Annotated in this window: 58 protein-coding genes (2 of these 58 only partly in view); 26 read left to right on the top strand and 32 right to left on the bottom strand. The window is 66.6% G+C overall.

What is annotated here, in order from left to right; genetic code table 11:
• The 5 genes from Hhyl6_RS00495 to Hhyl6_RS00515 form a co-directional block, all read right to left on the bottom strand.
• Positions 1 to 1,107, bottom strand: the beginning of a protein-coding gene (locus Hhyl6_RS00495; protein WP_483737258.1) for an LUD domain-containing protein. 1,107 nt of this gene lie to the left of the window's left edge; only the first 1,107 of its 2,214 coding nucleotides appear in the window; it begins with the start codon at positions 1,105 to 1,107; its stop codon lies beyond the left edge, outside the window.
• On the bottom strand, positions 1,108 to 1,632 hold the full coding sequence (locus Hhyl6_RS00500; RefSeq protein ID WP_483737259.1) for an LUD domain-containing protein: 525 nt from the start codon (positions 1,630 to 1,632) through the stop codon (positions 1,108 to 1,110). It lies immediately after the preceding gene.
• A gap of 84 nt (positions 1,633 to 1,716) precedes the next feature.
• Positions 1,717 to 2,562, bottom strand: a complete 846-nt coding sequence (locus Hhyl6_RS00505) for a fumarylacetoacetate hydrolase family protein (protein WP_483737260.1) — start codon at positions 2,560 to 2,562, stop codon at positions 1,717 to 1,719.
• A gap of 62 nt (positions 2,563 to 2,624) precedes the next feature.
• Complete coding sequence (locus tag Hhyl6_RS00510) at positions 2,625 to 2,972, bottom strand: DUF8109 family protein (RefSeq protein WP_483737261.1); 348 nt, start codon at positions 2,970 to 2,972, stop codon at positions 2,625 to 2,627.
• A gap of 251 nt (positions 2,973 to 3,223) precedes the next feature.
• The gene (locus tag Hhyl6_RS00515) at positions 3,224 to 3,346 is read right to left on the bottom strand and encodes a hypothetical protein (RefSeq protein WP_483737262.1); all 123 of its coding nucleotides are present in this window, start codon (positions 3,344 to 3,346) and stop codon (positions 3,224 to 3,226) included.
• A 1,062-nt stretch (positions 3,347 to 4,408) separates the two neighbouring features.
• Here Hhyl6_RS00515 and Hhyl6_RS00520 point away from each other — a divergent pair.
• The 7 genes from Hhyl6_RS00520 (at position 4,409) to Hhyl6_RS00550 (ending at position 13,285) form a co-directional block, all read left to right on the top strand.
• A complete protein-coding gene (locus Hhyl6_RS00520; RefSeq protein ID WP_483737263.1) occupies positions 4,409 to 4,831 on the top strand; it encodes a DUF5805 domain-containing protein in 423 nt (140 codons plus the stop codon).
• Complete coding sequence (locus Hhyl6_RS00525) at positions 4,828 to 5,868, top strand: tyrosine-type recombinase/integrase (RefSeq protein WP_483737264.1); 1,041 nt, start codon at positions 4,828 to 4,830, stop codon at positions 5,866 to 5,868. Before Hhyl6_RS00520 ends, Hhyl6_RS00525 begins: the two co-directional genes overlap by 4 nt.
• Before the next feature lie 1,050 nt (positions 5,869 to 6,918).
• Positions 6,919 to 8,016, top strand: a complete 1,098-nt coding sequence (locus Hhyl6_RS00530) for a Gfo/Idh/MocA family protein (RefSeq protein WP_483737265.1) — start codon at positions 6,919 to 6,921, stop codon at positions 8,014 to 8,016.
• Positions 8,017 to 8,116: 100 nt separating this feature from the next.
• A complete protein-coding gene (locus Hhyl6_RS00535) occupies positions 8,117 to 9,400 on the top strand; it encodes a sugar ABC transporter substrate-binding protein (protein ID WP_483737266.1) in 1,284 nt (427 codons plus the stop codon).
• A gap of 28 nt (positions 9,401 to 9,428) precedes the next feature.
• Entirely contained in the window at positions 9,429 to 10,490 is a 1,062-nt protein-coding gene (locus Hhyl6_RS00540; protein WP_483737267.1) for an ABC transporter permease, read from the top strand.
• A gap of 125 nt (positions 10,491 to 10,615) precedes the next feature.
• Positions 10,616 to 12,421 carry a thiamine pyrophosphate-binding protein gene (locus tag Hhyl6_RS00545; protein ID WP_483737268.1) on the top strand — a complete coding sequence of 602 codons (1,806 nt, stop codon included), beginning with the start codon at positions 10,616 to 10,618 and terminating at the stop codon, positions 12,419 to 12,421.
• A gap of 63 nt (positions 12,422 to 12,484) precedes the next feature.
• Positions 12,485 to 13,285 carry an ATP-binding cassette domain-containing protein gene (locus Hhyl6_RS00550; protein ID WP_483737269.1) on the top strand — a complete coding sequence of 267 codons (801 nt, stop codon included), beginning with the start codon at positions 12,485 to 12,487 and terminating at the stop codon, positions 13,283 to 13,285.
• Between the two features lie 33 nt (positions 13,286 to 13,318).
• On the opposite strand, the gene Hhyl6_RS00555 is transcribed toward Hhyl6_RS00550, so the two are convergent.
• Together Hhyl6_RS00555 and Hhyl6_RS00560 are read right to left on the bottom strand one after the other, a co-directional pair.
• Positions 13,319 to 13,756, bottom strand: coding sequence for a universal stress protein (locus Hhyl6_RS00555; RefSeq protein ID WP_483737270.1), 438 nt, complete (start codon positions 13,754 to 13,756; stop codon positions 13,319 to 13,321).
• A gap of 45 nt (positions 13,757 to 13,801) precedes the next feature.
• A complete protein-coding gene (locus tag Hhyl6_RS00560; protein ID WP_483737271.1) occupies positions 13,802 to 14,872 on the bottom strand; it encodes a 2,3-butanediol dehydrogenase in 1,071 nt (356 codons plus the stop codon).
• A 220-nt stretch (positions 14,873 to 15,092) separates the two neighbouring features.
• On the opposite strand from Hhyl6_RS00560, the gene Hhyl6_RS00565 reads away from it, so the two are divergent.
• The 4 genes from Hhyl6_RS00565 to Hhyl6_RS00580 all read left to right on the top strand — a co-directional run bounded on the left by Hhyl6_RS00565 (position 15,093) and on the right by Hhyl6_RS00580 (position 19,391).
• Positions 15,093 to 15,848, top strand: a complete 756-nt coding sequence (locus Hhyl6_RS00565; RefSeq protein ID WP_483737272.1) for a hydroxypyruvate isomerase family protein — start codon at positions 15,093 to 15,095, stop codon at positions 15,846 to 15,848.
• 288 nt (positions 15,849 to 16,136) lie between these two features.
• Positions 16,137 to 18,098 carry an archaea-specific SMC-related protein gene (locus tag Hhyl6_RS00570; RefSeq protein ID WP_483737273.1) on the top strand — a complete coding sequence of 654 codons (1,962 nt, stop codon included), beginning with the start codon at positions 16,137 to 16,139 and terminating at the stop codon, positions 18,096 to 18,098.
• A 45-nt stretch (positions 18,099 to 18,143) separates the two neighbouring features.
• Complete coding sequence (rdfA, locus tag Hhyl6_RS00575; RefSeq protein WP_483737274.1) at positions 18,144 to 18,767, top strand: rod-determining factor RdfA; 624 nt, start codon at positions 18,144 to 18,146, stop codon at positions 18,765 to 18,767.
• Positions 18,768 to 18,917: 150 nt separating this feature from the next.
• On the top strand, positions 18,918 to 19,391 hold the full coding sequence (locus tag Hhyl6_RS00580) for a DUF6789 family protein (protein ID WP_483737275.1): 474 nt from the start codon (positions 18,918 to 18,920) through the stop codon (positions 19,389 to 19,391).
• Positions 19,392 to 19,411: 20 nt separating this feature from the next.
• Here Hhyl6_RS00580 and Hhyl6_RS00585 read toward each other — a convergent pair whose 3' ends face one another.
• Complete coding sequence (locus Hhyl6_RS00585) at positions 19,412 to 20,020, bottom strand: plastocyanin/azurin family copper-binding protein (RefSeq protein WP_483737276.1); 609 nt, start codon at positions 20,018 to 20,020, stop codon at positions 19,412 to 19,414.
• Positions 20,021 to 20,261: 241 nt separating this feature from the next.
• Here Hhyl6_RS00585 and Hhyl6_RS00590 point away from each other — a divergent pair, with 241 nt between their 5' ends.
• Together Hhyl6_RS00590 and Hhyl6_RS00595 are read left to right on the top strand one after the other, a co-directional pair.
• Positions 20,262 to 20,516 carry a hypothetical protein gene (locus Hhyl6_RS00590; protein WP_483737277.1) on the top strand — a complete coding sequence of 85 codons (255 nt, stop codon included), beginning with the start codon at positions 20,262 to 20,264 and terminating at the stop codon, positions 20,514 to 20,516.
• Between the two features lie 79 nt (positions 20,517 to 20,595).
• A complete protein-coding gene (locus tag Hhyl6_RS00595) occupies positions 20,596 to 21,018 on the top strand; it encodes a CBS domain-containing protein (protein ID WP_483737278.1) in 423 nt (140 codons plus the stop codon).
• Between the two features lie 14 nt (positions 21,019 to 21,032).
• On the opposite strand, the gene Hhyl6_RS00600 is transcribed toward Hhyl6_RS00595, so the two are convergent.
• On the bottom strand, positions 21,033 to 21,560 hold the full coding sequence (locus Hhyl6_RS00600; protein ID WP_483737279.1) for a phosphopantetheine adenylyltransferase: 528 nt from the start codon (positions 21,558 to 21,560) through the stop codon (positions 21,033 to 21,035).
• Positions 21,561 to 21,683: 123 nt separating this feature from the next.
• On the opposite strand from Hhyl6_RS00600, the gene Hhyl6_RS00605 reads away from it, so the two are divergent.
• From Hhyl6_RS00605 to Hhyl6_RS00625, 5 genes are all read left to right on the top strand, one after another.
• Complete coding sequence (locus tag Hhyl6_RS00605; protein WP_483737280.1) at positions 21,684 to 22,109, top strand: universal stress protein; 426 nt, start codon at positions 21,684 to 21,686, stop codon at positions 22,107 to 22,109.
• A gap of 63 nt (positions 22,110 to 22,172) precedes the next feature.
• Positions 22,173 to 23,267, top strand: coding sequence for a sodium:phosphate symporter (locus Hhyl6_RS00610; protein WP_483739652.1), 1,095 nt, complete (start codon positions 22,173 to 22,175; stop codon positions 23,265 to 23,267).
• A gap of 111 nt (positions 23,268 to 23,378) precedes the next feature.
• Positions 23,379 to 23,831, top strand: a complete 453-nt coding sequence (locus Hhyl6_RS00615) for a DUF2267 domain-containing protein (protein ID WP_483737281.1) — start codon at positions 23,379 to 23,381, stop codon at positions 23,829 to 23,831.
• 28 nt (positions 23,832 to 23,859) lie between these two features.
• A complete protein-coding gene (locus tag Hhyl6_RS00620; RefSeq protein ID WP_483737282.1) occupies positions 23,860 to 24,849 on the top strand; it encodes a CapA family protein in 990 nt (329 codons plus the stop codon).
• A 38-nt stretch (positions 24,850 to 24,887) separates the two neighbouring features.
• Positions 24,888 to 25,280: a secondary thiamine-phosphate synthase enzyme YjbQ gene (locus Hhyl6_RS00625; RefSeq protein ID WP_483737283.1), complete on the top strand. Its 393-nt coding sequence runs from the start codon at positions 24,888 to 24,890 to the stop codon at positions 25,278 to 25,280.
• Here Hhyl6_RS00625 and Hhyl6_RS00630 read toward each other — a convergent pair whose 3' ends face one another.
• A complete protein-coding gene (locus Hhyl6_RS00630; RefSeq protein WP_483737284.1) occupies positions 25,281 to 25,721 on the bottom strand; it encodes a universal stress protein in 441 nt (146 codons plus the stop codon).
• A 123-nt stretch (positions 25,722 to 25,844) separates the two neighbouring features.
• On the opposite strand from Hhyl6_RS00630, the gene Hhyl6_RS00635 reads away from it, so the two are divergent.
• Positions 25,845 to 28,445: a PEP/pyruvate-binding domain-containing protein gene (locus Hhyl6_RS00635; protein WP_483737285.1), complete on the top strand. Its 2,601-nt coding sequence runs from the start codon at positions 25,845 to 25,847 to the stop codon at positions 28,443 to 28,445.
• Between the two features lie 32 nt (positions 28,446 to 28,477).
• Positions 28,478 to 28,669: a cold-shock protein gene (locus Hhyl6_RS00640; protein WP_483737286.1), complete on the top strand. Its 192-nt coding sequence runs from the start codon at positions 28,478 to 28,480 to the stop codon at positions 28,667 to 28,669.
• Here the strand turns inward: Hhyl6_RS00640 and Hhyl6_RS00645 are convergent, their stop codons facing one another.
• From Hhyl6_RS00645 to Hhyl6_RS00655, 3 genes are all read right to left on the bottom strand, one after another.
• On the bottom strand, positions 28,670 to 29,047 hold the full coding sequence (locus Hhyl6_RS00645) for an Hsp20/alpha crystallin family protein (RefSeq protein ID WP_483737287.1): 378 nt from the start codon (positions 29,045 to 29,047) through the stop codon (positions 28,670 to 28,672).
• A gap of 65 nt (positions 29,048 to 29,112) precedes the next feature.
• The gene (gene budC / locus Hhyl6_RS00650; RefSeq protein ID WP_483737288.1) at positions 29,113 to 29,850 is read right to left on the bottom strand and encodes a meso-2,3-butanediol dehydrogenase; all 738 of its coding nucleotides are present in this window, start codon (positions 29,848 to 29,850) and stop codon (positions 29,113 to 29,115) included.
• 509 nt (positions 29,851 to 30,359) lie between these two features.
• On the bottom strand, positions 30,360 to 30,524 hold the full coding sequence (locus Hhyl6_RS00655) for a hypothetical protein (protein WP_483737289.1): 165 nt from the start codon (positions 30,522 to 30,524) through the stop codon (positions 30,360 to 30,362).
• A 228-nt stretch (positions 30,525 to 30,752) separates the two neighbouring features.
• Here Hhyl6_RS00655 and Hhyl6_RS00660 point away from each other — a divergent pair, with 228 nt between their 5' ends.
• Positions 30,753 to 30,881, top strand: a complete 129-nt coding sequence (locus Hhyl6_RS00660; protein ID WP_483737290.1) for a hypothetical protein — start codon at positions 30,753 to 30,755, stop codon at positions 30,879 to 30,881.
• Positions 30,882 to 30,903: 22 nt separating this feature from the next.
• On the opposite strand, the gene Hhyl6_RS00665 is transcribed toward Hhyl6_RS00660, so the two are convergent.
• The 3 genes from Hhyl6_RS00665 to Hhyl6_RS00675 are packed head-to-tail and all read right to left on the bottom strand — an operon-like array spanning position 30,904 to position 33,570.
• Positions 30,904 to 32,349 (bottom strand): dihydrolipoyl dehydrogenase, encoded by a 1,446-nt coding sequence (locus Hhyl6_RS00665; RefSeq protein WP_483737291.1) that lies wholly within the window; start codon positions 32,347 to 32,349, stop codon positions 30,904 to 30,906.
• Positions 32,350 to 32,395: 46 nt separating this feature from the next.
• Positions 32,396 to 32,788, bottom strand: a complete 393-nt coding sequence (locus Hhyl6_RS00670) for a hypothetical protein (RefSeq protein ID WP_483737292.1) — start codon at positions 32,786 to 32,788, stop codon at positions 32,396 to 32,398.
• Positions 32,692 to 33,570, bottom strand: coding sequence for an MFS transporter (locus Hhyl6_RS00675; RefSeq protein ID WP_483737293.1), 879 nt, complete (start codon positions 33,568 to 33,570; stop codon positions 32,692 to 32,694). Before Hhyl6_RS00675 ends, Hhyl6_RS00670 begins: the two co-directional genes overlap by 97 nt.
• Positions 33,571 to 33,774: 204 nt before the next feature.
• On the opposite strand from Hhyl6_RS00675, the gene Hhyl6_RS00680 reads away from it, so the two are divergent.
• Complete coding sequence (locus tag Hhyl6_RS00680) at positions 33,775 to 35,187, top strand: FAD-binding oxidoreductase (RefSeq protein WP_483737294.1); 1,413 nt, start codon at positions 33,775 to 33,777, stop codon at positions 35,185 to 35,187.
• 618 nt (positions 35,188 to 35,805) lie between these two features.
• Here Hhyl6_RS00680 and Hhyl6_RS00685 read toward each other — a convergent pair.
• The 4 genes from Hhyl6_RS00685 to Hhyl6_RS00700 form a co-directional block, all read right to left on the bottom strand.
• The gene (locus Hhyl6_RS00685) at positions 35,806 to 36,435 is read right to left on the bottom strand and encodes a DUF7344 domain-containing protein (protein ID WP_483737295.1); all 630 of its coding nucleotides are present in this window, start codon (positions 36,433 to 36,435) and stop codon (positions 35,806 to 35,808) included.
• 263 nt (positions 36,436 to 36,698) lie between these two features.
• Positions 36,699 to 38,069, bottom strand: coding sequence for a nucleotide sugar dehydrogenase (locus Hhyl6_RS00690; protein WP_483737296.1), 1,371 nt, complete (start codon positions 38,067 to 38,069; stop codon positions 36,699 to 36,701).
• On the bottom strand, positions 38,050 to 39,051 hold the full coding sequence (locus Hhyl6_RS00695; RefSeq protein WP_483737297.1) for a Gfo/Idh/MocA family oxidoreductase: 1,002 nt from the start codon (positions 39,049 to 39,051) through the stop codon (positions 38,050 to 38,052). The genes Hhyl6_RS00690 and Hhyl6_RS00695 overlap by 20 nt, the downstream gene beginning before the upstream one ends.
• 25 nt (positions 39,052 to 39,076) lie before the next feature.
• The gene (locus tag Hhyl6_RS00700; RefSeq protein ID WP_483737298.1) at positions 39,077 to 40,180 is read right to left on the bottom strand and encodes a DegT/DnrJ/EryC1/StrS family aminotransferase; all 1,104 of its coding nucleotides are present in this window, start codon (positions 40,178 to 40,180) and stop codon (positions 39,077 to 39,079) included.
• Positions 40,181 to 40,513: 333 nt separating this feature from the next.
• Between Hhyl6_RS00700 and Hhyl6_RS00705 the strand changes: the two genes are divergently transcribed.
• Positions 40,514 to 41,053, top strand: coding sequence for a DUF7344 domain-containing protein (locus tag Hhyl6_RS00705; RefSeq protein WP_483737299.1), 540 nt, complete (start codon positions 40,514 to 40,516; stop codon positions 41,051 to 41,053).
• 120 nt (positions 41,054 to 41,173) lie between these two features.
• On the top strand, positions 41,174 to 41,455 hold the full coding sequence (locus Hhyl6_RS00710) for an ArsR/SmtB family transcription factor (protein ID WP_483737300.1): 282 nt from the start codon (positions 41,174 to 41,176) through the stop codon (positions 41,453 to 41,455).
• Between the two features lie 4 nt (positions 41,456 to 41,459).
• Here the strand turns inward: Hhyl6_RS00710 and Hhyl6_RS00715 are convergent, their stop codons facing one another.
• The 4 genes from Hhyl6_RS00715 to Hhyl6_RS00730 form a co-directional block, all read right to left on the bottom strand.
• Positions 41,460 to 41,603: a hypothetical protein gene (locus Hhyl6_RS00715; RefSeq protein WP_483737301.1), complete on the bottom strand. Its 144-nt coding sequence runs from the start codon at positions 41,601 to 41,603 to the stop codon at positions 41,460 to 41,462.
• 88 nt (positions 41,604 to 41,691) lie between these two features.
• Complete coding sequence (locus tag Hhyl6_RS00720; protein WP_483737302.1) at positions 41,692 to 41,946, bottom strand: HalOD1 output domain-containing protein; 255 nt, start codon at positions 41,944 to 41,946, stop codon at positions 41,692 to 41,694.
• 83 nt (positions 41,947 to 42,029) lie between these two features.
• On the bottom strand, positions 42,030 to 43,223 hold the full coding sequence (locus tag Hhyl6_RS00725; RefSeq protein ID WP_483737303.1) for a carboxylate--amine ligase: 1,194 nt from the start codon (positions 43,221 to 43,223) through the stop codon (positions 42,030 to 42,032).
• Positions 43,224 to 43,303: 80 nt separating this feature from the next.
• Complete coding sequence (locus Hhyl6_RS00730; RefSeq protein ID WP_483737304.1) at positions 43,304 to 44,230, bottom strand: NAD-dependent epimerase/dehydratase family protein; 927 nt, start codon at positions 44,228 to 44,230, stop codon at positions 43,304 to 43,306.
• Positions 44,231 to 44,401: 171 nt separating this feature from the next.
• Between Hhyl6_RS00730 and Hhyl6_RS00735 the strand changes: the two genes are divergently transcribed.
• Both Hhyl6_RS00735 and Hhyl6_RS00740 read left to right on the top strand, forming a co-directional pair.
• The gene (locus Hhyl6_RS00735) at positions 44,402 to 45,502 is read left to right on the top strand and encodes a DegT/DnrJ/EryC1/StrS family aminotransferase (RefSeq protein ID WP_483737305.1); all 1,101 of its coding nucleotides are present in this window, start codon (positions 44,402 to 44,404) and stop codon (positions 45,500 to 45,502) included.
• Positions 45,499 to 46,503, top strand: coding sequence for a Gfo/Idh/MocA family protein (locus Hhyl6_RS00740; RefSeq protein ID WP_483737306.1), 1,005 nt, complete (start codon positions 45,499 to 45,501; stop codon positions 46,501 to 46,503). Before Hhyl6_RS00735 ends, Hhyl6_RS00740 begins: the two co-directional genes overlap by 4 nt.
• A 139-nt stretch (positions 46,504 to 46,642) precedes the next feature.
• Here the strand turns inward: Hhyl6_RS00740 and Hhyl6_RS00745 are convergent, their stop codons facing one another.
• The 8 genes from Hhyl6_RS00745 to Hhyl6_RS00780 form a co-directional block, all read right to left on the bottom strand.
• On the bottom strand, positions 46,643 to 47,026 hold the full coding sequence (locus Hhyl6_RS00745) for a DoxX family membrane protein (RefSeq protein ID WP_483737307.1): 384 nt from the start codon (positions 47,024 to 47,026) through the stop codon (positions 46,643 to 46,645).
• A gap of 173 nt (positions 47,027 to 47,199) precedes the next feature.
• Positions 47,200 to 47,853, bottom strand: a complete 654-nt coding sequence (locus Hhyl6_RS00750; protein ID WP_483737308.1) for a hypothetical protein — start codon at positions 47,851 to 47,853, stop codon at positions 47,200 to 47,202.
• Positions 47,854 to 47,991: 138 nt separating this feature from the next.
• Positions 47,992 to 48,849, bottom strand: a complete 858-nt coding sequence (locus Hhyl6_RS00755) for a methionyl-tRNA formyltransferase (RefSeq protein WP_483737309.1) — start codon at positions 48,847 to 48,849, stop codon at positions 47,992 to 47,994.
• A gap of 43 nt (positions 48,850 to 48,892) precedes the next feature.
• Entirely contained in the window at positions 48,893 to 50,362 is a 1,470-nt protein-coding gene (locus Hhyl6_RS00760) for a flippase (protein WP_483737310.1), read from the bottom strand.
• Positions 50,359 to 52,188, bottom strand: a complete 1,830-nt coding sequence (locus tag Hhyl6_RS00765; RefSeq protein WP_483737311.1) for a hypothetical protein — start codon at positions 52,186 to 52,188, stop codon at positions 50,359 to 50,361. The genes Hhyl6_RS00760 and Hhyl6_RS00765 overlap by 4 nt, the downstream gene beginning before the upstream one ends.
• A gap of 78 nt (positions 52,189 to 52,266) precedes the next feature.
• A complete protein-coding gene (locus tag Hhyl6_RS00770) occupies positions 52,267 to 53,211 on the bottom strand; it encodes a glycosyltransferase family 4 protein (RefSeq protein ID WP_483739653.1) in 945 nt (314 codons plus the stop codon).
• A 5-nt stretch (positions 53,212 to 53,216) separates the two neighbouring features.
• The gene (locus Hhyl6_RS00775; protein ID WP_483737312.1) at positions 53,217 to 54,221 is read right to left on the bottom strand and encodes a lipid II:glycine glycyltransferase FemX; all 1,005 of its coding nucleotides are present in this window, start codon (positions 54,219 to 54,221) and stop codon (positions 53,217 to 53,219) included.
• 36 nt (positions 54,222 to 54,257) lie between these two features.
• Positions 54,258 to 54,696: the final stretch of a polysaccharide deacetylase family protein gene (locus Hhyl6_RS00780; RefSeq protein ID WP_483737313.1), read on the bottom strand. Its footprint extends 455 nt past the window's final position; the window shows 439 of its 894 coding nt (coding positions 456-894); its start codon lies off the right edge, out of view; the stop codon is at positions 54,258 to 54,260.

A 54,696-nucleotide genomic window follows, 5' to 3' on the forward strand; every position in this document is an offset into this window, starting at 1 on the left:
GGTACAGAGGTCGTTGAACTCGGCGGCGGTGTCCAGTCCCTCGATGCCGGCCTCCCACCCAGTAGCGATGCCGCCCGAGTACGTCTCGCCGCCGAAGGCGTGGCCGCCGACGCTCTGGAAGTTCGCACACGAGTTCGCACACGCCGAGCAGCGGATGCAGTACAGCGTCTCGCGCAACTGGTCGTCCTCCCGCATCGCTAGCCGTCCGTTGTCGACGAGTACGAGGTGGAAGTCCCGGTCGTTCCCGAACTCGGAGAGGGGTGTCTCGTCGTCCGCGAAGTCCACGACCGGCGTCTCCACTGGAGGGGTCAGAAGTGAGACGTACGAGGTGATGTCCTGTCCGGTCCCCGACCGTCCGATGAGTTCGACGAAGGGCTGGAAGTCGGCCACGCTGGGCACGATTTTCTCGACGCCGGCGACGGCGACGTGGGTGTCCGTCGCCGCCACCGTCTTCCGGGCGTTGCCCTCGCTCGTCACCAGCGCCATCGTCCCCGAGTCCGCGGCGAGGAAGTTCGCGCCCGTGATGCCCACCTCGCTGTCTTCGATGCGCTCGCCCAGTTCCGCGCGGGCGAACCGGGTGAGTTCTTCGGCCGTCTCCAGCGGTTCCTCGGGGTCGAACAGTTCGTTGAACAACTCCGCTATCGACTCACGGGACTTGTGGATGGCCGGCGCGACGATGTGCGAGGGCGCTTCCTCGGCCAACTGGAGGACCCACTCGCCGAGGTCCGTCTCCAGTACGTCCACGCCGTCGGCTTCCAGCACCTCGTTGACCTCCAGTTCCTCGGTGGTCATCGACTTGCTCTTGACCACGCGGTCGGCGTCTCGCTCGTTCACGACCGAGCGAATGTACTCGTTGGCGTCGGCGGCGTCCTCGGCGACGTACACCGTCCCCCCGTTCTCCGCGACGGACGCCTCCAACCGGTCGAGGAGTTCGGGCAACCGCTCGATGGCGTCCTCCTTGATGGCTCGCGCCTCATCTTTGAGCACCTCGTAGTCCTCCAAGTCCGCGACCGATGCGTACCGTCCCTCGTTGAAGCCCTGCGTGTTCTCCGCGATGGCGGCGCCCTCCGTCCGCATGAGTTCGCGGATGTCGTCCGCTCGCGACATTCACTCTCCCTCCGTGAGAAGGACGACGTGGACCTCCTTCGGTCCGTGTGCGCCGCGGACGAGCGCACCCATGTCGGCCGTCGCACTCGGGCCGGTCGCCAGTATCGCGCTCCCCCGCGTCGCCGCGAACTCGTCGCCGAGCGTCTCGATGGCCGTCTCCATCTTTGCGACCACGTCGCTCTCGCGGAGGACGACCACGTGCCTGTCGACGAAGAGACTCACCAGTTCGCTCCCTCGGTCCGTCTGTTCGAGCGCGACGGTGCCGTAGTCGGCCACACCGAGTCGCGCGCCCGTCACGCCGGTCGTCGCCGCCCGGAGGGCCGCCGGCGTCGGGTCGACGGTGACCGACGTGTCGGCCAACGAGACGACGCCGTCCCCGTCCGTCTCGGACAGCGACGAGCCGACCGCCGGCGGTTCGATAGCGTCCTCGATTGCCTCGGCGAACCCCGCCGGCGCCACACGCTCGACCGGGACGTCGTACTCGGCCAGCGACGACTCGAACGTCGCGAGTGTGTCCGTGTCCATCAGTGTGCCAAGAGATGGCGCACACGAGTATAAAGGTTCGAGACGTGACGGAGGGCCGTCACCGAATCGGCCGGCCGTTCCCGCTCACTCCGCGACGACGGGGTTTTCGAGGACGCCGATGCCCTCGATTTCCACCTCGACGGTGTCGCCCGGTTCCATCAGCTCCGGCGGGTCGCGGAAGATGCCCACGCCGCCGGGCGTCCCCGTGGAGACGACGTCGCCGGGCCTGAGCGTCATCGCCTCGCTGATGTACGCGAGGAGTTCGTCCACGTCGAAGATGAACTGCTCCGTGTTCGAGGCCTGTTTCGTCTCACCGTTCAACCGGCAGGCCACGTCGACGGCGTTCGGGTCGAATCCGTCGCCGGCGACGAGCGCCGGCCCCATCGGCGAGAACGTGTCGTAGCTCTTCCCGCGGAAGAACTGGCCGTCGTCGAACTGCGCGTCTCGGCCGCTGACGTCGTTGATGACCGTGTACCCCGCGACGTGGTCACGGACCTCTTCGGGGTCGAGATTGGTAGCGGTCTGCCCGACCACGACGCCGAGTTCCACCTCGTAGTCGACTTCTTCCAGTCCGGCCGGGTGTACGATTGGGTCACCTGGGTTCGTGACGGAGGTGGCCGCCTTCGAGAACAGCAGCGGTTTCTCGGGTATCTCCTCGTCCTGTTCCTCGGCGTGGTCGCGGTAGTTCAGTCCCGCACAGACGATTTTGCCCGGTCGCTCCACGGGCGCCAGTAGCGAGACGTCGCCGTCGACGGCCGTCAGCGACCCGGTATCGAGAGCCTCGCGTACGCGCCGGCGGTAACCCGCAGAGCCGATTTGGGCCAGCGACGGCTCCCCGTCCGGCCAGTCCGCCAGCGAGTACACCGCGTCGTCTGCTCGCACGCCCCACGCTGGGCCTGTACCTCCGACTGTGAATCGAACGAACTGCATTCCAGATAGATACTCGACGGGCCGGTATTTAATAGTTCTACGTCCGCGGCGACTCCCGGTGGTCACCCGTCCAGAATCTCGGCCAAGCGAGCCTCACCGAGCGTGTCGACCAGTTGTGCGAGTTCGATGACCCGGTCCTCGCCCAGCGCCTCGACGAGTTCGCGAATCTCGTCGGGTTCGAACGTTCGCGCGACGTACCCGAGGTTCTCTACCATGGTCGTCGTCCGCTCCAACACGTCCTCGTCCGGGACGAGACTCAGCGGGCGGTTCGTGAACTTCCCGTCCTCGTTGAAGTAGCAAAACCGGAGTTCGGCGGTGTCCGAGTCGTCGGGCTTGACCACCTGCAGGACGCCGTACCCGGTGTCCCACTCGTCGAGTTCGACTTCGAGAAGCGTTTCGTAGCGCGTCATTGTCCACCGCTCGCGCGGCCACCTAGTTATAACCACGACTCTCGGAGTCGCGCCACAGTTCCGGCCCTTACGCCCCTCGAACGGGTCTCGCAGGGACGTGAGGCCGCGTTCGACCACGCCGATTTTGGACTGTTTTCGATATAGCGCTATGCAGTTTACTCGACTGTGGCGGACCACGCTGCCGACGGGTGAAAGACAGAAACCCGACACGAATGACAGCACATTCAGCCGTGCCGCACTGCGTCGAGGGGCTACGATTCGAAGGTGTACTCAACGAGGTACTTCACCAGAAATATCGACGCGAGGATGCTCAAGAGCATCACGACGACGACGATGACGAGCATGAACAGGCGGACGAGGGCAGGGTCTGCCACGTTACGTCACCCCCCGACGTGCACGGACGAGACGACCGTGTGACACGAGCATGACGTGAGAAACTCGCCCGACCGTCAAGCCCCTTTGGTTTCTCCTTCCGAGTCGGCGATGCTGCGGCGGAGGTCGGTCCGGTGAGTGCCCAGTCGCGCCCCCGCTGTGTGTCGTCGACGGCCTCGGTCGGCTATCCGAACGGCCACGAGAACGGCGTCGTCGACGAGGGACGACTGCCGGCCCTCCCCTCGGCTCAGACGGATGCGCGACCCCATGCCACAGTACTCCAAAGGGGCATCGTCGACAAGTGGCGCGACGCCGACGGCGGATTCGCTCGGGACACGCTCGTCGTGACTTCGACTCCGTTGCACACACGGAACCAGAGATTTCGCTCACGTGGACACCGCCGCGTGCCCACCCGACACGCCCATAGTCTGTCCGACGACACGATGGCCGGACCGACGTCGTCGATGCTGAACCGGGCAGAAGACCACAACTGTCTGCACGCGGCGAGTGCGGTACGGCGTGGAGGGCCTGTTGGTCACGTGGGGGCTACGCGCGACCCTCCGTCGGGTGGCACAGCTGGGCTCCCCAGACCGAACACCGTCGTCCAAAGGACAACCGAGTAGGCCTACCACCTGCGATACTGGCGGCGGCAGCAACCCGCTCCGCAAGACCAGAGATTGGTACCCCCAGCCGCCACCAGTTTGGGGCCAGTCGGATACCTCATCTGCGCTGACTCTCCACGACGTCCCCTACTCGAATCGGTCCACTCACGACGGGCTCCGGGGACCCGACCGTCTGGTGGCTGGACTCCCGCCGTCGGAACCTACGGTAGCGTCGACTCGACCAGCACTTCGGGATGGGGCAACTCGCCGAATCCCGGATACGCAGCAATATTATATTTGTGTAGTTGTACTTACGCTGTCGTGACGACCACGCCGATTGATGAGTTTATCCGCATCTTTGTGCTTAACTATGCGCCAATTCCACACCTACATCCACAAATAAGTATGTTTATCTGGTAGGATAGGACTACTTTGAAGTACGAGGGGAGAGACGATACAGATATGCCAGCAGACCGGGACGGGCGGGAACGCACCTCCGTTCGGACCTACGTGCCAGCGTACCAGAAAGAAGAGTGGCGCGAACACGCGTCGGAACTCGACATGAGTCAGAGCGAGTTCGTCCGTACGATGGTGCAAGCGGGCCGTAGCGGGTTCGAGCCGCCCGATTCCGGTTCGGGCGGCGGAAGCGATGGCGACCGGAAGTCCGCGGAACCCGATTCTCCGGACGTGACCCCAGGGGTCGACGGCCTGAAGACGCGTGTCGAAGAGGTCCTTGCGGACGGCGAGCACTACGACTGGGACGAACTGCTCACGGAACTGACGGACGACATCGAACAGCGTCTGGACGACGTGCTCCAGGAACTGCAGGCCACCGGCCGGGTTCGATACAGTGGTCGCCACGGGGGGTACGTACTGGACGAATGAGTTCCGACGCCACCGCTCCGGCGGCCGACGAGGACCCCGTCGGCTACTTCCTTGACGACATCACCTACCACGGCAAGAGCGACAGGACACGCGCGTTCTACGAGCGAGTCCTTCGGGACTTCGAGACCTTCCTCTCTGAGGGTGGGCAACCAGTACCGGTCTCGAAGGCGTCCCACAGAGACTGTATGGCGTACGTGCACGGCCTCCGTGGGGCGAAAAGCGAGAGCACGGTCGCGACGTACGCGTCCTACCTCCACCGGTTCTACGCCTACATGACGCAGGTGGGGACGTTCGAGTCGAACCCGATGACGCTGGTCATGGAGGAGATGGACGAGTCTATCAACACCGACCCGACCCGCCGAGAGATAGGCGTCCCAGCGATGCGTGCGTTCGTCGCCGACGTCAGACACCCGTTAGAGCGGGCCGTGGTCGTCACGCTGCTCAAAACCGGGATGCGTGTCGGCGAACTGTGTAACCTGGACGTCCGTGACCTCCACCTCGAAACCGCCGGACCACGCCCAGACGTACCGGTCAGAGCCAGCCTCGACGGACGACCGAACTCGCTGTACGTCGCTGCGGCACCTTCTCGAGGGGCCGTGGTAAACGGCGAGGAGCGAACTGCCTCGAACAAGCGAAAGCGTGACACGACGGTCCCTATCGACGGCGAACTAGCCGACGTCCTCAGGCGATGGCTGGCTATACGGCCTGATACGCAGTCTGCCGCGAACCCACTGTTCGTCTCGACGAGTGGCGACTGGGGACGCCGATTGACGCCCGACATGGTCCACCACATCGTCGAGACGCACGCACGTACCCACGGGTGGTACCGTGACGGCGGCGGCGCCGAGGAGAACGTCACACCCCATTACTTCAGGCACTTCTTCACCACACACTTGCGGGACCGGACTGGAGACAGGGGCGTCGTGAAGTACCTCCGAGGGGACGTCGCACAGGACGTAATCGACACGTACACCCACGAGTGGGGGTCGCGCGTTCGGGACGTCTACACGGCGAACATCTACTCGTTGTGTAGGTGAACGCGGTTTCTGTCGTCCGAGCCACGACAGAGCGCTGTCCGGTACCGAACTGATAAATTATATGCCGCTATACAAAATAGGGGCAGAGTCTGCTGTTGTGAGAGTGTGCGAAATCGGCCCCGAGAGCCGCTCTGACAGTCATATCCGAGCGGTGACGGGCATTTCGTAACAGCAGTACGTCTGTTATAAACCAATTCCTATCCGGCCACCCAAACTGTGAACCGTTCGCGCTGTCCGAACAGATTCGCGCTCTGTCCGGTCGGCCGGCGAGAGGGATGAAGGAGAATCGAGGTGAGTGCAGGCATTACTCGACAGACGAGTCCCCTCGACACGCCGACGGTCGAGGAATTTGTTCGTCTAGTACGAACGTTCCGAGTGGAGCCAGGCTCCGGTATAGGGTCTGACCGTGGGCGACTCCACTGTGAGGAGAAACGAGGCCACTCACTATATCGGGACCCGCCTGTTCGCGATAGGCGAACCAGTTGCTACGTCTCTCCGAACGGTCGCGCGAGACGGTCGGCGCGATGTTCAGGGAAATCACGGCCGGTCCAGCGATATCGGCTTCGGAGTTCGTCGGCCGCGACCGAGTCCACTTTAGGGCCGCACCTGCCGTGAAATCGTGGCGATGTGGCCGGGTGTGACGGCGTTGATACGGACGGGGCCCACGCAGTTCGAAGGCGGCCACTTTCGTAATCATCGCGACGGCACCCGTCCTCGAGTCGGACGGAATCTGGCCGGGTTGAGCGTGAGTCGAACTAATCGACACCGGTTGGCGGGTACTCTGTCCGCACATCGGTCGTGGATGTGTGGCCACCTGTCCCGAAGAACACCCCGCCTCCGCGTCGACGATGTCGTCGGCATTTCCTGTCCCCGATCCGTTCAGTGCGTGATAGTGAGGGCAGAACGGTCCGGACTCGTCCCGCTATAAAGAGTTTTGCCCCCAGCGGACGACAGTTGAACGATGGCGCTCGACAGACACTACCACGATGCGCGGCGGACATCCCGTTCGGAGCAACCGACAGACAGCGACGACTGGAGAGGGGAGCACCGATGACCTACGACGTCGGCTTTCTGGGATACGGGCTGATGGCGAAGGCACACGCCAACGCGCTTGCGCGCCTTCCCATGTTCTTTCCGGACGCCCCCGAGACGAACCGGGCGGTGGTCGTCGGCCGTGACGAGGCGGCGCTCACGGCGGCGGCCGACCGATACGGGTTCGACCGGACGGCGACAGACTGGCGCGACGTCCTCGGCGACGTCGACGTTCTCTACGTCCTCACGCCGAACGCTCACCATCCGGAACCCTCGATTGCGGCCCTCGACGCGGGGGTCGACGTCCTCTGTGAGAAGCCCTTGGCAGCGTCGCTGGCCGACGCCGAACGGATGACCGAGGCCGCCGACGGGGCCGACGCACAGGCGGGCGTGGCGTTCAACTACCGCTATGTTCCGGCGCTTCAGTTGACGAAGCGACTCCTCTCGGAGGGGGTCCTCGGCGAAGTTCGGCACTTTCGGGGGGCGTACTTGCAGGACTTTCAGGCGGACCCGTCGGACCCGTGGATGTGGCGAAACGACACCGAGACGGCGGGGTACGGCCGCATCGGTGACGTAGGGTCCCACACGATAGACCTCGCCCGGTGGCTCGTCGGTGAGATAGACCGCGTCGCCGGAACCCTGACGCAGTTCGTCGACGAACGACGGCACCCGGAGACGGGCGACCAGACGCCGGTGACGACGGACGACGCGTACGGTGCGCTCCTCCGGTTCGAGAACGGCGCACAGGGGGTCATCGAGGGGTCCAGGATGGCCACGGGACACGTCAACACCAACGCCGTCGAAATCGTGGGCACCGACGGCGCGGTCAGGTACGACGTGGAGCGATTCAACGAGCTCGAACTCCGCGGGCCCGACGACAGGGGGTTCCAGCGCATCAACGTCACCGACCCGTCGGACCCGTACATGGACGCGTGGTGGCCGGCCGGCCACGGAATCGGGTGGGAACACTCGTTCGTCCACGAGAACTACGAGTTCCTCTCGCACGTCGACGACGGGTCCCCCTACGCACCCGATTTCCGGGACGGGCACGCCGTGCAGTCCGTCGTGGAGGCCATCGTCCAGAGCGACGACCGGGGCGAATGGGTCGCCGTCTGACCCAAATGTCCCGCCGCCCTCCGCCGATATTAGAAACCCTCATGGTCGTTGGGGAAAGATATATGTATCGTGTGAATTGAATATCATGTGTGTCAGAGCCATGGTAAGCGATAGCCATTCGGACGGGCGTCTCTCGCGACGAAAGTATCTCACCGCCGTCGGTATCGGCGCGACGGTCGGTCTCGCCGGGTGTGGAGGAGACGGTGGAGACGGCGGTGGCGGTGGCGACGGTGGAGACGGGGGAACGACGGCCGGAGACGGTGGCGGCGGTGACGGTGGGAACGGAACGACCACCGGCGGAAGCGACCAGCAGCAGACCTACAAGTTCGGGTTCTCCATCAAGAACATGAACAACCCGTGGCTGCAGGTGTTCCGCAGAATCGGCGAGATTTACGCGCAGGAACTCGGCCACGAGATACAGGTCACGCAGGCGGGCGGGGACGCACAGACCCAGATTCAGAACGTCAGGAGCATGCTGAACAGCGGCATCGACGGCCTCCTCATCAGTCCGTACTCCTCCGACGCGGCCGTCGGCGTCATCGAACGGGCGACCGAACAGGGCGTGCCGGTGTACACGGCCAACTCCTCGGCGCCGACGGACGCGATTCCGCTGTTCACCGGGTTCGGGAGCTTCAACGCCGGCTACCGGGCCGGGCAACTGATGGTCGAGGCGCTGAACGACACCTACGGCGGCAGTCGGGTCGTCGACCTCGTCGGCGACCAAGCCGACCAGTCGGCCGTCCGTCGGAGCGAGGGGTTCCGACAGGCCATCAGCGAGGCCGACGGCATCGAGGTGGCGCAAGTCATCTACAACAAGGGCTGGAGCCAACAGCGAGCGACCCAGAACCTGAGTGCGTTCCTCCAGAGCGACAAAGACGTCCACGGCATCTACGCCGTCTGGGGCGGCGGCGCGCTGGCGGCCGTGAACGTCCTCGACCAGATGGGGATGCTCGCGACGAAAGACGACACGGAGAACTACATCCCCATCATGAACATCGACGGGTTCCCCGGCGTCATCGACGCCATCAGGCAGGGGCACGTCCACACGACGCTCCAGCAGCCGATGCCGTTCTACGCGCCCCTCTCCTTCGAGTACATGATTCACCACCTGAACACGGGGAGCCCCGCCGTGCCAGAGCCGGGTAGCGAGGTCACAGCCGGTAGTTCCGCGAGCCTTCCCGGAACGGTGGCCGTCGAGAACATCGAGTACAACGGTGTCAAGCCGCTCTCGGAGCCGTACTGGGCGCCTGGTACCGTCACCGAGTGGACGTCCAACGACACCGCGTACTACCCGTGGCTGAAACCCAAGACGGTGGCGATTACCCAAGAGAACGCCGACGCCGGCTACCTCTGGGGCAACTACGCGAGCAAGATACTGGAGTGATGTCGGCAGTTACCGACGGCACGCATCTATGAGCATTCGAGACAGGGACTGGGCGGACGTACTGGACCGGACGAGCGGCGAGAGCACGAAGTGGTTGCTCTGGGGGCTGGACAACATGATTTGGCCCATCGTCATCGTGACGTTCGCCGTCTTCGCCGTGCTGATGCCGCAGGTGTTCACGTCGGCCGGGAACATCCAGTTCATGCTGTACTCCAGCGCGGGCCTCGGGGCCTTGGTGCTGGCCGAGTCCCTCTGCCTCCTGAGCGGGAACTTCGACCTGTCTATCGGCTCTATCGCCGGCTTCTCCTCGATGGTCACCGCCCTCTTTCTCAACACGTGGTTCCCCGGTACCCCCGGACTCGTCGGCGTCGCGTTGGTCCTCGGCATCGGCGGGGCAATCGGGTTCGTCAACGGCGTCTCCATCGGCTACTTCGGTATCAACCCCTTCTTGCAGACGCTGGCGTTCTTCATCATCTTCCGGGGTGCCGTGTTCCTCCTTTCGACCATCACCGTCGCACCGCTACCGGGGTCGTACCTGTTCGTCGGCGGCGCCCTGATAGGAGACCTGCCGCTGATCGGCGGGGCCGGGTCGCTCTGGCTCGTCGACACTATACCCATCGCCGTGCCGTTGATAATCGGCCTCTACGCCGTGACGTGGTTCGTCATGAACTACCGCCGAATCGGGTTGGCAATCATGGCCGTCGGCGGTGACGAGAACGCCGCGGAGGAGGCGGGCATCGCCCGCGAACGCGTCCTCCTCGTCGTCTTCACTACGTCGGGGCTGTTGAGCGGCCTCGCCGGACTGCTGTACACCGGCTACCTCAGCGCCGCACCGCCCGGCCTCGCGGAGGGTGACCTCTTCCCAGCGTTCGCCGGCGCGGTCATCGGCGGCATCAGCTTAGACGGTGGCCGCGGCGACATCAAGAACGCCTTCGGCGGGATGTTCCTGCTGACGATGATTCAGGTCGGCCTCGTGCAGGTCGGCGTCGGCGGACAGGCCATCCAGTTCATCAACGGACTGGTCCTCCTGCTCGCAATCTACCTCTACACCACCGAGTCGAAGATTCGGCGTCGACTCCTCTCCTCCTGAACGGACTCTCGCTCGTCTTCGGTTCCGGCTCCTCGGTTCCACGAACCCGTCGAGAGAGCTGCTAGCGCCCTGTCTCGTGGTACCAGCCCACAAGCTATAAGCGACCTGTCGACGAATCGAACTGTATGCCTCGACTGAACGGCAGTGAAATCATCGCCGAGTACCTCGAACGGGAAGGCGTCGAGTACATCGTCGGCATCCCGGGGCACGGGAGCACGCTGATGATAGACGCGTTCAACGACTCGTCCGTCGACGTGGTGCAACCCCGTCACGAGCAGGGTGCGACACACCTCGCGGACGGGTACGCGCGGGCGAGCGGTGACCCACTCGTCGTGTTCACCTCCATCGGACCGGGTGCGACCAACACCGTCACGGGTGTGGCTACGGCGTTCGTCGACTCCATCCCGATGGTCGTCCTCACCGGCGGTCCACAGACCCACGAGTACGGACAGGGAATCCTCCAAGAGATAGAGCGCAAGCGTCCCGGCGACTTCCCGAACGTGATGGAACCGATAACGAAGGAGACGTTCCAGGTCCACGACGTCGAACACCTCCCGCGAACGCTCCGTCGGGCGTTTCAGGAGGCGGTGACCGGTCGGCCTGCACCGGTCCACATCGAGATACCCATGGACGTGCAAGCGGCCGAAGCCGACGTGGACGTCCCCGACCCGACGCGGTCCAGAGCCCAGTATCGCCCCGCCGGCGACCCTCGGGCCATCTCCGAGGCGGCCGAGTTACTCGTCGACGCCGACAGACCCGTCGTCGTCCCGGGCGGGGGCGCGATGCTGGCGGAGGCGTGGGACGAGGTACGGGAACTCGCCGAGTACCTGCAGGCACCCGTCAGCCCGACCTTCCAAGGGAAGGGCATCGTCCCGGAGGACCACGACCTGTTCGTCGGCTATGCGGGGGCGTGGGGGACGACGGCCGGCAACGAACTCTGTTCGAGCGCCGACGTGATTCTCGCGCTCGGGGTCCGGTTCTCGGACCTCCACACGTCCTCGTTCGACCCCGGTGTGAGCTTCGAGATACCGCCGACGGAGCTGATTCACGTCGACGTCGACACCCACGAGATAGGCAAGAACTACCCCGTCGAGGTCGGCGTCCACGGCGACGCGAAGGTGGTCGCCCGCCAGCTCCGTGACGAAATCGAGGAGCGTACCGACCCCGTGAGTACCGAGGACAACGAGTACTACGACGAGGTCCAGCGCCGCTGGTCGGAGTGGGAAGACCGCATCGAGGACCGCCACACCGAGGACTCGGTGCCGCTCTCGATGGCCCGCGTCCTCGGCGCGCTGCGGAACGTTCTCGACAGGGACGCCATCGTCACGTCGGGGGCGGGCCACCCACAGGACATCACGAACCCCGAGTTCCCGGTGTACGAACCCCGGTCGAACATCTCGGCGGGCGGGTTCTCCACGATGGGGTTCTCGCTCCCGGCGTCGATGGGGGCGAAACTGGCCGCGCCGGACCGACAGGTGGTGTCGATTCAGGGCGACGGCAGTTTCCTCCACTGCAATCAGGAACTCGTCGCGGCGGTGCAGGAGGACGTCGACGTGAACGTCCTCGTCCTCAACAACCACGCGTGGCTCTCGATTCGGAACCTCCAGGTCACCCAGTCCGGGTGGGACCGCGTGCTGGCGACGGAGTTCGACGAGGAACACGACTACGACGCCGTCGGGATGGCGGAGTCGATGGGCGTCGAGTACGCCGACCGGGTGTTCGAACCGGACGACCTCGAACCGTCGCTGACGGGGATGGTCGAACACGACGGCCCCGCCCTCGTGGAGGCCGTCGTCCAACGAGGGACGACGGAGACGGGCGGCATAATGACCGGTGCGTGGCACCTGCCGGGACTCGGCGAGGGCTACGAGTCCGACGAGCGCCCGGGCGACGAGTCGAGCGAGGCCGAGGAGGCGGCCGGCGACGACTGAGTTCGGGACCCGACTCGAAAGACGAGGGAAACCCTTTTGTTACATAGATGAATAGTTATCTCCATGTCAGAGAGTGGCACGACGAACCTCGTCGAGATGCGCGGCATCGAGAAACACTTCGGCCGCGTCGTGGCGCTGAACGGGGTCGATTTGGAGGTGAAGGAGGGCGAGATAATGGGTCTCCTCGGCGACAACGGGTCGGGGAAGTCCACGCTCATCAAGACGCTCGTCGGCGTCCACCAACCGGACGCCGGGGAAGTGTACATCCGCGGCGAACAGGTCCACATCTCCAGCCCCAAGGAGGCCCGAAAGTACGGCATCTCGACGGTGTATCAGGACCTCGCGCTGGTCGATACCCTGTCGGTGGCGGCCAACATGTTCCTCGCGCGCAACCCGATGAAGCGGTACGCCGGCGTCTCCGTCGTGGACTGGGAGACGATGAACCAGCAGGCCGAGGACATCATCCGAAGCCGACTGAACCTCGAAATCGACCCGACCGCTCGCGTCGAGTTCCTTTCGGGCGGGGAACGCCAGGCCATCGCCATCGCACGGTCGCTGGTCACCGACCCCGACCTCGTCATCATGGACGAACCCACCTCGGCGCTCTCCGCGGACTCCGCGCAGCGAGTCCGTGACCTCGTCCACACGCTCAACGACGAGGGCATCACCGTGTTGCTCATCACGCACAACATGGACGAGGTGTTCGCGCTCACGGACCGCGTGACGATTCTCGACAGCGGTGACCTCGTCGGCACCGTCGACACCGAACACGTGACCAAGGAGGACATCGTCCAGATGATGGTCTCCGGCGAGATGCCCGCGAAGGTCCGCGACGCGGCGGGGGACACCGAAGCCCACGCCTGAGAACGGTTCCGACGCGGCCGGCGTCCGACCGACTCATCCCATCACGAGCGTCACCGGGACGTCGACGTTGAGGATGACCTCCTGCGTCGTGTCACCGAAGACAGCCTTCCCCGTCGGGGACCGCTGGCGACCCGTCAGGAAGACGTGGTCGCAGTCGAACTCCTCGACGGCGGCGACGATTCGCTGTGCGGAGTCGCCGAACGCCCCCTCGACGTCGAACCGCACGTCGTCGGGCAACAACGCTTCTCCGAGGTCCGCGGCGAACGACTCCGCCCCCTCGATGCCCGCCCGGTAGTTGTGGTCGATGCCCGTCAACTCGCGCATCTGGTCTCGGACGGCGTTGCTGTCGAAGGTGTCGGTGACGTGAAACAGCAGCAGTTCCGCGCCCGACCCGCGGGCGAAGTCCGTGGCGACGTCGAGGAGTTCGACGACCCGCTGCTCCGGTTCCACGACGACTAAGGCACGCGTCATATCAGACTGTTCGGGACGGACCGGCAAAAAACTCCGCACGCCCCTTCAGGGCCGAACGAGAACCTTCACCAGGTCGGTGTCGGGGTCGGTGATGGCGTCGAACCCCCCCTCGACGATGTCGTCCAACTCGATGGTCGCCGAGATGAACGCGTCGGTGTCGACGTCCCCAGCGGCCAACGACCGGATTACGGCGTCGAACTCGCCGCGGTGAGACAGCGGCGGGTAGGCGTAGGTCTGGCTCCCCTTGAACGTCCGCTCGGCCGTGACTAGCTCTTTCAGGTCGGTTTCCGTCTCGTCTTCGTAGACGGCACCGACGGTGACCACACCGCCCGGCCGGGTGCTCCGTACCGCCGCGTTGAACGACGGGTCGACGCCGGCGTACTCGAAGGCGACGTCGACGCCGCCGGGCGTCTCCGACCGGATGCGTTCGACCGGGTCCTCCGACGTCGGGTCGATGGTCACGTCCGCCCCGAGGTCGGCCGCGACGGCGCGCCGACCGTCCTGCGGTTCGGAGACGAACAGCCGTTTCACGCCCGCGTCGAGAGCGGCGTGGACCGCGGTCAGACCGATAGGGCCCGCCCCGAACACGGCGGCGGTGTCGCCGGGGCTCAGTTCCGCGCGACGGACCGCGTGGAGGCCGACGGCGAGCGGTTCGACGAGCGCACCGTCCTTCAACGATACCTCGTCGGGGAGGACGTGGACCTGCTGTTCGGGGACCACGACGTTCTCGGCGAATCCCCCGGTGTCCGTCTGGAGGCCGATGGCCGCGACGTTCTGACAGAGGTTGTATCGCCCCTCCTCGCAGAAGTAGCAGTCGTGACAGGGGATGTTTGGTTCCACGACCACCCGGTCGCCGTCCGAGAGGCGCGTCACCGCCTCACCGACTTCCGAGACGACGCCGGAGAACTCGTGGCCCAGCGTCAGCGGGAGCGTCTCGCCGGTCCGCGGGTGGGGTTCCTCTGGGACGAAAATCGGGCCGCCGAGATACTCGTGCAGGTCGGTCCCGCAGATGCCACACCACGCGACGTCGATTCGCACGTCCTCGGGGCCGACGCTGTCCTCCGGGACGTCCTCGACGCGGACGTCCTCCGGCCCGTGGTACACGGCGGCTTTCATCGGTGTCCTCCTGTCCTGTCTGTGGTAGTCATGGTCTATCACCGACTTCTCTAGCCGGCGCTATAAGCGTTCTCCCGGGCCGTCTCCCCGGACGGTCGGGCGAACACCTTTCACAGAGGCTGTCGATAGCGTCGACTATGGCACGCTATCTACCAGCCTACGGCGAGCAGATAGGCCGACCACACGCGGAACGCGTTCGCGGGACGAAGGAGGGGCGCTGATGCCGCCGTTCTCCGTCTGTCTGGAGATGCTGTACACCGACCGCCCGTTCGTCGACCGCTTCGAACCGGTCGCCTCGCTCGGCGCCGACGCCGTCGAGTTCTGGACGTGGGCCGAGAAGGACCTTGACGCCGTGGAGCGCGAACTAGCCGCCCACGACCTCGACTTGGTCGGGATGGTCGGGACGGAGGGCCCGCTGACAGACCCGGACAGTCTGGACGAGGCGGTAGCGGAAATCGAGCGGTCGGTGGCGGTGGCGGACCGTCTCGACTGCCCGACGCTGTTCGTGCTCACGGGTGACGAACGACCGGGGCTGTCCAGACGGCGGCAGCGCGACCTCGTGGTCGAGGGGTTGCGCGCCGCCGCGCCCACCGCGGCCGATGCCGGGGTGACGCTGGTGTTGGAACCGCTCAACACCGCCGTCGACCACCCGGGCTACTTCCTCGAACGCGCCGAGGACGGGTTCGACATCGTCAGCGAAGTCGACAGTCCCGCCGTCGACTTGCTGTACGACGTGTACCACCAGCAAGTGACCGAGGGCAACATCATCGAGACGCTGACCGGCAACGTCGAGGCAGTCAGTCACGTCCACGTCGCCGACGTGCCCGGCCGGTACGAACCCGGAACGGGGGAACTCAACTACCCGAACATCCTCGCTGCGCTCGACGAGGCCGGTTACGACGGCTACGTCGGGTTCGAGTATCGCGCGGAGTCGGACCCGGACAGCGCCGTTCGCACGGGCCTCTCGCTCGGTTGAGCGGCCCAAAGCGAAGCCGCAACGGGAACGGCACCGCGGTACGACCCATATAACTAAGTACGCTTGCACCGCGTCTCGGTCGAACTCACCGTGGGGCGACGCCGGATACGGAGCGGTAAGTGCGCTGTACGAGTGCGGTACCGCGGGACGACATTCCCGTTTCGTAGTCCATAAGATCACAATAGTACCTGTGTTATTCCAGCCCCGTCCCTAGCTGTATCGGTTGGAGGGCCTTTCGAACCGGGACAACAGAGAAGATTTATTACACTACAGAGTCAGTGTTGGAATATGTCTACGCCAGAAGAAGTGACCAACTCGGCCCAGTTCACGGTCGAGAACATCGGCGGCATCGACGACGCCGCCCTCGAAATCGAGCCCGGTGTGACTATCCTCTCGGGCAAGAACGCGACCAATCGGACCTCGTTCCTCCAGTCCATCATGGCCGCCATGGGAAGCCGACAGGCGACGCTCAAAGGCGACGCCGACGAAGGACGAGTGACGTTCGAGTATCGGGACGAGGTGTACGAGCGGACGCTGAAGCGAGCGGGCGACACCGTCCAGTTCTCGGGCGAAGGCTACCTCGACGACTCCGACGTCGCGGACCTGTTCGCGTTCCTCCTCGAAACCAACGAGGCCAGACAGGCCGTCGCTCGCGGGGACGACCTCCGGGACATCATCATGCGCCCGGTGGACACCGAGGCCATCAAGAGCGAAATCGAACGCCTCGAAGGCGAGAAAGACGAGATAAACGACGAACTCGCCACCATCGAGTCGCGCAAACGAGACCTCCCCGACCTCGAACAGCGCCGGAACTCCTTGCGAGAGCAAATCGAGGACAAGCGCGAGGAACTCAAGGCGAAGGAGGCCGAAATCGACGAGAGCAGTCACGACGTACAGGAGAGCCGTCGGGAACAGGAGAAACTCGAAGAACGGCTCGACGACCTCCGAAGCACCCGGTCGGACCTCGAGTCGCTCCGGCAGAAGATAGAGTCCCGCGAGGCGAGCATCCGGTCGCTCAAGCAGGAGCGGAGCGAACTCTCCGACGAACTGGAGGACCTCCCGGAGACGCCCATGGGCGACATGGACCACCTCGAAGACGAAATCGACCGTCTCCGAGAGCAGCGTCAGAGCCTCAACAACGACATCTCGGACCTCCAGAGCCTGATTCAGTACAACGAGGAGCGACTGGAGTCCGAGGACTACGAAGTGCTCGGGTCCATCGAAGACGAGGGCGACGCCGCCGGCAACGGCTCCGTGACGGAGCAGTTGCTCGACGGCGACGAGGAGACGGTCGTCTGCTGGACCTGTGGGTCCTCGGTCGAACGGGAGCAGATAGAGAACACCGTCGACCGCCTCCAGAGCCTCCGAGAGGAGAAACTGAGCGAACTCTCGGACATCAAGAGCGACCTCGAAGACCTCAAAGACGACAAGCGCGATGCCGAGAAGGAACAGCGCCGACGCGAGGAGGTCGAACGGAAGCTAAGCGACGTCGAGAGCGAACTCGAGCAGCGGACCGAGCAGGTTGACTCGCTGAAGGACCGACGCGAGGACCTGACCGACGAGGTCGAAGACCTCGAATCGGCCGTCGAAGACCTCGAATCCGAGGACTTCGAGGACATCCTCGGACTCCATCGTGAGGCCAACCAGCTAGAGTTCGACATAGACCGACTCGAATCCGACCTCGACGACGTGGAAGACGAGATAGAGGAGATAGAGGAGATGGTCGAACGCGCCGACCAACTCCGCGAGCGCCGCGACGAACTCGTCGACGAACTCACCGACAAGCGCACGAAGGTCGGGCAGATAGAGACCGAAGCCGTCGAAGCGTTCAACGAGCACATGGACGCCGTGCTGGACATTCTGGGCTACGACAACCTCGACCGGGTCTGGATTGAGCGTATCGAGCAGACGGTCCGTGAGGGACGGCGGAAGGTCGACAAGAGCGTCTTCGAACTCCACATCGTGCGGAGCACCGAGAACGGCGCGGCCTACGAGGACACGGTCGACCACCTGAGCGAGAGCGAGCGAGAGGTCGTCGGCCTCATCTTCGCGCTGGCGGGCTACCTCGTCCACGACCTGCACGAGACGGTGCCGTTCATGTTGCTGGACTCGCTGGAGGCCATCGACGCCGACCGCATCGCCGCACTCGTCGACTACTTCGCCGACAACGCCGAGTTCCTCGTCATCGCACTTCTCGAAGAGGACGCGCAGGCTCTCGACGACGGGTACACTCGCGTCCAGACCATCTAAGCCCAGTAGCCTTTTTAGGTCCAGTTCCGAAAGGGGAGGTAGAGAATGAGTTCGAACACCGACGACCGGCCGTCGAGCAAGGTTGCCCGCCTCCTCGACGAGTACGGCCTCGACGAGTTCGGGACGGAGTTAGAAGAGCGCTGGACAGGTGAGGGGTACGAGCGGATGAGCCTGAGGGACCTCGCAGACCTGTTCAACAAGCGACTGCTGGAACAGGCGCTCAGAGACGCCGGCCAGACCGCGCTCGAAAGCGACGTCGAGACGACGTATCGAAACCTCACGGCGGACGACGTCAGTACCGGTGTCCGGACGGACACGCGGACCCGGTTGGAACAGGACGGGGTGGACGTCGACGCCCTCGAACGGGACTTCGTCACGTATCAGGCGATACGGTCGTACCTCAAGGAGTGGCGGGGGGCAGAGTACGAACAGCCGTCCGACGAGGAGAAGCGGGCGAACGACCGCGAGAGCATCCAGCGCCTCCTCACGCGTACCCTGTCGGTGACCGAAGACCGCATCGAGAAGTTGCGCGACACGGACCGCATCGCCGTCGAGGAGTTCGAGGTGTTCGTCGACGCGCAGGTCCTCTGTCAGCGCTGTGGGACCCAGTACGCGGTCACCGACTTCATCGACAACGGCGGGTGTGACTGCCTGCAGGACGACGCCTGAGTCCCGAAATCGAAGTATAACCTTACCCGCCACTGGTGGGAGGCTACCCGCTACCCACGGACGAGACAGCGGCCGGAAAGCTCTGCTGAGGCGGACCACTGGGAACGGAACGGCGCGAATACTTTTCCGTGACCCGAATTGAGTCGGGCCATGCGCGCCCGGCAGTCGAGCGTTCGCGCGGGACTGCTGGCGACCGCCGGTCTCACCCTGGTCCTGGCGGTCACCGGCGCCGCTGTCGGTTGGACAGCGGTGTTCGCGTTCGCGACGGGCGGACTGTGCGTGAACGGCGGGCCGGCCGTCTGTCGACTCGGGGCAGTCCCGTCGACAGTCCTCCTCACCGGGTGGTACGCACTCCTGTTCGTCGTCCTGTGGCCCGTCGGGTACGCGGCCTTCAGGCGGGTTTTGACACCCGTCTCCGGGGCACCACGGGGTGCCGTGTTCGGACTCGTGCTCTGGTCCGGGTACGTCGTCGCCGCGCGCGTTACCAACGGTGCGCTCCCGTGGAGTCTGGCAGTGCTGAGTGCGACGTTGGTGGCGTACGTCGTCTACGGGACCGTCCTCGGCGGCAGTTTCGACCGGTTCGTCCACCACGGACCCGGTTCCGCGGCGGTGAGCGAGGCCTGAGTTCGGGGCCTTCCCGGCGGTCAGTCCTCGCCGTAGTCCCCGCCGTACTTCAGGAGAAAGAAGGCGAACGCGATGACGAGGGCCACCGCGCCCGTGGCGGCGACGACCAAGGTGCGGACCGCGTCCGGAACTCCCGGGAGGTCCACCAAGCCGTCGCCGTCACCGCCACCGTCGCCGTCACCGCCCGACCCGACGGTGAGCGTCGCGACCATGCCGGCGCTCTCGTGCGGGACGCAGAAGTAGTCGTACGTTCCCTCGACGTCGAAGGTGTGCTCGTACGACTCGCCGCCGGGGACGTTCCCCTGTGACGGATACTCGGAGCGCGCGGTCTCCTCGTCGGGGAGGTCGCCGGAGGCGAAGAAATCCGCGCCGTCCGGCAGGTCGTCCTCGTAGGCCGTGACCGAGTGTCCGATTTGGCCGACGTTCTCCCAGACGACCGTGGTGCCCGGTTCGACGCTCGTCTGGTCGGGGTCGAACACGAGTTGGTCCGTCATCTCGATAGTGACCGTCGCACCGTCGTCGGCCTGTGCGGACGCCGACGACGTCGCGTGCGCACCGAGGCCCGCCACGGCCGCGGCACCGAGCAGTTCCCGTCTCGTGAGCGGTGACGTGTCGTCGCGACGACTCATGTCCGACGGTTCGTCGGAGGAACTGAAAACAGTTGGTGAGCGTTCGAGACGCGTCGGGTCAAACCGGTGATAGGACGGCTGAGAGCCGCGACGATGCGGGGATGCCCTCTTGCGGCGGGCCGGCTAGGTGGTTCCTACGCCGCCGTGGGAAGCGCATACTAAATAGGTGCTCCCGTGTGCCGCGAGACATGGTGTGCAACAGTATAACACACAGTGCGCGTGCGAGGGACGGTGAGGACAGATGACCGACGGACGGGACGCGTCGAGTCGAGACGGCGAGGCAGAGGCCACGCGGCACGAGCGACTGGAGGCCATCTTCGTTCGGGTCACCGGAACAGACGAACTGGTCGAACGGCGGGACCAGACTGCCGACGTCCCCCGGGACCTGTCGGTCGACGAGGAGACGAGACAGACTCTCTCTGAGTACGTCTCCACGATGGTCCGTGCCGACGGCCTGTCGGACACCATGAGCGACCCCGACCTAGAACCCGAGTAACGGAGTCGTCACCCGGGGACGCCACGGGAGCGAGGCGTAGTATTATTAGCCACCCTCTCGGAATTGTTACTGAGAAATCATGACTGTCGGAGACATCGCACGAACAGGAGTAATGACCGCTCACCGCGACCAGACAGCGGGCAACCTCGCAACCGTGATGAAAGAGGAGGACGTGGGGAGCGTCGTGGTCGTCGAAGAGAGACGACCGGTCGGCATCGTCACCGACCGAGACCTGACGCTCCACGTCGTCGAACCGCGTGCGGACCCGGCCGAGGTCACCGCAGAGGACGTCATGACGGAGACGCCGACGACGGTGAACGCGGGGATGGGACTCTTCGAGGCGACGGCGAAGATGTACGAACACGCCGTCCGCCGAATGCCGGTGGTCGACGACGAGGGGAACCTCTCCGGTATCGTCACGCTGGACGACGTGCTCCTGTTGCTCGCGGACGAACTCGACAATCTCGCTGGCGTCGTCGAGGCGGAGTCGCCGCCCTTCTGAGGGCTGCCGGGCGGTCAGTCGTCGTCCGCCAGCAACCGTCCGTGAACGTCTATTTCGCCGTTCCGGATGCGCGTGCTGCTGATTCGCTTGCCGTCCTCTGCGACGACGAACGGCGACGTGTGAATCTCGAGTGGGCGGTACCCCCGGTCGATTCGGTCGTCGTTGAGTTCGTGGGCGCGTCGCTGTGCCTTCCCCTCCGGTGCGACGACGAGGGCGTCCGCGTCCTCTCGCGTCACCGCCGGGCCGAAGGCGTCGGTAATCTTCACGATTTCGTACGAGGCGGAGTATGCACCGCTCACACGTTCGAGCGTCGACGCGAGCGCCTCCCGTCGCTCCTCGAAGGCGCCGAGCAGTTCGGCGTGGGTCGGGTCGCTGCGCGTCTCGCTGGCGAGGTCCGTCGAGGTGAGGCCGACGACGACGTGCCCGTCTCCGGGTCCGTCGTGGCTGGCGGTCTGGAAGGCGGCGTGGAGGAGCGCACGGTGGCCGTTGTGCAGGGGGGTGAACGTCCCCCCGAGGATGGCGATGCGGTCTGTGTGGGTCATAGGCGGCCTTCGGCGGCCGTGGTGGTATAGTTGGGGGCCACGGACGGGACCTCACCGGTGCCCGACCGGTACTAGCCGTCGGAAGTGACAAAACGTTAACTAACGGTGGCTCGTAATCGTCGTATGGAGAGCATCCTCCTAGCCACGGATGGAAGCGAGTGGGCCAGTGCGGCAGCCAAGCACGCTATCGAGGTGGCCGCTGCGGAGGAGGCCACGCTCCACGTCATCTGCGTGGTCGACGAGCGACGGTTCAACGAACCCGCGCTCAGTTCGTCGGAACTGGCGACCATCTTCGCCGAGGACCACGCCGCGATGTGTGTCGCGGACGTGCGAGAGATGGCCGAATCGACGGGCGTCCCGGTGAAGGGGACGACCCGCCACGGTCTCCCGGAGGAAGTCATCATCGAGTTCGCCGCGGAGGTGGACGCGGACGCAATCGTCATCGGTGAACACGGTACTCACGACGACCACTTCTCCGGGGTCGGCCGGAGGGTGAGGGAGAACGCCGACTGCGAGGTCATCGTCGTCGAGGCCAGCCCCGAAGCGTGAGTCCTGCGTGACGGGCCGACTTCGCTGGCGACCGACTCCCACGGACGGAGAACGGTGAGTTCGATGGTGCCACCCGACCAGCGACCCGCCCGCCGAGTCCGGCCGTGGATAGGCGTCGCGGTCGGCGCTCTCGGAGCGGTACTACTCTTTCTGTTCGCGGTCCGGTTGCTGGGGACGGCGACGGCTGTCGCGACCCCGTTGCTCGAAGACACGCTCACACCCCTGCTGGCCGGCGAGTACACGGCGCTCGGCGTCAGTTGGCTCGGTGCCTACCTCCTCGCGAACGGGTCGGTGGTCGCCGCCCTCTCGCTCTCGCTGTTCGAGGCAGGAGTCCTCACCGTCCCGCAACTCCTGTTGATGCTCGCAGGGTCTCGCCTCGGAGCGTCGGGCGTCGTCGTCGCCATCGGGGCACTCGATTGGCTCCACCGAGGACGGACCTCGCTACGGGAGTCGGTGGGTATGGGTATCCTCACGTTTCTCGTGACGTACTCGATATATCTCCCGGTAACAGCCGTCGACTACGTCGCGGTGAGTGCGTTCGGCCCGCCGCGACTCGACGTGGGTACGGGTCTGCTCCCCGGTGGTGTCTCCGGTGGCGCTGTGGCGGCGGTCACCGTCGCCCTCACGAACCGCCTCGGTCCCGTGGTAGCCTTCCTCGTGGCCGTCGTGTTGCTGTTTGGAAGCCTGAAGTTGTTCGACCGCGTTCTCGCTGACCTCGACACGGAGGTAATCAGACAGCGATTCTTCGTTCACTTCCGATACCGGTGGCTCGCGTTCGGTCTGGGACTGGTGGTGACGACGCTCGCGACCAGCGTCGCCTTCTCGCTCGGCGTCGTCGTCCCCCTCTACAACCGACGGTACATTCGTCGCGCGGAGTTGGTCCCCTACGTCCTCGGCGCGAACCTCGGGACGCTGTTCGATACGCTCGTGGTAGCTCTCGTCCTCGGCTCTGCGGACGGTCTCCGGGTCGTCCTCACCATCCTGGTGACAGCGGCGATAGTGTCGATGCTGGCGCTCTCTCTCGGCGAGCAGTACACGCGACTCGTGGTGGACACGGACGAGTACCTTCGAGAGCATCGCGTCGCGTTCGTCGCGTTCGTCGCGTCGTCGATACTCGTTCCCGTCGGGTTGGTGTTCGTGCCGGTGATGCTACGCTGACCGCGTTCTCGTTGCCGGTACGTCGGCGGGTAGTCACTCGGAGAGTCGGCCAGCGCCGCGACCGAACCGACCCCGCCAATTCATTACCGTTCGTGTCATTGAGTCAACCGTATGGACTTCGACGAGTTCACCGGCACGGTACAGCACCGACTCGAACTACCGGACCGCGGACGGACCCTGCGGACGATTCGCGCGACCCTCATGACGCTCGGGGAGCGGATTCCCGCCGGCGCGGCGGACGACTTGGCCGCCTCGCTCCCGATGGAGATACGGTGGTACATGACCGGCGCCGTCCACGAACACGGCCAGCGCTTCGACTGGTCGGAGTTCGTCACGCGAGTCAGCGACATCGAGAACGCCGACCCGGCGGACGCGGCCTACCACGCCCGCGTGGTCGTCGACCTCGTGGCGACGGTCGTCCCGCCCTCCGACTTCCAGCAACTCCGCGACCAACTCCCGGAGAGCGACGACGACGAGGGCTGGGGGAACCTGTTCGAGGTGGTCGACGCCGGCGGGTGGAGCGGCGGCCGGGAGGCAGAACCCGACGGCGGACGACGGCGGTGACGACCGGTCACCTGCCTACGAGCGACGGATGACCAGACTCGGCCTCACGGGTGACGTGATGTTCGGTCGCCTCGTCGACGAACAGCAGTTGCACCGCCCCGCGACGGCGGTGTGGGGCGACATGCTGGACCGTCTCCGCGGCCTCGACGGCCTCTGCATCAACCTCGAGTGTTGTCTGTCCACGCGGGGCCACCCGTGGCGTCGCACCAACCGGACGTTCCACTTCAGGGCGACGCCCGACTGGGCCGTGACGGCCCTCGAAGGGGCGGAGGTGGACTGCTGTGCGCTGGCGAACAACCACGTCCTCGACTACGAGGAACCGGCCCTGCTGGATACCCTCGACGCCCTCGACGGCGCCGGCATCGCTCACGCCGGCGCGGGCGAGACGCTGTCGGCGGCGCTCGAACCCGCCTTCGTCACCGCCGGTGACCTCGACGTGGCCGTCGTCTCGCTGACCGACAACACTCCCGAGTACGCCGCGACGGCGACCACGCCCGGGACGGCCCGCGTCGAAATCGACGTCGAGGACGCCGAGACGCGGCGGACCGTCGAGACGGCCCTCGGACGGGCGCTCGCGCGGGACCCGGACCTGCTGGTCGCCTCCCTGCACTGGGGGCCGAACATGCGGACGAACCCCCCGGAGTCGTTCCGGCGGTTCGCCCGATGGCTCGTGGACGAGGGCGTCGACGTGGTCCACGGACACAGCGCCCACGTGTTTCAGGGCGTCGAGGTGTACGAGGGACGCCCGATTCTCTACGACACGGGGGATTTCGTCGACGACTACGCCGTCGACCCGACGCTACGGAACGACCGGAGTTTCCTGTTCGAGGTGTCGGTGTCCGCCGGCCGGCCCACCGAACTCCGGTTGGTCCCGACGGAGATACGCGGTTTCGCGGTCACGCGAGCGTCCGACAGCGCGGCCTCGTGGGCCCGCGAACGGATGCGGGAGCTATCGGCCGCGTTCGGCACCGACTTCGAACGCGAGGCAGACCACCTCGTCTGTCCGCTGGCGGAGTAGGCCGTACCTTCAACTTCGAGGGCGGCGTAGCGGCGGCTATGCGTCTCCAAGTCGACACCGACGAACGGGTCGCGGTGGTGGACGTGACCGACGACGTCGCCGAGGCGGTTCCCGACGACGTCGAAGAAGGCGTCTGTACGGTGTTCGTCCCGCACACGACCGCCGGCGTCGTCGTCAACGAACACGAACAGCGCTTGCTCTCGGACGTCGAGGCGTTTCTCGACCGACTCGCGCCCCCCGGGGAGGCGTACGACCACGACCGAATCGACGACAACGCCGACGCACACCTCCGCGCGATGCTCCTCGGGTCGAACGTCACCGTCCCCGTGCTGGACGGCGACCTCGCCCTCGGGACGTGGCAGTCCGTCATGTTCGTCGAGTGCGACGGCCCGCGCTCGCGAGTGCTCGACGTGACCACGACGCGCGCCTGACTAGCCGTCCTCCGAGGGCGGGGTCGCTCGAACCGTGAGGACCGGCACGTCGGACAGTCGGACGACCTTCTCGGTGGTACTGCCGAGGAGGTAGCGGTCGAGGCCCGTCCGACCGTGGGTCCCCATCACGACGAGGTCGACGTCGCTGTCCGTCACGTAGTCGAGAATCGCCCGATACGGGGAACCACGGCCGATGGACGCCTCGACGGTGCCGACGCCGGCCGCCTCGGCCCGTTCGGTGACGGCCGCTATCGCCGTTCGGCCCGCGTCCTCGAGCGCATCGAACAGGTCCGCCGGTCCCTCGTCGGGGCCAGCGGTCGTGTCGACGACGTAGAGCGTGTGGAGCGTCGCGTCGTCGGCCACCGCGTGTTGTATCGCGCGTTCGATTGCGGCGTCCGAGGCCTCGCTTCCGTCCGTCGGGACGAGGACGTCCTCGTACATGCGACAGCGTACGCGTCGGGTGCGGAAAGTGCTTCCCCTCGAGCCGCCGGTTTCCGCCCCCTAGCACCCGGTATGCCGACCATAGCCTTACCCGTGGCGTACGGAGGGCGTCACAGACCGACGATGCCCGACGCCGTACTCGAACTGGACGACCCGGTGGCCGCCACCCAGTCCGTCAGCGGCGGGAAGGGAGCGACCCTCGCCGAGTTGCGGGCGCTGGACTTCCCCGTTCCGGACGGGGTGGTCGTCACGACGGCGGCGTACCGGACGCTGGTGGACGACCCGACCATCGAGAACCTGCTCGCGGACCTCGACCGCGCCGTCTCGGCCGGCGACGAGACGGCACAGTCCGGCGTCGCGGCGGACCTCCGAGAACGCATCCGGGAGCGACCGCTCCCGCCGGAGGTGGGCGACGGCCTCCGGCGGCACCTCGACGACGGGCCGTACGCCGTCCGCTCCTCGGCGACGACGGAGGACCTCCCCGGGACCTCCTTCGCGGGCCAGTACGACTCCTTCGTCGGCGTCGAGGGCCGCGAAGCTATCGAATCCGCGGTCCGGGACTGCATGGCGAGTCTGTTCACGGACCGGGCAGTGGCCTATCGCGCCCGCAACGACGTGCGGACGGAGAACGCGGCGATGGCCGTCGTCGTCCAGCGGTTTATCGAACCGGACGCGTCGGGCATACTCTTCACGGCGGACCCTGTCACCGGCAGGCGGTCCGTGTCCGTCCTCGACGCGGGGCCGGGACGGGGCGAGGCGCAGGTGTCGGGGCGGACGACGGCTGACGCCGTTCGCGTCGCCGACGACGGCACCGTGCTCGACTACCGCATCGGCCCGACCCGCTCTCATCCGGTCCTGAGCGACGCCGACGCGCGAGCGCTGGCGACGATTGGCAGGCGCATCGAGGACGCCCTCGGCGCGCCACAGGACGTGGAGTGGGCGATTCGAGACGGCGACGTAGCGATTCTCCAGTCCCGACCGATAACCTCGCTGTATCCCCTCCCCGAACCGGGACCGTCCGACGAGCGAACCCACGTCTACTACAGTTTCGGCCATCGGCAGGGGATGCCGGAGGCGATGCCGCCGCTGGTGCTCGACGGCTGGACCGACCTCGTCGGCAGGGTCGGCGAGGAGTTTCGGTTCCCGACGCAGTTCGTGACGACGGCGGGACACCGACTCTACATGGACATGACGCCGTACCTGTCCACACCCCGTCTGCGAGAGCGACTCCTCACGGACTTCGAAGTCGTCGACCAACCGGGAGCGAGGGCGCTCCGGACGCTCCTCTCGGACCGGCCGGACGACTTCCCGACGACTGGGTTGTCCCTGTCCACCCTCTCCCGGTACGGCCGTGGCCTCCGCTACGCCTGGTCGGTGGCGGGCCAGCTCCTCGGTGGCGTCCCGGGCGCGATTACAGAGCGGGACCCGCTGTCGGCACCGCGACGCCTCAGAGCTACGTACGAGGAGGCCTGTGAGGAGGCGATAGCCCGAATCCGCGCTCACGAGACGGTGGCGGAGCGCCACGCGGCGGCCGTCGACGAACTGGCGGCGTCCATCGACTGGTTGCTCGACCCGTTCTACGGTCGCTTCCTCGCTGCCCTCCTCGCCGGTGCGCTCCTCCGGCGGCTTCTGCCGGACGAACGGGAACGCGTCGACGCGCTGGCACTCGGCATCGAAGACGACGTGGTCTACGACATGACGATGACGCTGGGAGACGTGGCCGACGTGGCCCGAGAGACGCCCGCCCTCGCGGCGGCCCTGCGGGACGGCGCGTCGTTCGCCGACGTCGCCGACCGCGACGACGCCGGCCCGTTCCGCGACGCCTTCGAGGAGTTTCTGGACGAGTACGGCTTCAGGGGCGTGGGCGAAATCGACTGGAGCAGACCCCGCTATCGCGAGGACCCGACGCCGCTCCTGAACGTCGTCGCCGGCCACCTCGAAACCGCGGAGTCGGGCGGTCACCGGCGGCGTGCCGAGGCGTCACGGGAACGGGCCGAGAAGGCGAGAGTCGCCCTCGTCGACGCGGCCCCGTCCGGCCTCGGACCGGTCGTCGGCCGACTCGCGACGGTCTACCGCGGCTACATCGGGCTTCGCGAACACCCCAAGTACGCGCTCTCGCGCCTCCTCGCCGAACTCCGGCGACAGACGCTGGACGCGGGTGCGGAACTCGCGGCCGCAGGGGCCCTCGACGACCCGGAGGACGTCTGGTTCCTCCGGTCGGACGAACTCGGGAGCGCACTCGCCGACCGGCGGACGCTGGCGGGGGTCGACGTGTCGGAGCGTCGGGCGACCTTCGAGCGGTCGGCGCGACTGGTCGCACCCCGCGTCATCACGAGCGACGGAGAGGCCCCCCGTCCCGGACCCCCGCCGTCCGCGACCGACGGCGTCTACGGGACCGGCGCGGCCCCGGGTGTCGCCGAGGGCGTCGTGCGAGTGGTTACGGACCCCACCACGGCGCGTCTCGCCCCGGGAGAGGTGCTAGTCGCTCCCTACACGGACCCCGGGTGGACGCCGCTGTTCCTGCACGCCGGGGCCGTCGTCACCGAAGTCGGCGGACGCCTGACCCACGGGTCCCTCGTCGCGCGGGAGTACGGCATCCCCGCCGTCGTCGCCGTGGAGGACGCCACGACGCGACTCCGGACCGGCGACCGGGTCCGGGTCGACGGGACGAACGGCGTCGTCGAACGACTGGACGAGAGCGATGGGGACGCCCCCGAGGCATAGACTTAGGGGCGAACCGCGCTAACTGTCTTACCATGCCCTCAGGCACCGTCAGATTCGTCCACGACGAGAAGGGGTACGGCTTCATCGAAACCGAGGACCGCGAGGAGGACGTCTTCTTCCACCAGTCCGAAATCGACCCGGACCTCGAGGAGGGCGAGGCGGTCACGTTCGACGTCGAACGGGGCGACCGAGGGCCGCGCGCGGCCAATCTCCGGCGGGCGTAGTCACGACACGTCGACTCGCCGCCGTCGCTCTCGCTTCCGTAGCGTCATCCGCAGGACGCCGTCCTCGTCGTAGGACGCCTCGACCGCTCTGTGTTCCACCTCGTCGGGGAGGCGAACGACCCTGCTCCGAGCGGGGAGTCCGCGCTCCCGGCGGAGATACGTCCCCTCTGTCACGTCGCCGTCGGGGTCGGCGACGATGCGGACCCGGTTCTTCCAGACGGTGACGTCGATGTCCTGTTTCCTGATGCCGGGCAGTTCGGCGGCGACGACGTACTCGTCCCCGTGGTCGACGATGTCGACCGGGAAGGGACGGCCGGTCGTCGGTTGCCTCGTCGTCGTCCGTCGGCGGGACGGACTGGTCTCTCGTCGTGGCGTCATGCTGGCACGTACACTAGTGCGGCGGAGCGCCTTAACGATAGGTGTGGAGACGGCACGGACCGCTCTCAGTGGGCGGTCCACCCGCCGTCGACGGGGATTGCCGCCCCGGTGATGTACGACGCGTCGTCGGAGGCGAGGAACGCCGTGACGCCCGCAATCTCCTCGGGTTCGGCCACGCGTTCCATCGGCGTCTCGTCCCTGATGTAGTCGTAGAACTGGCCTTCGAGGACGTCCTCGGTCATCGGCGTCCGGACGAACCCCGGGCAGACGCAGTTCACCCGAACCCCCTCGTCCGCGTAGTCGACGGCGACGGTCCGCGTGAAGTTCACCACCGCGCCCTTCGACGCCGAGTACGCCGTCGCGCCGACGCTCCCGACGAGGCCGTAGATAGAGCCCATGTTGACGATGGTCCCACCGCTTTCGAGGACGTGCGGGAGGGCTGCCCGGGTCCCGTACATCACGCCGTCGACGTTCGTCCGCATCACGTTCTCCCACGTCTCGTCGGACATGTTGCCGAGCGTTCCCTCGCTCCCGATGCCGGCGTTGTTCACCATCACGTCCAGTCTCCCGAACTGTTCGACGGTCCACTCGACGAAGGCCTCAACGTCCGCTCGTTCGCGCACGTCACACTCACGGAAGTGACAGTCGTCGCCGAGTTCCGCCGCCACTTCGACACCTCGGTCCCGATGTCGCGCCCCGACGACGACGGTGGCTCCCTCGCCGAGGAACCGCTCGGCGATTGCCTTCCCGATGCCGGACGTGCCACCCGTGACGACGGCGATACTGTCCTCGAGTCGTACCATAAGGCACAGGTGGCTCCGAGCCGTTATGTAGTTCAGAGACCGTTTACCGACGTTGGACGGCCGTTACCGGGCAGTCGACGCGTCGGAACCGGCCGCCGTCGCGTCCCCAGTCTCGCCCCACCCGGAAAACGCCGACTTACCGTCTCGGGCCCTCTCGTCGGGTGTTCGTTACACTCCCTTACTTCACCCACGAAGGAAGTAATTCACGTATGCTCATATGAGTGACCGTACAAGGTGAATCCGTCGCGGTCATGGTCGAGGCCTCCACTGGTCCTGTCCCTCGGCCACGACGCGACGACACCGACACTCGCGGCCGGGTCGGCAGCGAGTCTCGACGGCCGAAACGGAGCGCAGTGGCCCACGTCCGAACCCAAGACCGGGCCGGTGTCTGGGAGTCACCGGTCCGCGTGTGCCACCGCTTTTCGGGCGGCGCAGTCACCGATTGTACTGCTCCGCTCCCCTCACTAACCGAGCGACAGCGCCGCGAGTGGCGTCGCTCGGCCGGCGGCTCACCCGTCGTCCCCGAGTTCCTCCTCCGCTTCCGCCTCCTCTCGTCGTTCCGCCGCCGCTTCGCTCTTCCCCCGTTCCTCCAGCTCCTCGTCCAGTTCTCGCTCTCGCTGTCGGTCGTCCTCGTCTCGGTCTTTGTCGTCGCGACTCTCTTTGGTGTCGGCCATACACGCGGACAGAGGGACTCCAGCATCATAAGGTTGGCTAGCTGTCACTAATCCGGTGGGAACTGGCGTCCGGTCCGGCCCGAAAGTCGAACCTGCGAGCGAGGGCGGCACAGTGCCCCACGGTAGCACCGCTATACTAAAACACCGCCGCGCCGACGACCCACCCGCTGGAGTCACCTCTGGCGATACCCGGTGGCACACCAATACAGCTGCAGCGCCTGTGCGTTCATGGTCCGGTCGGAGAGCGAGGACGAAGTCGTGGAACTGGTACGGAATCACGCCCACGAATCGCACGACATGGCGATGTCCGAGGGGGACGTCCGAGACGGGATGGAGACGGTTGACGCCACGACCTAGCGGGGCCCGCGACGCCGGCCGCTCACCCGCGATGGCGGTGGTCGTACCCGGAGTGCGTGAACGGGCCGGAGAACGCCCGCTGTACCACTTCGGGCAACGCCGGGTGGACGTGGACGGCCTCGCGGACGTCGGCGACCGTTCCCGACCCCGACTTCATCGCGACGACGACTTCCTGAATCAGCGCCGAGGCGTCCGGGCCGACGATGTGGGTCCCGAGAATCTCCCCGTCGGATGCGACGAGCACCTTCACGAGGCCCTCGGCGTGCATCGCGTTGCCCCGAGCGGTGTCCTCGTAGCGGTACGTGGACGTGGCGTACTCGCGGTCGGCCGCGGCGAGGTCCGACTCCCGCGCGCCGACGCCGGCGACCTCCGGCGAGGCGAAGACTGCGAACGGCATCGCGGTGTAGTCCACCGGCACGCGCTCCTCCCCGAACAGGTTGCGGATGACCGCGCGTGCCTCGTGGTTCGCGCTGTGTTTCAGGAGGTACTCGCCGACGATGTCCCCCAGCGCCCAGACGCCGTCGGCGGTGGTCCGGAGGTACTCGTCTGTCTCGACGAACCCCGCCTCGTCCACCTCGATGCCCGCGGCGTCGACGTTCAGGGTGTCCGTGTTCGGTCTGCGCCCGGCCGCGACGAGTAGCGCGTCCCCCGTCGCGGTGACCGGGTCGGCGTCCGTATCCACGGTGCCGCTCTCGCCGTCCGGACCGTACTCGAAGGGGCGGGCAGTCAGCGTCACCTCGCCGCCGGACGACGAGACGGCGGTGGCGGCGTGGCCGGTGTGGACGGAGAACCGGTCGGCGTAGCGGTCGGTGAACAGTTCGGCTACCTCGCCGTCTGCCTCCGGGAGCAGGTTCGGTCGCCGACCCACTATCGTCACGTCGCTGCCGAACGTGCCGAAGAAGTGGCCGAGTTCCGCCGCGATGTACCCCCCGCCCACCACGACGAGGTGGTCCGGCGGCGTCGTCAACTGGAGGGCCTCGGTGCTGGTCAGATAGTCCACGTCCTCGATGCCGTCGATGGGCGGTATCGACGGGCGCGTCCCGGCGGCGACGAGGACCGTCTCGCCCCGAAGTCGGTTGCCGGCGTCGGTGCCGTCGACTATCTCTATCGTTCGCTCGTCCACGAAGCGACCCTCGCCCTCGAACAGCGTGTGCTGGTCGGAGTGTCGGAGGCCTCGGCGTATCGACTCGGCGTCCTCGGCCACCTCCTCGGTCACCTCGTTGACGATGGCCTCGAAGTCCACGTCCGTCACCGCTGTCTCCACGTGGAACTCCTCGGCCCGTCGGACGGTCTCCAACACGTCGGCGTGGTACAGGAGCATCTTCGAGGGGATACAGCCCCGGTTGAGACAGGTGCCGCCGAGCGGCCCTTTCTCGACGACGGCGACTGACTGGCCGCGGTTGGCCGCCACGCTGGCGACGCTGAGACCCGACCCGGAGCCGACGACCAGGAAATCGAAGGTTTCCATACTACTACGTTGTGTGTCATCTACTATCAATGTCCGTCCGGTCGTCTCACTCGGTCCGGACGAAAGCGAGGGCCGCCACGAGGACGGCGAGCACCCCGGCGGCGAGGAGGAGTCGGCCGTAGCCGAGGCCGACGGTGACCGCGAGGGCGACGAAGACCACGGGACCGGCCGTCCGGCCGAGGAACGTGGTGCTGTTCCGGAGGCTGAACGCCCCGGCCCGATACGCTGGAGGAACGCCGCCACCGAGAGCGGCGTCGATTGCCGGGAGCAGGAGGCCGATACCGACGCCGACCACGAGGAGTCCGAGGGCGACGACCGGTTCGCTCGGTGCGGCCCACGCCGTCAGGAAGCCGACGCCGTAGCAGGTAAAGCCCACGGCGACGAGGCGGTAGTCGCTGAAGGCGCGCGCGAGACGGCCGCTGGCGGACGCCGCGACCATCGAGGCCCCTCCGCGGCGAACAGCGCCGCGCCGACGAACACGGGCGAGACGGTCCGCGAGAGGAGGAACGGGACCGCCGTGAAGACGACGCCGAAGGCGAGGAACTCCGTGAGGAACGTGAGTCCGAACAGGGTCAGCGTGCCGGGCGTGAGGACGGTTCGTAACGCCGCTCGGAGTGTTCCGAGGCCGCCTCCAGCGGATTGGCGGACCGGCTCCGAGAGCGCCACCGCGGCGAACAGCGCGACCGGAAGTGCGGCGAAGTAGGCCAGAAACGGCGCGTTCCAGCGGACGGTGACGAGGATGCCCCCGAGCACCGGAAACACCGCGGCGGCGGCCGAGAGGACAGCCACGTTGACACCGAGGACGGCGTTCCTCCGCGGGCCGTCGAACGTGTCGGTGATTATCGTGACCGTCGTGATGAAGATGGCCGCGGCACCGGTCCCCTGCGCGATACGGAGGGCCAGAACCACCTCGAACGACGGGGCGAACGCCATCGCCCCGCCGAGCAGACCGAACGTGAGGAGACCGGCCACCAGCGTCCGTCTCCGACCCACGCGGTCGGTCAGGACGCCGATGAACGGCGAGAGGACGATGCCCACGACGAAGTAGCCGCTGACGAGGAGGCTGGCCGTCGCGTCGGTCAGTCCGAACGCGTCGCGGAAGACCGGGAGACCGGGGCTGACGAGGGGGACGCCGAGCGGTGCGAGCGCGGTGCTCGCGAGGACGACCTGTACCGTCCGCGACCGCCACGGCACGCCGGCCGACTGGTCGGAGTCGTTCATCTGTTCCCCTGGGGGGCTGAGTGACGGGGCGCGGGCAAGAGTATGACCCGCTTGTGGGCGCTGTGGAGCGGACACCCTCCCCGCTGCCGCCGGGACAGCGGCGACCCTTACCGGATGGGCGCTGGCGCGTGTCCTGACTTACCGACGCGCCCCGCGATACTTGCGTGCGTATAACTACGCCGCGGGCACGCGTGTCTCGGCATCATGGCCCAAGAACCGACAGACAGCGTCGAGACGATACCGGCAGAACAGGTCGAATCGCTCCGTGAGCGAGTCAGAGGTGACCTCCTCGAACCGGCGGACGACGGGTACGAAGCGGCCCGCACCATCTGGAACGCGATGATAGACCGCCGGCCGGCGCTCGTCGTCCGGTGTACGGGTACCGCCGACGTGGTGGCGGCCGTCGACTTCGCGCGGGAGAACGACGTTGAACTGAGCGTCCACGGCGGCGGCCACAACGTCGCCGGCAAGTCCGTCACGGACGGCGGCCTGATGATAGACCTCTCGGAGATGACCGGCGTCCGGGTGGACCGCGAGGGGCGGACGGTCCGAGCGCAGGGCGGCGCGGAACTCGGCGACGTGGACCACGAGACGCAGTTGTTCGGCCTCGCCACGGCGTTGGGTGCCGTCTCCGAGACGGGCATCGCGGGCCTGACGCTCAACGGCGGGTACGGTCACCTCTCCCGTGAACACGGACTGGCGGCGGACAACGTCGTGTCGGCCGACGTGGTGACCGCCGACGGCGAGGTGCGCGTCGCAAGCGACAACCGGAACGAAGACCTCTTCTGGGCGATTCGCGGCGGCGGCGGCAACTTCGGCGTCGTCACCTCCTTCGAGTACGAACTCCACGACGTCGGGCCCGAGGTGTACGCCTTCTTCGTGTGGTTCCACGGCGACGACGGCCGGGCCGCGTTCTCGGCGTTCGAGGAGTGGGCCGAATCGGCGCCGCGACAGGCCGGCGTGCTACCGTTCGCCGGACACGTACCGGAGATGGAGGGGTTACCCTCGGCGGCGTGGGGCGAACCCGCGGTGGTGTTCCTCGGGTCCGCGCGGGGCGAACTGGCCGAGGACCCCGCGACGTTCGACTCGCTCCGCGAGTGTGCGACGCCGCTGGCCGACCTGAGCGGGACGATGCAGTACGAGGACCTGCAGTCGATGCTAGACGAGGACTACCCGGAGGGCCTGCGCTACTACTGGAAGTCCGTCTTCTTGGAGGAGATAACCGACGAGGTGGTGGACCTCGTCCTCCGGTACAACGAGGCCGCACCCTCGCCCCTCTCGACCATCGACGTCTGGCACCTCGGCGGTGCCGTCGCGGACGTCACGCAGGACGCCACCGCGTTCTGGCACCGCGACAAGCCGTTCATGCTCAACTTCGAGGCCAACTGGGAGGACCCGTCCGAGGACGACGCGAACGTCTCGTGGGCGCGCGACGGCCTCGACGAGGCGGTCGAACTCGGAGTAGCGTCGGGCGGCTACGGCAACTTTCCCGGGTTGGCCGAGGACCCGGCGACGATGCTGTACGGCGACAACTACGACCGACTGGCCGAAGTGAAGACCGAGTACGACCCCGAGAACCTGTTCCACCTGAACCAGAACGTAGAGCCGCGGTCCTGAGAGAAGGCGACGACAGGTGGAGAACACGTGACCGGATGCCGACGACCGGGCGTCTGCGAACGGACGCGGTTCTTCGACGTGACAGCTACGTTCGGGGCCGCAGACAAGGCACGACGATGCGGCTAGACTGGGGCTTATCTCCTTCCGCCCGGACCCACGGTGAATGCACGCCGAGGCTATCGGGTGTCCCGCTCGCGAGACTGCGTAGGAAGGGCCTACTGCTAGAAGGCGACGGCTTCGGTCCCGACCGCACTCGGGTTTCGACCGCCGGACTCGCCGCCGGCACGAGTCAGAACGTGACAGTAGGGGGAGTTTTACAATATCGGTCCCACACATCGCCTCGGACGCCGGCCGGACCGCGTCGCTGTGCGGCGCGCTGTCAGTCGGCCCACACTGAGAACACCATCCGAAGCGGTACACCACCCACTTGTGTCCGACGCAGACCGCGACGGGGTCGGACGGCCTAATCGTGTACCCATCCGACTCGCGGACGAACCCCCGGCCACCCGACCCCGATTTTCCGCTCGCTACCGCCCGAGCGGCGGCGCTGTCGGGTTTTCGTCGTTCGGATACAGTCGAGAAGACCGGCCGCTCGTCGCGCGTCGTGACGACGTCGCCTCACTCCGCGGTTCGTGCGTCGACAAGCCAGTGGACGCCGGAACAGAACGCGAACGTGGCGACGACCAGACCGACCAGCGTCAGCAGTACACCGCCCGAGAGCCCCAGCAGGGCCGACAGGCCGAGGATGGCGACGCCGATGCCCGAGACGCCGGCGTAGTACTGGTGCCAGTTGATGGCTGCCTCGTCCGTCGGACGGTCCAGATACTCCATCAGTTGGTCTGCCGCCGGCGCGAGCTTCACGTGCCCGCGGTCCTGGTTGAAATCGACGACGCCCATGTCGTCCATCTTCGGCAGGTGGCACTGATAGAGGCCGACGTAGACGCGTTTGCGTTGGCTCGACGTCAGCGCATCCGTCGTCGTGTCGTTCTCGATGGCCGCGACGTGTTCGGCCAGTTCGCCGAGTGCGACGCGCTCGCTCGGGTCGGTCTCTCTGAGGTAGTGCAACACTTCGCGTCGCCGACTATTCTTCAGAATTTCGAAGATGAGGTCGAGTGAGAGGCTCTCCGTCTCCGGAGTACTCTCTGTTCCCGCGTCCTCGGCCTCCGTCTGCACCGACTCCGCTTGCGCTTCCGCGGGAGTCGGGTCCTCGATGCTGGCACCGGTGGTGGGTTGGTCCTGCGTGCTCATGGTTTGGCCCTCCTCGGCCCGGAGCGCGGGCGGCGGTGTCGGCCGCGATAACTGCCACGCGGTGACCGCACCCCCAGATGCAGCCGTGACAGTTGCGCCCGTCCGAACCCAAGAGCGTGTCAATTCAGACACGCTTTTGGCACTTAATACTTTGTTACTTATTATATCTGATAGATTTGACGAATCGCTACTGTCGGAGAATGGTGCGTCTATCGAACGGTAGTACGTGATTGCGAAAAGAGTCGAAGGCTTGCAGAGAGAGCCTACGAGCGACCGCTCCCGACCGTGTAAACGGGGAGTGAACACTCCGATAGGACGTCACGGGTGTCCACCGCGACGGCGTTCTCGAAGGCGTCGAAGTCCAGTTCCGCGTACTCCTCGTGCGCGGTGAGGAGGACGACGGCGTCGAACTGCGCGGCGGCATCCTCGATACTGTCGTGGGCGAGCGGCGTCGCGTCGAGGTCAGTGACGGCGTCGACGTCGACGACGGGGTCCGTCGCGTGGACGTCAGCGCCGAGTTTCGTGAGGTGGGCCGCCACGTCTTTCGCAGGTGCCTTGCGGGTCTCGTCGACCCCGGCACGGTACGCCACTCCGAGCAACAGCACCGTCGCGTCCGCGACGTCGACGCCGCGGTCGCCGAGCATCCGCACGACCGAACTGGTGACGAACGCGGGCATCGCGTCGTTGACCGAACGGCTCGTGGTAATCAGCGGGAGGTCCGTCTCGACCTGCGACGTGAGGAAGTACGGGTACAGCGGGATGCAGTGACCGCCCACGCCGGGGCCGGGGTCGTGGATGTCACAGAACGGCTGGGTGTTCGCCACCTCGATGGCTCGCCCCACGTCGACGCCCAACGGGTCGACGACTCGGGCGAGTTCGTTGGCGAGAGCGACGTTGACGTCCCGGTAGATGCCCTCGAACACCTTCACGCACTCGGCGGTGGTCGCGTCGCCAGCGGGGATGACCTCGTTGGTCGTCACCTCGTCGTAGACGAGTGCGGCGACCCGTTCGCTCTCGGCGTCGACGCCGCCGACCACCTTCGGGTACGCGCCGCGGATGTCCTCGAGTGCCCGACCGCTCGCCGTTCGCTCGGGACAGAAGGCGACGCCGAACGCGGTGGGTTCCAGCCCGCTCCGCTCGGCGAGTCGCGGCGCGACCACGTCGCGGGTGGTCCCCGGCGGCACCGTCGACTCGACGACGACGAGGTCGCCCGCGGAGAGACCCTCGGCGATTGCGTCGACGGCCGCCAACAGGGCCGAGAGGTCCGGGTCGTTCGTCTCGTCCAACAGCGTCGGGACGATGACGACGTGCATCCGGGCCGCCGAAGCCGCGGCCGTGGGGTCCGCCGTCGCGGTGAGTGACCCGTCGGCGGTCGTCTCTGCGACGAGTTCGGCGAGTCCCGGTTCCCCCTCGACGGGACACTCACCGCGTTCGACGGCCGCGGCGACGTCGGGGTCGATGTCGACGCCCGTGACGTTACCGGTGACGTCGGCCATGACCGCCGCGAGGGGCAACCCCATCTTGCCGAGACCGTAGACGGCCACGGGAAAGGACCCCTCGACGAACGCGTCCTGGAGCGCCCATCCGCCGCTGTCAGCCGCGTACAGTCCGCCCTCAGGTCGTACTGCCGTCACTGATGCTCACCTCCTTCAGGGCCATGGTCCGCGAGGCGGCGATGTCGCTTATCTCGCTGGCGATGGACAGGGCACGGAGGCCGTCCTCACCGGTGATGCGGGGCGTCGTCCCGTCGCGTACGCACTCGACGAACGAACGGAGTTCCCGCTTGAGCGGTTCGTCGCTCTCGACGGCGGGCCGTTCGATGATGCTCTCCTGCGTGTAGCGTACGTCCCCGTTCTCGGTGTGGTAGGACGGGTCGGAGTGACGGTAGATGCGCATCGACTGGTCGATGAAGTCCACGGCGACGTGACACTCCCGCGCCGTCACCGAGAGGTCGCGGATGCGCTCTTGGGTGATTCTGCTGGCGGTCAGCGAGCAGACGGTGCCGCCGGCGAACTCTATCTGGGCGTCGGCGTAGTCGCCGTCGCAGGCGCTGACGGCCGTCAGTCCGGACACCTCGTCGTCGAACAGCGAGCAGACCACGTCGATGTCGTGTATCATCAGGTCCATCACCACGTCGTCGTGGACGTCCCGGGAGACGGGCGGCCCGAGTCGGCGGGCCGACGCGGCTATCGGTTCCACGTCGGCAAGCACGTCCTGCAAGACGTCGACGACGGGATTGAACCGCTCGATGTGGCCGACCTGCAACTGGACGCCCATCTCGTCCGCTCGGTCGATGAGTTCCCGCCCCTCCCGCTGGTCGCGGACGAACGGTTTCTCGACGAGGACGGAGACGCCGGCCTCGATGGCCTCCATCGCGACGTCGTAGTGGAACCGCGTGGGGACGGCGATGGAGACGAGGTCGACGACGTCTAAGAGGTCGGACTGGTCGGCCACCGAGGTTCCGTACTCGGCCGCCGTCTCGGCCGCCGACACCGGGTCGGCGTCCGCGACGCCCACGAGGTCCACGCCCGGAATCTCGTTGTACACGCGGGCGTGGTGTGACCCCATACTGCCGACGCCGATGACGCCGGCGACGAGCGATTCTGTCCTGTTCATGACCGGACCTCCGTGAGGGCGAGCGTCATTGTTCGAACTCCGTGAGTGCGCGGGTGACGGCGCGGACGTCGCGCGGCGTCAAGTCGGGGTGAACCGGCAGTGACAGCACCTCGTCGGCCGCCCGTTCCGCCTCGGGCAGCGAGACGTCCACGTCGTCGTAGGCCGGTTCCTCGTGAATCGGCGTCGAGTAGTACACCGCCGAGGGGACGCCGTGGCTGTCGAGATGCGCCGCGAGGGCGTCCCGGTCGGTACACCGGACGGTGTACTGGTGGTACGAGTGGCGGCAGTCCTCGGGTTCGACGGGGCCGACGACGGGGGACTCCGAGAGGGCGTCGTCGTACTGCGCCGCGTGCTCTCGGCGGGCCGCGACGTACCCGTCGAGTTTCTCCAGTTGGACGCGGCCGATGGCGGCACAGACGTCCGTCATGCGGAAGTTGTGCCCGACGACGGCGTGGTTCCCCTCGCCGTCGCGCCCGTGGTCGATGAACTGCCACAGTCTGTCCGCCACGTCTGCGTCGTCGGTGACGACGACGCCGCCCTCGCCCGTGGTCATGTTCTTCGTCGGGTAGAAACTGAAGCAGGCGGCGTCGCCGAGACTGCCGACGGGGTCGCCGCGGTAGGTCGCTCCATGTGCCTGCGCCGCGTCTTCGACGAGGGCCGCGTCGTAGCGGTGCGCGATGGCCCGCAACTCGTCCATCGGGGCCGGACAGCCGTAGAGGTGGACGGCGACGATGGCGTCGACGCCGCCCACCGCATCGGCCGTCGCCGCGACGCGCTCCGGGTCGAGGTTGTACGTCTGTGGGTCGACGTCGGCGAACACCGGCGTCGCCCCGACGTGCCTGACGGCGTTGGCCGTGGCGACGAACGAGAACGGCGTCGTCAGGACGGTGTCGCCGTCGCCGATACCGAGAGCGTACAGGGCCGCGTGGAGAGCCGTGGTGCCGTTACTGGTCGGGACCCCGTGGGCGACGTCGCAGTAGTCCGCGAAGTCGGCGCCGAACGCGTCCACCTCGTCGCCGCCGCTGAGTTGGCCCGACCGCAACACGTCGCGGATGCGGCGCAACTCTTCCTCCCCGACGTCCGGCGAGGCGATGGACATGGTCGGCTCGGGCGGACGTGTGTCAGTCACGTCCGGTCACCACCGAGCGGGACCGGTGCCGACGCCGTCCGGTCGGCTTCGATTGTACAGCTATCACGGTTTGCGGCAGGCAAAGTGAAGCCATTGTTATGCGCGTCCTGTGTCACGAAGGCGCAGGCTTCAGCGAGTACGGGGGTGGGTGTTTTCGGAATCTCGCGGGTGTGGCTACTACGTGGGTACCCAGTCGTTTCGCCCGGGATACCGACCGAACTGAGTCTGATATGTGATACGTAACAAAGGTCGGTGACTGTGATGGACACCCAACGTGGCTTCACGACGCAGACGCGGCAGCCCTCGACACAGCCCCGCTCGGAGGGATAGACGATGACCCACGGAGAGTCCGTCTCACGGGATACCGTCTTCGAGGTGCTGAGCAACAGCCGTCGCCGGTTCATCCTGTCGACGCTCCGCCAGACCGGGTCGCCGGTGGAACTAGCCACGCTTGCGCGAACCATCGGGGCAAACGAGTCCGACGTGGCACCGTCGGACATCGGTCCCGCCGAGGAGAAACGCGTCTACGTGTCGCTGTACCAGTCCCACATCCCGAAGCTAGAGGCCGCCGGGCTCGTCGAGTACGACGAGGAGGCGCGGACGGTTACCGACACACCGGCGAGCACCGAGGTCGACCGGTACCTCAGTGCGGTGGCCCCCGTGACCCACTGGGCGCGGTTCAACAGCGCGGTGTCGCTGGCCGTCGGGACGGTATTTCTGGGGTCGGCGCTCGACGTCGGCCTGCTGACTCGACTGCCGCCGTCCGTCGTCGGAACCGGTGCCGTCCTCGTTCTGCTGTCTGTCACCCTCGCACAGTACGCCGACCAGCGGCGGTGCCACACGGCCCGTCCACCAGAACTCAGAGAACACTGATGGCAACCCAACACTCACTCGTTCAGGCATCACTCGTCGCCCGCCCGCCGAACAGCGGCGCCGGTCGCACGAACTACCACCTCGTCGGGCCGACCCGACGCCGTGCTGGGAGGGCGAGCCATGAGTGACTCGGACCCGTGGGACGAGGTCAGCTACGTCATCAGTTCGCGCTATCGCGTCGAGACGCTCCGACGCCTCGCAGAAGGACCGGCGACGCCGTCACTCATCGCAGAAGAGACCGACCTGAGCATCGCGCACGTCTCACGGGCGCTACAGGAGTTACGGGACTCCGACCTCGTGACCCTGCTCGTCTCCGAAGACCGGCGGAAAGGGAGGGTCTACGGTATCACGGACCCGGGCCTCGACGTCTGGAACACCATCGAAACTGAGAACATGATTTGAGCCGTCAGTCGGTCGTCGCGTCCGGTGCCTCGTCGTCCTCCATCACCGCGTCTTCCGGGAGCAACTGCTCCGGACGGCGGCGGTGTTTCGGCGTCTGTGCGAACTCGGTAATGCGTTGCCACTCGTCCGACGTAAGGTGACCACTCATGCAGTACGTCAGTGGTCACTAAACTCACTTCGTAATGTGTCGGTTAGCGCGAGAAATCCGCGCTTTCCCCCGTGCCCGTCGGTCCGAGTTACTCGACTGTGATGCCGGCTTGCGACACCCGAACCGTGTGACCTTCGTGGACGAATCTGAACTCGACGTCTGTGTCATCGACCTGGAACAACCGGTCGAGAGCGTCCGGGTCGATGGACTCGGCGAGAGGTGTCATTTCCGTTGGAGGTTCCCCTATCTCGTCAGCGAGTCGTCGCGCTACCGTAGTGCTGACGGCTTCTTCCTCGGGTTTCCCGTCCCAATCCGACCCCCTCGCAGTGTCACATATCTCCATACGAAACCGCACACAGTATCACTATTTATAATTTTTGCTGAATCTGTATGGCTTAGAACGTTTCGCACTCGCGTTAAACGTTGTCAGTCGGACCGTACCACGTTCAAGAGGTCCCGGACGAAGGGGCGCGGGTCGTCGCTGCTGAAGACGTCGAACCGCGGCTGAGTCAGGAGGGACCCAGCCATCGACGCCGCCGTTCCGCCGAGCGACGGTTTGCGGACGAACGGGTACGTCTCCGTGGCGACGCTCAGGAGGTGGACGGCTTCCCCACGCAGGTGGTGTGACGCCGTTCCGGGAGTGTACTCCGGAGTGAACGGACCGGACTCCCCGTTCGCGAGCCGCCAGTAGTACTCCGGATACTCCACGCCCGCGTGGTGGTCACAGGGGAGCGACGACCAGAACCGCGGGTTGATTTCCAGCAACTTGAAGTCGCCCGTCTCCTCGTGGCGGATGAACCCGACGGACGCGGGTCCGTGCCACTCCAGTTCGTTCAGTAGCGAGAGCGCGGCCGTCCGGAGTTCGGGGATGTCTACTGCTTCGTGGTAGATGCTGGGCCCTCGCGGGTACTTGAACCCTCGACGGAGTGCCTTCTGGGTCGTGAGGACCGGGTCGCCCTCGTCGTACAGCGCCCGGACGGTGTACTCAGTGCCCGGGACGTACTCCTGAACGAGCGGAACGTGGCCCATCCGCGCTATCAGGTCGTCGACGTCTGGCGTGTCGCCGGGTTCGATGTACTGCGTGTTGGGCGTCGGGTGCACCGCGTCGGGCGACATGCCGTCGACGTAGTACCCGGTAACGAGGCCGTACCGGGCCTTCGAAATGAGCGGCCGGTCCCAGTCAGTCACCTCGTCGAGCAACCGGGTCTCGGGCACGTCGACGCCGGCCCGTTCCGCCGCCGCGACGAGTTCGATTCTGTCGTGTGCCGTCGCCAGCGTCTCCATGTCCGGCCACACCGGACGGAGGTGGTCCGCGAAGGCGTCGCGGTCCCTCGAGAGCACGAACACGTCCTCCTCCCGCACGGGCACGATGGTCTTGACGGACGGCCGCGCTGCCAAATCGAGCAACAGGTCGCTGTACGCGTCGAGCCCGTCGTGCGGGGACGGGAGCGAGACGCGTTCGTCGCAGTACTTCGACGCGAAGGCCGGGGGCCGCCGGCGCTCCGAGGCGACGACCGTCCTGACCCCTAACCGACCGAGCGCCCTGACGGCGCTGAGAGACCCCGGTGCATCGTTCGCTACCACGACCGCCGAACCGTTCTCCGTCTCGGAGTCCGCCATACCACTGCTCGGAGCCGACACCGCAATGTAAGCAGGACCATATTTCGCGGGAATCCCCACGTTACCGCCTCCCGACCGGCTCAGCCGTCTTCGGCCAGCGTGAGAGCGAGCCCCTCTCGCAGTTCAACCGTCGCCTCGAACCCGAGGTGGTCACGGGCGGCCGCGACCGCCGCCTCGCTCCGGTCGATGTCGCCCTCGCGGGGCGGACCGTGTTCGATGGGCACGTCGGCCCCAACGACGTCTCGGACCGTCTCCGCGAGGTGGTTGATGGTGACGCTCTCGCCGGTGCCGACGTTGAACGGCCTGCCCACGGCGTCCGTCGTTGCCGCCTGGAGGTTGGCCCGCACCACGTCGGCCACGTACACGAAGTCCCGCGTCTGCTCGCCGTCCCCTTCGACGGTGAGTGGGTCGCCGGCCTGCGCCTGCCGGACGAACGTGCCGATGACGCCGGCGTACTCCCCGTCGAGGCCACGCGGTCCGTAGACGTTGAAGTACCGGAGCGGCACCGTCGGCAGGTCGTACGTCTCCGCGTAGAACCGGGCGTACTGCTCGGCGAGGCGCTTCTCGAACCCGTACGGGGAGGCGGGGTCGACGGGCGCGTCCTCGGAGACGGGGACCGATTCGGGGTCGCCGTAGACGGCGGCGCTGGAGGCCAACACGACTCTGGCGTCGTGTCGGCGCGCGCAGTCGAGGACGCCGACGGTGGCCGACCCGTTCAGGGCGTGACAGGCCACCGGCCGTTCGACGGACTCTGGGACGCTTACCATGGCCGCCTCGTGGAAGACGACGTCGGCCCCGGCCATCGCCTCGTCGACGGTCGACTCGTCCCGGACGTCGCCCGACAGGACGGTGACGTCCTCGGACAGGTTCGCCCGGGACCCGGTCGAGAAGTCGTCGAGGACGGTCACGTCGTTCGTCGGTGTGAGGGCCGCCACGAGGTGACTGCCGACGAACCCCGCGCCGCCCGTGACGAGCACCTGCTGTTCGCTGAGCGAGTCCAGTGCCATCTCGACCGGTGGGACAGGAGACTCGGCGTAAGTTATGCGGTGACGAACCGCGCGTTGGGTGTGCCTACGGGTCGCCGGGCCGCGGACGCGACCGCCGGGCGTGAGCGCGCTCGGCCGCGCGTGTGCGAACGCAGAGTATAACAATGCCCGTCTCTCTGAAACCCGTCTCCGATGACGGAACAGGTCCCGTTCACGGACGTCTACGTCGACGAGGACATCGTCGACGGCGTCGTCGAGACGCTCGAATCGCGGCGCTACGTCAAGGGCCCGCGGGTCGAAGCCCTCGAAGCACAGTTCGCAGACACCTGCGGCGTCGACCACGCTGTCGGGGTCAGTAGCGGGACGGCCGCGCTGTACCTGACGATGAAGAGCGCCGGCATCGGCGAGGGCGACGAGGTGCTGGTGCCCGCCCACACGTTCTTCGCCACGGTCAGCCCCGTCCTCGAACTGGGGGCAGACCCCGTGTTCGTCGACGTCGACCCCCAGACGTACACGATGAGCGGGAGTGACCTCGCGCGCAAAGCGTCGGAAGCCGACACCCCTGCGGCCGTGGTCCCCGTCCACCTCTACGGTCAACCCGCGGCGATGCACGCGGTCCGGAGCGTCGCCGAGGCCCACGACCTGACGGTCATCGAGGACGCTTGTCAGGCCCACGGGGCGACGTACCGCGGCGACCCCGTCGGCAGTCTCGGCGACGCCGCCTGCTTCAGTTTCTACCCCTCGAAGAACATGACCGTCGCCGGCGACGGCGGCATCCTCGTCACCGACGACGCCGACCTCGCGCGGACGGCCCGGCAACTGCGCAACCACGGCCGCGACGACGACGGCAACCACGTCCGCCTCGGCCTGAACCACCGGATGAACGAGGTCAGCGCGGCCGCCGGCCTCGAACAGCTATCGCATCTCGCCGACTGGAACGCCGACCGGTCGGCCGCCGCTGACCGCTACCGGGACCGACTCGAAGACGTCGACGCCGTGCAACTCCCCGTCGAACGCGACGACGCCACGCACGTCTACCACCTGTTCGTCGTACAGGTGCCCGACCGAGAGGGGCTTCGGGGGTACCTCGACGACCACGGCATCCAGACGGGCGTCCACTACGACCCTCCGGTCCACATGACCCCGGCGATGCAGGAGTTGCTCCCGGAGCGTCCGTCGCTGCCCGAGACGGAGCGGTTGTGTGAGCGCATCGTCTCGCTCCCGATGCACCCCCGCATCACGGAGGCGGAAATCGACCGCGTCTGCGACGCCGTCCGGAGGTACTACGAATGAGATACGGCGTCGTCGGCACGGGCTACTGGGGGAAGAACCACGTCCGGGTCGCCCGGGAACTGCTGGACGAGGGGCGACTGGACGAGGTGGTCATCTGCGATACGGACGAGCGCCGGGTGGAGTCCCTCGCCGACTCGTACGACCTACCGTACGTCACCGACGTCGCGGAGATGGACGTCGACGCGGCGACGGTGGCGACGCCCTCCACCACACACCGCGCCATCGGCACCGACATGCTGGAGCGCGGTATCGACCTCCTCGTAGAGAAGCCTCTCGCGCTGAACTCCGAGGACGCGTGGAACCTCGTCGAGACGGCAGAAGACAACGACTGTTCGCTGGGCGTGGGCCACATCTTCCGCTACCATCCGGCGCTCCGGGCGCTGAAGCGACGGGTCGACCGGGGCGAACTCGGCCGCATCAAGTACCTCCAGACGCGCCGGTTCTCGTTCCGGGTGCCCCGGCGAACGACCGGCGTGCTGTACTCGCTTGCGGTCCACGACGTGGACATCTACGACTACCTGTTGGACTCGCGTCCGGACACGGTCCACGGCCGGTTCGACTCGTTCGTCCGCGAGGGCATCGTCGAGACGTCGACGCTGACGCTCGGGTACGGCAACGTCACGGGCGTCATCAACTCCTCGTGGCAGATTCCCGTCTTCGACAAGACGCGTGACCTCGTCGTCGTCGGGTCGAACCGCTCGGCGTACATCGACTATCTGGAGAACACCAAGCTGAAACTGTTCGACGCGGAGGTGTTCTCCGACCCCGACGACGGCCTGAAGTCCCGAAACGACGGCGCTATCGTCCACACTACGGACGAGGAGGAACCGCTGAAGACCGAGGTGGAGGCGTTCGTGGACGCCAGCGAGAACGGCGAACACCCGCCCGCCAGCGGCGCGGTGGGTGCTCGCGCCGTCGAGACGCTGGAACACGCGGAGCGCTCGGCGGCGAAGAACGAAGTCGTCACCGTCGAGCGACCCGGATTGGTGAAGCAGGTCTGAGCGGCGCTGTCGGACGCCGCACTTCTCGGCGACACACCGCCGACGGCCCGGACTGTGACACAGAGGTTGCGAACCCCGCTCGACCGGGGCGTACCTGAACGGAAGTGTGTGACTGCAGGGGCGGACTCGCGCGTCTCGCTCACTCCTCGTCGCTGTCCCGAGTCGCCCACCAGAAGGCGACGGTCCCGCTCAGGAGAGCGACGTTTCGAAGGAAGTTGTCCAACTCGTCCGTTCGCTCTTCCCCCGACTCGTTCCAGAAGTCGTGCATCTCGGGCGTGACGCCGAGGAGGAACGTGGCGATGGCGACGACGCCGAGAACGGGGGCGAGACCGAGTCCGAGCAAGACTCCCCCGACGAGGAGCAACGCGCTAGCCGCGGGGACGAGGACATCGGGTAACGGGACGCCGACGCTCTCGGCGTACGCAACCATCTCGTCGTTTTCCGACAAGTTGTTGTACCCGTCGCGGGCGAACTTCGCGCCGAAGCCGACACGTGAGAGTGTGAACACAGCGCGTTTGAGCACATCCGCCTAAAGTACCGGAGCGTCTAAAGGCCTGTGATAGTTCCACCCACACCCCGGGCCAGGAGACGGAACACTGTCTCATGCGAGTAGCCCCCGGCTGCGACGGCGTCGGTCGTCGCGGCGGGCGCATCGACCGGGTCGTCGACGCTATCGTCGATGGCCGAACTGGTCCGTCAGAGACAGAGGGTACAATCGGGGTTCTCGACACGGAGGGTGAATCCCCACTCGAACGTCACAGCGTCCTCCGCGTCTGCCTCTGCTGACGGCTTCGACGCGACGTACACGTCCTCGGAGAACCGGTACGTCCCAGCGTCCAGATACCCATCTGTCCGGCCATCGTCGAGGACGACGTACTCCGTCGAGACGGAGTCGCCCGATTCGTACGGCCGAAGCGAACAGCCGTAATCCGGGAACGCGCCGTTTGTCGGTGGGTCGGCTACCCACTTAGGTCCCGTGCGCGACCAGTACATCGCCACGTCAGCGAGGCCTAACCAGACCCCACGCGGTGAACTCGTCTGGCTGTATCGGTTGAACAACGCACAGCGCCCCGTCGAGACGGAGATGGCACGTGCCGCTCCGGTGTTGGTGACCGTGAGTCGAAGCCGTGCCGTGTGTTCGTCGGTAATCTCGGGTTCGAGGACGGTCACGCCGACGTCGAACTGGTGCTGGTCCGGCACGGACGCAGTGCTCTCGACGGACACTCGGCGCTGCACGTCGGGCGTGGACTCCGTCGCTGTCTCGGTCACTCGACCGGGCGGGTGGGCACAGCCACCGAGGACGAGGAGTGCGCCAGCGCCGGCCTGCTGGAGGGCGGTGCGACGGTCCATACGGGTAGTGTCGGCGGCTGCCAGATAAGCGTCAGCCTAGGACAAAGAGCGACTTGCGAGTATCACGGTCCATCGGGCTTCGACGAGTATCGAGTCTGCTGACAGTGGTTTGGACAGGCCTTCTGGGTCGGTTTTTCGTCAGTCCTGCGCGAGCGGCGTGGAGGCGTCGGCCCCCTCGACGTCGAACTCCGGGACCGACTCGTTCTCGAAGAGGTCCGTGTACGACGTCGCCGTCAACTGCACCCGGTGGCCGCCCAGTTCGGTGTAGGCCGGCTGGAACGGCGGGAAGTCGAGCGCGCGAATCTTGTCGTAGACGGCCAGTTGCGTCGCCTCGTCCTCTGCCGCGAGCCGTTCGGGCGGAATCGCCTTCTCGCCGTCCAGACTCTGCTTGGTGTAGAAGTATCGCTCCCCCTCGTAGGCCGACTGCGGCGTGGCGAGGCGACGGACGTCGCCGTCGACGAGCGTGGGGAGGTGTTCGCGGAACATCGCCACCGACGCCTCCGTGACGCGGTCGTAGAGGGTGCGAGCGGTGTCCGTCTCGCGGATGGGGACGAAGTCTCTGGCGAGGACGTCGCCGGCGTCCACCTCGGGCGCCATCACGTGGAACGTCGTCCCGTACTTCCAGTGGTCGTCCTCGCGGGCGTTCATGATGGCGTGGCTGAACACGTTGCTCCCCCGATAGCGCGGGAGTTCGGCCTGATGGAGGTTCAGGGGGGCGATGTCGGGGTGGTCGAGCAGTTCTTCGCCGAGGATGTTCGGGTAGTAGACGCTCACGAGGTAGTCGACGTCGTAGTCGAGGACGTCCCGTTCGTCCTCGCGTGTGACCACGGTGTGGCCGAGTCGCTCCGCCCGGTCGTAGAGGCACCCGTCCCACCACGTGTCCTCGTCGGGACCGTAGGTGACGACCAGTTGCACGTCGAAGTCGTCGTGTTCGCTCAGCAGTTCGAGGCATCGTTCGCCGAGGGGGTGACTCCCCATGAACGCGACCGAAGGCATGGGCCGTGCTACCCCAACGCGACCCGTAGTTATGGAGTGCCTGTCAGCTCATGAACGACAGGACGGCGCGGGGTTCGAGGAGGCCGCTAGCGACAGAGAGGGCGGCCCAGACGGCCCCGCCGACCACGATGGCCCCCGCGAGCGTGAACAGGCCCGTGACGTACGGCATCACCGTGTAGACGACGCCCCCCATGACGACGGCGATGGCGGTGACGCGGGCGAGGTGGTTGCCGACGGCCGCCGCGTCGAACGGCAGTTCCTGGTGGAGGTAGTACATGTTGACGAAGCCGTATCCGGAGTACGTGACGACCGTGGCGATACCGGCCCCGAGCGCACCGAGCGGCGGGATGAGGACGAGGTTCAGGCCGACGTTGCTGACCGCGCTGGTCCCGCGAGCGAGTGCCCGCACGCGAGCGAGGCCGAGGTAGTCCAGCGTGTTCGCGGTTATCTTCTCTATCGCACGCATGATGACGAACACGCCGTAGAGCTGAATCAGCGGCACTGCGCCGAGGTAGTCCGGGCCGACGACGTACCGGACTACGGGTTCGGCGACGACGACGAGGCCGGCGGCCGCCGGTACGTACAGCAGGAGGATGTTCCGGAGCGACGCCTCGTAGATGCGGGCCGCCCGCTCGCGGTTCTGGGCGGCGGACTGCTCGCCGAGCGTCGGCGTGACGGCGTACCCCAGCGACTGGGCGGGGACGATACAGAGGTCCGCCACCTGCCGGGCGAGCGTGTAGAACGCGACGGCCACGGGCGTCGCCAGCATCCCGACGAGGACGGTGTCTATCTTGCTGTCGAGGACGACGCTGGCCCGAGTTGCGGCCGTCGGGACGCTGTACCGGAGCAGGCGGCGGCGTAGGCCGGTCTCGGCGTCCTTGGTCCGCGGCAGTCGACGGTAGAAGCGCGTGTACAGGAGGACGAACCCCAACACGGCGGTCACGCCGAACCCGAGGACGTAGCCGGCCATCGCACCGACGACGCCGTAGCCGAGGACCACGAGTCCGACGGCCGCAGAGAGCCTGACGACGCTGTTGGTCGCGGTGAGGACGGCGCTGTACGTGACCGCGTTGAACGCTTGAAACACGGACCGCTCGTAGCTGATGACCGAGCGACCGGCGACGTAGAGGCCGCCGACGGTCAGGACTGGTGCGACGTCGGGTCGGCCCAGCAGGGACGCGAGGGGGGCGCTGGCGACGGAGATGGCCGCCGAGACACCGACGGCCATCACGACGACGCCGAAGAACCCCCACCGCATGATGTGTCTGACCTGCGTGTCGTCCTTCTCGACGTACTCGTTGACGTAGCGGGCCGTCGCCTTCGTGAGGCCGAGCGTGCCGAACAGTTCGGCGACGCCAACGACTGAGACGGCGAAGTACAGCAGTCCGTACTGCTCCGGGTCCAGCAGGAACCGGGTCAGCGCTAAGAGGAGCGCGCCGTTCGCCACGGCGTGAACGACGCGGGACGCGAGCGTTGCCTTGAACCCCTTCGCGATTCGCTCGCGGAGGGTCATCGCAGGCAGTCCTCACCCCGGACGAAGTAGAGGCGGTAGTCCCCGTTGGACTGGACCCGGTAGACGTCCGGGTTCTGCCGGAACGACCGGAACGCCTCGGCGGAGTACCGGAACCCCTCGTACAGGCCAATCTCCTTCTGGTAGTCCTTCGTCGTCAGCGGGACGTACCGACAGTGCGAGTAGTACGTCGACTCGTTGTTCCCGAACACCGCGAAGGGTATCTTCTCCTCTTTGCCGGGGAAGTGCTCGCCCGTCGGCGTGTAGTCGGAGTAAGTCGTCCCATAGTAGGCGTCGACGAATCGGCGTGGGCCGCCGCGGGGCCCCGCGAACCACACCGACGGGTCGCGGTTCTCGAACGTGGTGACGTGCCCCTCGTAGTACGTCTCGGGGACGTGGTCGGAGTCCTTGTACATGTGCGGGGACTGGTGGAGAATCATCGCCTGTGGCACCAACAGGAGGACGACGACGACGGCGACGGCGGCCCGCCAGTTCTCCGTCGAGAAGTCCAGTCCGAACGGGATGCCGTCCGCGACGGCCACCGCGGCGAGGATGGTGACGAACACCATCATGAACCCGAGGTAGCGGAACGGTTGGCGGGTGACGCTGGTGATGAAGAAGATGCCAAACAGCATGAACACCGGGACGAACCCGAACGTGACGTACCGCAGGAGGACGTTCCGGTCGGGGTAGCGGTCGTCCAACCGGTCGGTCATCGCCGCCAGCATCACGAACCCGGCGACTATCGAGAGCACCGCGCTGACGAAGAAAATCTTCACGAACAGTTCGCCGAGGCCGCTCCCGAGGGCCGCGAGCGAACTCCCGGACTGGGAGATTTCGTCGGCCGGGTTCGCGCCGTAGATGAGGCCGTTTATCACCGTTCCCATCGTCCCCGTCGCCCTGTCGAACCGGGGCGTCCACAGGGCGAAGAAGAGACCGACGACGACGGCCTGCGGCGCGAGCGACCGATGGCCAGTGATGCGGTCCTCCAACCGGAACCGACCGTACAGTTGCGCGAGCACCTGCAGGCCCAGTCCGGCGACGATGACGAACAGGACGTTCGACCCGGACTGCGGGTGGAGGAGGATGGCGGCGACGCCCACCAGCGTCAACAGGACGCCCAGCGGCGTGACGACGCGCACGCCGCGAACGGTGAGCAGGGACTCCTCGTCGCCGAGGTACCGGAGGAGGACGTACAGAGCGAAGGGCGTGAAGAAGATGGCCTCGCTCGTCGGGTACGGGAAGATGTAGGTGTGAACGTTGTTGATGGGGAGAAAGAGCAGCGCGAAGAACGTCCCCACGGCGATGGCGTTCGACCGAGCGGCGATGCGGGCCACGCACAGCGCGGTGAAGAGAATGTACAGCGCCACGAAGAACGCGACGACCAACTGGAGCGTCCGGCGGGGCGGCAACCCGGTCACGCTGGTCATCGTGACGGCGGTGCTGTGGATACCCGGGTACAGGAAGTTCACCGGGTTGAGCGACCCCTCGGCAATCATCCGGGTCCAGCCGAGGTAGCTGAGGGCGTCGCCGACGCCGTAGTAGTAGTAGTCCCGAATCATGGGGAGAAGCGCCATCGCGATGCCCGTGAGCGTCCCGAGCAAGAGCGCGAGGCGGTGTCGAGCGGTCGCAACCGGGGCGTTCAATCCCACGAGGATGGCGGTGACGAGGGCCACGGCCACTCCGACCCAGAACGCGATGGGCGTGGCGCTGTAGATGGAGATTTCGTAGCCAGTCGGCGGCGTCCGGGCGGCGACTGTCACGCCGACTGTGTAGGCGATGTACCCGACCAGAAGGGCGGCGACGTGGCGGCGACGTTTCGAGGACATGACGGCTATCTGGAACCTGCTGGGGAGTCTGCTGTCATTGTTATGGTCTGTCTGTGAGTGGTATGTCCGGATTTACGGTTAGCTGTCTAGCACGTCTTCGTAGACGGCGACGATGCGCTCGCCCATCCGTTCGAGCGCGATAGCGTCGGCGTACTCGCGGCCGTTCGACCGCTCCCGGCGGGCGAGTATCTCGGCGAGCGCGTCGGCCAACGTGCCGTCGTCGTCGCTGACCGTGCTGGGTTCGACCGGGTCTAAACGGGTTCGAACGTCGCCGACGTCCGTCGAGACGACCGGGAGGTTGCAGGCCATCGCCTCCTTGACCGTGTTCGGCGACCCCTCCCGGCGTGAGGTCATAATCATCGCGTCGGCGGCGTTGAGGTAGTACGGCATCCGGTCGTGCGGGACGCCGGTGGCGGTCCGGAGCGACACCGGGCCGTCGACCTGTTCTCGCGCCCGGTCGACGATGCGCTCGGCCCGCGGATAGTTCTTCACGTCCCGTTTGGGCGGGTACGGGAACAGGACGGTTCGCTCGTCCGTCGGCCACTCCAACTCCCCGCGGGCCTCGCTCTGCTCGATGGGGCGGAAGACGGAGAGGTCGACGCCGTGGGGGATGACGAGACACTCCCCCTCGTACATCTGGGCCATCCCCTCGGACATGACGATGACCGCGTCGCAGTAGCGGGCGAACCGCTGTGTGACTGGCCCGTACTTGCCCATGAGGTCGGACCCCCACAGCGAGAGGACGACTGGGAGTTTCGGTTGGGCGACGGCCATCGGCGCCGTCAGCCCGTAGTTCGCGTGGATGAGGTCGTAATCGTCGAGCGAGTTGGCGAGGACCGACGGGTAGAACTTGGCGTAGTCGAAGATAGACCGCTTGCCGTCCTCGTCGGCGTCGATGGACTCCGACCGGTTGCGACCGGGCACCGAGAGCGTCGTCAAATCCACGCCCCGTCGCTCTAACTCCTCGACCTGTGCCCGGAAGAACTGCGCGTCCTCGTTCGTGACGAGGTTGAGTACCCGAATCTCGGTCATCGTGTCACCGCCGTGAACGCCGACTTCGCGATGTTCATGGCCGCGCTGTCCGTCTCGATGGCGTAGTAGGGAACCAGTTCGCCGGCGAACTTCCCCTTGTAGTCACAGAGTCGCCGCGTGTTGGCACCCATCAGGTCGTACTCGGTGACGTCCTCGAAGGTCGGGTCGCTGAGTACGTCCTCGATGACGCGCCAGTGGACGAGGCTGTTGACGCTGACCCCGTCGTGGTCGGTTCGCGCGCCGCCCTGCCAGAAGTAGGCGGTGTCCGGCCCGTAGAGGACCGTCACGCCCGAGAGGAACTCGCCGTCGCCGTCCCGGGCGACGTAGGCTCTGGCCCGGTCGCCGAGGCCCGTGACGAGGTCCCGGACGTAGGCCCACGTCAGCGGGAACCCCCGGTTCTGGTCGACGTAACGCGCCCGCGTCGTCTCGAATATCTCCTTGAACGCGTCCAGACCCTCAACCGTGACGACCACGTCGCTCTCCCGTCCGCGCCGGATGTCTCGACGGAGGCTCTTGCTGAACGATTCGAGGACCGACTCGGGGTCCGTGTCGTCGAGGTTCACGACGTAGGTGAACTGCGTCGAGAGGTCGAAGTCGGCCCACTGGAACGGCCTCGGGTCGCCGTACTGACGCGGCGTCAGCAAGCGGACCAGCGACAGGGCGTTCGTGGCCCCGAGGTCGTCCAGTACCGCCTCGACGAAGTGTTTGTTCACGCGCTCTCGCTTGCGCTGTTTCGGGCTGGTGGGCATCACGATGGGCCCCAGTCGCGGGATGTTCATGCCGGGCGGCGGAGACATGAGGGTCCGGCCGACGGTCCGACGCGTCTCGACGATGGGGAGCAGTCCGACGGGTTCCTGTCCCTTGAACCCGCCGAAGAGGATGAGGTCGCCGTCCGCGTGCGTCTCGATAGCCGAGAGCGCGGCCGGCAGGTGAAACACCTCGTACCCCGACGCCGGAAGCGCGTCCCCCCACTCTGGGAGTGTCAGTCGTTCGACTCGCATCTTGCTCGGTCCCGAGTCACCTGTCGACGGTATTGGTTATCTGGTTCCTACGCGCTCCGCGTACAGGTCACCTGGTGGGCCGACCCACGCGCCCCTGTCGAGTGCGGCCGTGACTACCCGGCGGTAGAGTCTGCCGTACCCCGGGTGGTCGTGGCTGAAGTAGCGGGGGTGCCACAGCACCGTCATCACGGCGTCGTTCGCGTCTGCCTCGTCCAGCAGCGACTCGCAGGCGGCCCACGCCCGGTCGAACGAGTCGTTGGGGTCCGGTAGTGCGGCCTCCATCGCCGTCAGCGGGAACACGATGAACTCGTCGTCGAACGGCCGGAACGGGTGGTAGCCGTCGGTGAACCCGTACTCCGTGGGACTGCCAAGCGTGGTGTCGTACTTCAGGCCGATGGCGCGGTAGTGCTCCCACGTCTCCGGACGTTCGAGGCGGAGGTAGTGCTGTCGGCCGCCGACGACGGGTTCCCCGAGG

Source organism: Haloarcula sp. H-hyl6 (genome assembly GCF_056934455.1).

Bases quoted from the DNA above. Each gene is read 5' to 3' on its own strand.
- Hhyl6_RS00760 (WP_483737310.1), bottom strand. From the start codon at position 50,362: ATGACCCTCCGCGAGCGAATCGCGAAGGGGTTCAAGGCAACGCTCGCG.
- Hhyl6_RS00645 (WP_483737287.1), bottom strand. From the start codon at position 29,047: ATGACGCCACGACGAGAGACCAGTCCGTCCCGCCGACGGACGACGACG.
- Hhyl6_RS00730 (WP_483737304.1), bottom strand. From the start codon at position 44,230: ATGGCACTGGACTCGCTCAGCGAACAGCAGGTGCTCGTCACGGGCGGC.
- Hhyl6_RS00550 (WP_483737269.1), top strand. From the start codon at position 12,485: ATGTCAGAGAGTGGCACGACGAACCTCGTCGAGATGCGCGGCATCGAG.
- Hhyl6_RS00670 (WP_483737292.1), bottom strand. From the start codon at position 32,788: ATGGTCGCGGCGTCCGCCAGCGGCCGTCTCGCGCGCGCCTTCAGCGAC.
- Hhyl6_RS00570 (WP_483737273.1), top strand. From the start codon at position 16,137: ATGTCTACGCCAGAAGAAGTGACCAACTCGGCCCAGTTCACGGTCGAG.
- Hhyl6_RS00560 (WP_483737271.1), bottom strand. From the start codon at position 14,872: ATGAAAGCCGCCGTGTACCACGGGCCGGAGGACGTCCGCGTCGAGGAC.
- Hhyl6_RS00725 (WP_483737303.1), bottom strand. From the start codon at position 43,223: ATGGCGGACTCCGAGACGGAGAACGGTTCGGCGGTCGTGGTAGCGAAC.
- Hhyl6_RS00525 (WP_483737264.1), top strand. From the start codon at position 4,828: ATGAGTTCCGACGCCACCGCTCCGGCGGCCGACGAGGACCCCGTCGGC.
- Hhyl6_RS00660 (WP_483737290.1), top strand. From the start codon at position 30,753: ATGGTCCGGTCGGAGAGCGAGGACGAAGTCGTGGAACTGGTACGGAAT.
- Hhyl6_RS00635 (WP_483737285.1), top strand. From the start codon at position 25,845: ATGCCCGACGCCGTACTCGAACTGGACGACCCGGTGGCCGCCACCCAG.
- Hhyl6_RS00680 (WP_483737294.1), top strand. From the start codon at position 33,775: ATGGCCCAAGAACCGACAGACAGCGTCGAGACGATACCGGCAGAACAG.
- Hhyl6_RS00665 (WP_483737291.1), bottom strand. From the start codon at position 32,349: ATGGAAACCTTCGATTTCCTGGTCGTCGGCTCCGGGTCGGGTCTCAGC.
- Hhyl6_RS00740 (WP_483737306.1), top strand. From the start codon at position 45,499: ATGAGATACGGCGTCGTCGGCACGGGCTACTGGGGGAAGAACCACGTC.
- Hhyl6_RS00655 (WP_483737289.1), bottom strand. From the start codon at position 30,524: ATGGCCGACACCAAAGAGAGTCGCGACGACAAAGACCGAGACGAGGAC.
- Hhyl6_RS00530 (WP_483737265.1), top strand. From the start codon at position 6,919: ATGACCTACGACGTCGGCTTTCTGGGATACGGGCTGATGGCGAAGGCA.
- Hhyl6_RS00775 (WP_483737312.1), bottom strand. From the start codon at position 54,221: ATGCGAGTCGAACGACTGACACTCCCAGAGTGGGGGGACGCGCTTCCG.
- Hhyl6_RS00505 (WP_483737260.1), bottom strand. From the start codon at position 2,562: ATGCAGTTCGTTCGATTCACAGTCGGAGGTACAGGCCCAGCGTGGGGC.
- Hhyl6_RS00580 (WP_483737275.1), top strand. From the start codon at position 18,918: ATGCGCGCCCGGCAGTCGAGCGTTCGCGCGGGACTGCTGGCGACCGCC.
- Hhyl6_RS00540 (WP_483737267.1), top strand. From the start codon at position 9,429: ATGAGCATTCGAGACAGGGACTGGGCGGACGTACTGGACCGGACGAGC.
- Hhyl6_RS00705 (WP_483737299.1), top strand. From the start codon at position 40,514: ATGACCCACGGAGAGTCCGTCTCACGGGATACCGTCTTCGAGGTGCTG.
- Hhyl6_RS00610 (WP_483739652.1), top strand. From the start codon at position 22,173: ATGGTGCCACCCGACCAGCGACCCGCCCGCCGAGTCCGGCCGTGGATA.
- Hhyl6_RS00640 (WP_483737286.1), top strand. From the start codon at position 28,478: ATGCCCTCAGGCACCGTCAGATTCGTCCACGACGAGAAGGGGTACGGC.
- Hhyl6_RS00620 (WP_483737282.1), top strand. From the start codon at position 23,860: ATGACCAGACTCGGCCTCACGGGTGACGTGATGTTCGGTCGCCTCGTC.
- Hhyl6_RS00595 (WP_483737278.1), top strand. From the start codon at position 20,596: ATGACTGTCGGAGACATCGCACGAACAGGAGTAATGACCGCTCACCGC.
- Hhyl6_RS00750 (WP_483737308.1), bottom strand. From the start codon at position 47,853: ATGGACCGTCGCACCGCCCTCCAGCAGGCCGGCGCTGGCGCACTCCTC.
- Hhyl6_RS00535 (WP_483737266.1), top strand. From the start codon at position 8,117: ATGGTAAGCGATAGCCATTCGGACGGGCGTCTCTCGCGACGAAAGTAT.
- Hhyl6_RS00710 (WP_483737300.1), top strand. From the start codon at position 41,174: ATGAGTGACTCGGACCCGTGGGACGAGGTCAGCTACGTCATCAGTTCG.
- Hhyl6_RS00765 (WP_483737311.1), bottom strand. From the start codon at position 52,188: ATGTCCTCGAAACGTCGCCGCCACGTCGCCGCCCTTCTGGTCGGGTAC.
- Hhyl6_RS00630 (WP_483737284.1), bottom strand. From the start codon at position 25,721: ATGTACGAGGACGTCCTCGTCCCGACGGACGGAAGCGAGGCCTCGGAC.
- budC (WP_483737288.1), bottom strand. From the start codon at position 29,850: ATGGTACGACTCGAGGACAGTATCGCCGTCGTCACGGGTGGCACGTCC.
- Hhyl6_RS00605 (WP_483737280.1), top strand. From the start codon at position 21,684: ATGGAGAGCATCCTCCTAGCCACGGATGGAAGCGAGTGGGCCAGTGCG.
- Hhyl6_RS00510 (WP_483737261.1), bottom strand. From the start codon at position 2,972: ATGACGCGCTACGAAACGCTTCTCGAAGTCGAACTCGACGAGTGGGAC.
- Hhyl6_RS00615 (WP_483737281.1), top strand. From the start codon at position 23,379: ATGGACTTCGACGAGTTCACCGGCACGGTACAGCACCGACTCGAACTA.
- Hhyl6_RS00735 (WP_483737305.1), top strand. From the start codon at position 44,402: ATGACGGAACAGGTCCCGTTCACGGACGTCTACGTCGACGAGGACATC.
- Hhyl6_RS00590 (WP_483737277.1), top strand. From the start codon at position 20,262: ATGACCGACGGACGGGACGCGTCGAGTCGAGACGGCGAGGCAGAGGCC.
- Hhyl6_RS00675 (WP_483737293.1), bottom strand. From the start codon at position 33,570: ATGAACGACTCCGACCAGTCGGCCGGCGTGCCGTGGCGGTCGCGGACG.
- Hhyl6_RS00500 (WP_483737259.1), bottom strand. From the start codon at position 1,632: ATGGACACGGACACACTCGCGACGTTCGAGTCGTCGCTGGCCGAGTAC.
- Hhyl6_RS00625 (WP_483737283.1), top strand. From the start codon at position 24,888: ATGCGTCTCCAAGTCGACACCGACGAACGGGTCGCGGTGGTGGACGTG.
- rdfA (WP_483737274.1), top strand. From the start codon at position 18,144: ATGAGTTCGAACACCGACGACCGGCCGTCGAGCAAGGTTGCCCGCCTC.
- Hhyl6_RS00565 (WP_483737272.1), top strand. From the start codon at position 15,093: ATGCCGCCGTTCTCCGTCTGTCTGGAGATGCTGTACACCGACCGCCCG.
- Hhyl6_RS00685 (WP_483737295.1), bottom strand. From the start codon at position 36,435: ATGAGCACGCAGGACCAACCCACCACCGGTGCCAGCATCGAGGACCCG.
- Hhyl6_RS00545 (WP_483737268.1), top strand. From the start codon at position 10,616: ATGCCTCGACTGAACGGCAGTGAAATCATCGCCGAGTACCTCGAACGG.
- Hhyl6_RS00555 (WP_483737270.1), bottom strand. From the start codon at position 13,756: ATGACGCGTGCCTTAGTCGTCGTGGAACCGGAGCAGCGGGTCGTCGAA.
- Hhyl6_RS00720 (WP_483737302.1), bottom strand. From the start codon at position 41,946: ATGGAGATATGTGACACTGCGAGGGGGTCGGATTGGGACGGGAAACCC.
- Hhyl6_RS00715 (WP_483737301.1), bottom strand. From the start codon at position 41,603: ATGAGTGGTCACCTTACGTCGGACGAGTGGCAACGCATTACCGAGTTC.
- Hhyl6_RS00520 (WP_483737263.1), top strand. From the start codon at position 4,409: ATGCCAGCAGACCGGGACGGGCGGGAACGCACCTCCGTTCGGACCTAC.
- Hhyl6_RS00755 (WP_483737309.1), bottom strand. From the start codon at position 48,849: ATGCCTTCGGTCGCGTTCATGGGGAGTCACCCCCTCGGCGAACGATGC.
- Hhyl6_RS00695 (WP_483737297.1), bottom strand. From the start codon at position 39,051: ATGAACAGGACAGAATCGCTCGTCGCCGGCGTCATCGGCGTCGGCAGT.
- Hhyl6_RS00600 (WP_483737279.1), bottom strand. From the start codon at position 21,560: ATGACCCACACAGACCGCATCGCCATCCTCGGGGGGACGTTCACCCCC.
- Hhyl6_RS00585 (WP_483737276.1), bottom strand. From the start codon at position 20,020: ATGAGTCGTCGCGACGACACGTCACCGCTCACGAGACGGGAACTGCTC.